General features: G+C 67.4%; 52 protein-coding genes (2 of these 52 only partly in view). 34 read left to right on the top strand and 18 right to left on the bottom strand.

What is annotated here, in order from left to right:
• The 4 genes from AC1DR1_RS01585 to AC1DR1_RS01570 all read left to right on the top strand — a co-directional run.
• A protein-coding gene (locus AC1DR1_RS01585; RefSeq protein ID WP_229991941.1) for a histidinol-phosphate transaminase crosses the window boundary here: on the top strand, positions 1-177 show its 3' end. Its footprint begins 942 nt before the window's first position; 177 of the gene's 1,119 nt are visible here — the last part of the coding sequence; its start codon lies off the left edge, out of view; its stop codon occupies positions 175-177.
• Positions 178-324: 147 nt separating this feature from the next.
• Positions 325-1,602, top strand: coding sequence for a thiamine pyrophosphate-dependent dehydrogenase E1 component subunit alpha (locus AC1DR1_RS01580; RefSeq protein ID WP_364746557.1), 1,278 nt, complete (start codon positions 325-327; stop codon positions 1,600-1,602).
• Positions 1,602-2,582 (top strand): alpha-ketoacid dehydrogenase subunit beta, encoded by a 981-nt coding sequence (locus AC1DR1_RS01575; RefSeq protein ID WP_229991943.1) that lies wholly within the window; start codon positions 1,602-1,604, stop codon positions 2,580-2,582. Before AC1DR1_RS01580 ends, AC1DR1_RS01575 begins: the two co-directional genes overlap by 1 nt.
• 9 nt (positions 2,583-2,591) lie before the next feature.
• The gene (locus AC1DR1_RS01570) at positions 2,592-4,154 is read left to right on the top strand and encodes a dihydrolipoamide acetyltransferase family protein (protein WP_476992098.1); all 1,563 of its coding nucleotides are present in this window, start codon (positions 2,592-2,594) and stop codon (positions 4,152-4,154) included.
• 113 nt (positions 4,155-4,267) lie between these two features.
• Here AC1DR1_RS01570 and AC1DR1_RS01565 read toward each other — a convergent pair whose 3' ends face one another.
• Positions 4,268-4,606 (bottom strand): hypothetical protein, encoded by a 339-nt coding sequence (locus AC1DR1_RS01565; RefSeq protein ID WP_364746553.1) that lies wholly within the window; start codon positions 4,604-4,606, stop codon positions 4,268-4,270.
• Positions 4,607-4,874: 268 nt separating this feature from the next.
• Between AC1DR1_RS01565 and AC1DR1_RS01560 the strand changes: the two genes are divergently transcribed.
• Positions 4,875-6,521 (top strand): AMP-binding protein, encoded by a 1,647-nt coding sequence (locus AC1DR1_RS01560; RefSeq protein ID WP_476992097.1) that lies wholly within the window; start codon positions 4,875-4,877, stop codon positions 6,519-6,521.
• A gap of 4 nt (positions 6,522-6,525) precedes the next feature.
• Here the strand turns inward: AC1DR1_RS01560 and AC1DR1_RS01555 are convergent, their stop codons facing one another.
• From AC1DR1_RS01555 to AC1DR1_RS01545, 3 genes are all read right to left on the bottom strand, one after another.
• Positions 6,526-6,954, bottom strand: coding sequence for a universal stress protein (locus tag AC1DR1_RS01555; RefSeq protein WP_229991947.1), 429 nt, complete (start codon positions 6,952-6,954; stop codon positions 6,526-6,528).
• A gap of 112 nt (positions 6,955-7,066) precedes the next feature.
• Positions 7,067-8,359, bottom strand: coding sequence for an aminotransferase-like domain-containing protein (locus AC1DR1_RS01550; RefSeq protein ID WP_229991948.1), 1,293 nt, complete (start codon positions 8,357-8,359; stop codon positions 7,067-7,069).
• A gap of 170 nt (positions 8,360-8,529) precedes the next feature.
• Positions 8,530-9,093, bottom strand: a complete 564-nt coding sequence (locus AC1DR1_RS01545) for an NAD(P)H-dependent oxidoreductase (protein WP_229991949.1) — start codon at positions 9,091-9,093, stop codon at positions 8,530-8,532.
• A 126-nt stretch (positions 9,094-9,219) separates the two neighbouring features.
• On the opposite strand from AC1DR1_RS01545, the gene AC1DR1_RS01540 reads away from it, so the two are divergent.
• The 8 genes from AC1DR1_RS01540 (at position 9,220) to AC1DR1_RS01505 (ending at position 19,155) form a co-directional block, all read left to right on the top strand.
• Positions 9,220-9,852, top strand: a complete 633-nt coding sequence (locus tag AC1DR1_RS01540) for a TetR/AcrR family transcriptional regulator (RefSeq protein WP_229991950.1) — start codon at positions 9,220-9,222, stop codon at positions 9,850-9,852.
• Positions 9,853-10,213: 361 nt separating this feature from the next.
• Positions 10,214-11,200, top strand: coding sequence for an ABC transporter permease (locus tag AC1DR1_RS01535; protein ID WP_476992096.1), 987 nt, complete (start codon positions 10,214-10,216; stop codon positions 11,198-11,200).
• Positions 11,201-11,202: 2 nt separating this feature from the next.
• Positions 11,203-12,252, top strand: coding sequence for an ABC transporter permease (locus tag AC1DR1_RS01530; protein WP_476992095.1), 1,050 nt, complete (start codon positions 11,203-11,205; stop codon positions 12,250-12,252).
• A complete protein-coding gene (locus AC1DR1_RS01525) occupies positions 12,249-14,417 on the top strand; it encodes a dipeptide ABC transporter ATP-binding protein (RefSeq protein WP_476967309.1) in 2,169 nt (722 codons plus the stop codon). Before AC1DR1_RS01530 ends, AC1DR1_RS01525 begins: the two co-directional genes overlap by 4 nt.
• Before the next feature lie 98 nt (positions 14,418-14,515).
• Positions 14,516-16,213, top strand: coding sequence for an ABC transporter family substrate-binding protein (locus AC1DR1_RS01520; RefSeq protein WP_476967310.1), 1,698 nt, complete (start codon positions 14,516-14,518; stop codon positions 16,211-16,213).
• A 168-nt stretch (positions 16,214-16,381) separates the two neighbouring features.
• On the top strand, positions 16,382-17,437 hold the full coding sequence (locus tag AC1DR1_RS01515; protein ID WP_476992094.1) for a Gfo/Idh/MocA family protein: 1,056 nt from the start codon (positions 16,382-16,384) through the stop codon (positions 17,435-17,437).
• Between the two features lie 318 nt (positions 17,438-17,755).
• Positions 17,756-18,811, top strand: a complete 1,056-nt coding sequence (locus AC1DR1_RS01510) for a S8 family serine peptidase (protein ID WP_476992093.1) — start codon at positions 17,756-17,758, stop codon at positions 18,809-18,811.
• Positions 18,808-19,155 carry a S8 family serine peptidase gene (locus AC1DR1_RS01505; RefSeq protein ID WP_476992092.1) on the top strand — a complete coding sequence of 116 codons (348 nt, stop codon included), beginning with the start codon at positions 18,808-18,810 and terminating at the stop codon, positions 19,153-19,155. Before AC1DR1_RS01510 ends, AC1DR1_RS01505 begins: the two co-directional genes overlap by 4 nt.
• A 94-nt stretch (positions 19,156-19,249) precedes the next feature.
• Here the strand turns inward: AC1DR1_RS01505 and ald are convergent, their stop codons facing one another.
• Complete coding sequence (gene ald / locus AC1DR1_RS01500; RefSeq protein WP_229991960.1) at positions 19,250-20,368, bottom strand: alanine dehydrogenase; 1,119 nt, start codon at positions 20,366-20,368, stop codon at positions 19,250-19,252.
• A gap of 243 nt (positions 20,369-20,611) precedes the next feature.
• On the opposite strand from ald, the gene AC1DR1_RS01495 reads away from it, so the two are divergent.
• On the top strand, positions 20,612-21,832 hold the full coding sequence (locus AC1DR1_RS01495; RefSeq protein WP_229991962.1) for a PucR family transcriptional regulator: 1,221 nt from the start codon (positions 20,612-20,614) through the stop codon (positions 21,830-21,832).
• 21 nt (positions 21,833-21,853) lie between these two features.
• Here AC1DR1_RS01495 and AC1DR1_RS01490 read toward each other — a convergent pair whose 3' ends face one another.
• The 3 genes from AC1DR1_RS01490 to ptsP all read right to left on the bottom strand — a co-directional run bounded on the left by AC1DR1_RS01490 (position 21,854) and on the right by ptsP (position 24,393).
• Positions 21,854-22,075: a hypothetical protein gene (locus tag AC1DR1_RS01490; protein WP_229991963.1), complete on the bottom strand. Its 222-nt coding sequence runs from the start codon at positions 22,073-22,075 to the stop codon at positions 21,854-21,856.
• A gap of 134 nt (positions 22,076-22,209) precedes the next feature.
• Positions 22,210-22,629, bottom strand: coding sequence for a helix-turn-helix domain-containing protein (locus AC1DR1_RS01485; protein WP_476992091.1), 420 nt, complete (start codon positions 22,627-22,629; stop codon positions 22,210-22,212).
• Positions 22,630-22,707: 78 nt separating this feature from the next.
• Positions 22,708-24,393 (bottom strand): phosphoenolpyruvate--protein phosphotransferase, encoded by a 1,686-nt coding sequence (ptsP, locus tag AC1DR1_RS01480; protein ID WP_229991966.1) that lies wholly within the window; start codon positions 24,391-24,393, stop codon positions 22,708-22,710.
• Positions 24,394-24,575: 182 nt separating this feature from the next.
• Here ptsP and AC1DR1_RS01475 point away from each other — a divergent pair, with 182 nt between their 5' ends.
• From AC1DR1_RS01475 to AC1DR1_RS01455, 5 genes are all read left to right on the top strand, one after another.
• Positions 24,576-25,295, top strand: coding sequence for a TetR/AcrR family transcriptional regulator (locus tag AC1DR1_RS01475; protein WP_229991968.1), 720 nt, complete (start codon positions 24,576-24,578; stop codon positions 25,293-25,295).
• A 58-nt stretch (positions 25,296-25,353) separates the two neighbouring features.
• Entirely contained in the window at positions 25,354-27,336 is a 1,983-nt protein-coding gene (locus AC1DR1_RS01470) for a PTS mannitol transporter subunit IICBA (RefSeq protein WP_229991969.1), read from the top strand.
• A complete protein-coding gene (locus tag AC1DR1_RS01465) occupies positions 27,336-28,484 on the top strand; it encodes a mannitol-1-phosphate 5-dehydrogenase (RefSeq protein WP_476967315.1) in 1,149 nt (382 codons plus the stop codon). Before AC1DR1_RS01470 ends, AC1DR1_RS01465 begins: the two co-directional genes overlap by 1 nt.
• Positions 28,485-28,652: 168 nt before the next feature.
• Positions 28,653-29,138, top strand: a complete 486-nt coding sequence (locus AC1DR1_RS01460) for a MarR family winged helix-turn-helix transcriptional regulator (protein WP_229991971.1) — start codon at positions 28,653-28,655, stop codon at positions 29,136-29,138.
• Between the two features lie 37 nt (positions 29,139-29,175).
• Positions 29,176-30,465 carry an MFS transporter gene (locus tag AC1DR1_RS01455; RefSeq protein ID WP_476967317.1) on the top strand — a complete coding sequence of 430 codons (1,290 nt, stop codon included), beginning with the start codon at positions 29,176-29,178 and terminating at the stop codon, positions 30,463-30,465.
• On the opposite strand, the gene AC1DR1_RS01450 is transcribed toward AC1DR1_RS01455, so the two are convergent.
• From AC1DR1_RS01450 to rraA, 3 genes are all read right to left on the bottom strand, one after another.
• Positions 30,415-31,890, bottom strand: coding sequence for a sugar porter family MFS transporter (locus AC1DR1_RS01450; RefSeq protein WP_476992090.1), 1,476 nt, complete (start codon positions 31,888-31,890; stop codon positions 30,415-30,417). The two genes, AC1DR1_RS01455 and AC1DR1_RS01450, sit on opposite strands and share 51 nt — an antisense overlap.
• Positions 31,891-32,199: 309 nt before the next feature.
• Entirely contained in the window at positions 32,200-33,858 is a 1,659-nt protein-coding gene (locus AC1DR1_RS01445; RefSeq protein ID WP_229991975.1) for an MDR family MFS transporter, read from the bottom strand.
• Between the two features lie 135 nt (positions 33,859-33,993).
• Positions 33,994-34,470: a ribonuclease E activity regulator RraA gene (rraA, locus tag AC1DR1_RS01440; RefSeq protein WP_476967319.1), complete on the bottom strand. Its 477-nt coding sequence runs from the start codon at positions 34,468-34,470 to the stop codon at positions 33,994-33,996.
• 102 nt (positions 34,471-34,572) lie between these two features.
• On the opposite strand from rraA, the gene AC1DR1_RS01435 reads away from it, so the two are divergent.
• The 6 genes from AC1DR1_RS01435 to AC1DR1_RS01410 all read left to right on the top strand — a co-directional run bounded on the left by AC1DR1_RS01435 (position 34,573) and on the right by AC1DR1_RS01410 (position 40,214).
• Positions 34,573-35,853: an MFS transporter gene (locus AC1DR1_RS01435; protein ID WP_476967320.1), complete on the top strand. Its 1,281-nt coding sequence runs from the start codon at positions 34,573-34,575 to the stop codon at positions 35,851-35,853.
• 152 nt (positions 35,854-36,005) lie between these two features.
• Positions 36,006-36,593, top strand: coding sequence for a TetR/AcrR family transcriptional regulator (locus AC1DR1_RS01430; protein ID WP_229991978.1), 588 nt, complete (start codon positions 36,006-36,008; stop codon positions 36,591-36,593).
• 304 nt (positions 36,594-36,897) lie between these two features.
• Positions 36,898-38,091, top strand: coding sequence for an NAD(P)-dependent malic enzyme (locus AC1DR1_RS01425; RefSeq protein ID WP_414645519.1), 1,194 nt, complete (start codon positions 36,898-36,900; stop codon positions 38,089-38,091).
• Positions 38,092-38,192: 101 nt separating this feature from the next.
• Positions 38,193-38,693, top strand: coding sequence for a DUF456 domain-containing protein (locus AC1DR1_RS01420; protein WP_476967321.1), 501 nt, complete (start codon positions 38,193-38,195; stop codon positions 38,691-38,693).
• A gap of 33 nt (positions 38,694-38,726) precedes the next feature.
• Positions 38,727-39,776, top strand: a complete 1,050-nt coding sequence (locus AC1DR1_RS01415) for a hypothetical protein (protein WP_229991981.1) — start codon at positions 38,727-38,729, stop codon at positions 39,774-39,776.
• 81 nt (positions 39,777-39,857) lie between these two features.
• Positions 39,858-40,214, top strand: a complete 357-nt coding sequence (locus tag AC1DR1_RS01410) for a nuclear transport factor 2 family protein (protein WP_229991982.1) — start codon at positions 39,858-39,860, stop codon at positions 40,212-40,214.
• A 15-nt stretch (positions 40,215-40,229) separates the two neighbouring features.
• Here the strand turns inward: AC1DR1_RS01410 and AC1DR1_RS01405 are convergent, their stop codons facing one another.
• Positions 40,230-40,892: a LysE family translocator gene (locus AC1DR1_RS01405; RefSeq protein ID WP_229991983.1), complete on the bottom strand. Its 663-nt coding sequence runs from the start codon at positions 40,890-40,892 to the stop codon at positions 40,230-40,232.
• Positions 40,893-41,009: 117 nt separating this feature from the next.
• On the opposite strand from AC1DR1_RS01405, the gene AC1DR1_RS01400 reads away from it, so the two are divergent.
• Positions 41,010-41,465, top strand: a complete 456-nt coding sequence (locus tag AC1DR1_RS01400; protein WP_364746522.1) for an Lrp/AsnC family transcriptional regulator — start codon at positions 41,010-41,012, stop codon at positions 41,463-41,465.
• Positions 41,466-41,507: 42 nt separating this feature from the next.
• Here the strand turns inward: AC1DR1_RS01400 and AC1DR1_RS01395 are convergent, their stop codons facing one another.
• Positions 41,508-41,966, bottom strand: a complete 459-nt coding sequence (locus AC1DR1_RS01395; RefSeq protein ID WP_026266767.1) for an Lrp/AsnC family transcriptional regulator — start codon at positions 41,964-41,966, stop codon at positions 41,508-41,510.
• A 338-nt stretch (positions 41,967-42,304) separates the two neighbouring features.
• Between AC1DR1_RS01395 and gluQRS the strand changes: the two genes are divergently transcribed.
• Positions 42,305-43,252 carry a tRNA glutamyl-Q(34) synthetase GluQRS gene (gluQRS, locus tag AC1DR1_RS01390; protein WP_476992089.1) on the top strand — a complete coding sequence of 316 codons (948 nt, stop codon included), beginning with the start codon at positions 42,305-42,307 and terminating at the stop codon, positions 43,250-43,252.
• 9 nt (positions 43,253-43,261) lie between these two features.
• Positions 43,262-43,897, top strand: a complete 636-nt coding sequence (locus AC1DR1_RS01385; RefSeq protein ID WP_229991986.1) for an HD domain-containing protein — start codon at positions 43,262-43,264, stop codon at positions 43,895-43,897.
• Here AC1DR1_RS01385 and AC1DR1_RS01380 read toward each other — a convergent pair.
• Together AC1DR1_RS01380 and AC1DR1_RS01375 are read right to left on the bottom strand one after the other, a co-directional pair.
• Positions 43,894-45,408: a carboxylesterase/lipase family protein gene (locus AC1DR1_RS01380; protein ID WP_476992088.1), complete on the bottom strand. Its 1,515-nt coding sequence runs from the start codon at positions 45,406-45,408 to the stop codon at positions 43,894-43,896. The genes AC1DR1_RS01385 and AC1DR1_RS01380 overlap by 4 nt on opposite strands.
• Before the next feature lie 47 nt (positions 45,409-45,455).
• Positions 45,456-46,097: a transmembrane-type terpene cyclase gene (locus AC1DR1_RS01375; protein ID WP_229991988.1), complete on the bottom strand. Its 642-nt coding sequence runs from the start codon at positions 46,095-46,097 to the stop codon at positions 45,456-45,458.
• A gap of 185 nt (positions 46,098-46,282) precedes the next feature.
• Between AC1DR1_RS01375 and exaC the strand changes: the two genes are divergently transcribed.
• Positions 46,283-47,806 (top strand): acetaldehyde dehydrogenase ExaC, encoded by a 1,524-nt coding sequence (gene exaC, locus AC1DR1_RS01370; protein WP_476992087.1) that lies wholly within the window; start codon positions 46,283-46,285, stop codon positions 47,804-47,806.
• 87 nt (positions 47,807-47,893) lie between these two features.
• Positions 47,894-48,481, top strand: coding sequence for an adenylate kinase (locus tag AC1DR1_RS01365; protein WP_229991993.1), 588 nt, complete (start codon positions 47,894-47,896; stop codon positions 48,479-48,481).
• Between the two features lie 74 nt (positions 48,482-48,555).
• Here AC1DR1_RS01365 and acs read toward each other — a convergent pair whose 3' ends face one another.
• Positions 48,556-50,586 (bottom strand): acetate--CoA ligase, encoded by a 2,031-nt coding sequence (gene acs, locus AC1DR1_RS01360; RefSeq protein ID WP_476992086.1) that lies wholly within the window; start codon positions 50,584-50,586, stop codon positions 48,556-48,558.
• A 432-nt stretch (positions 50,587-51,018) separates the two neighbouring features.
• Between acs and AC1DR1_RS01355 the strand changes: the two genes are divergently transcribed.
• From AC1DR1_RS01355 to AC1DR1_RS01345, 3 genes are all read left to right on the top strand, one after another.
• Entirely contained in the window at positions 51,019-52,485 is a 1,467-nt protein-coding gene (locus tag AC1DR1_RS01355) for a hypothetical protein (protein WP_476992085.1), read from the top strand.
• Between the two features lie 99 nt (positions 52,486-52,584).
• Positions 52,585-53,352 carry an endonuclease III gene (gene nth, locus AC1DR1_RS01350; protein WP_476992165.1) on the top strand — a complete coding sequence of 256 codons (768 nt, stop codon included), beginning with the start codon at positions 52,585-52,587 and terminating at the stop codon, positions 53,350-53,352.
• A complete protein-coding gene (locus AC1DR1_RS01345; protein ID WP_229993701.1) occupies positions 53,349-54,029 on the top strand; it encodes an NUDIX hydrolase in 681 nt (226 codons plus the stop codon). Before nth ends, AC1DR1_RS01345 begins: the two co-directional genes overlap by 4 nt.
• 21 nt (positions 54,030-54,050) lie before the next feature.
• On the opposite strand, the gene AC1DR1_RS01340 is transcribed toward AC1DR1_RS01345, so the two are convergent.
• Positions 54,051-54,311 carry a YegP family protein gene (locus AC1DR1_RS01340; RefSeq protein ID WP_476992084.1) on the bottom strand — a complete coding sequence of 87 codons (261 nt, stop codon included), beginning with the start codon at positions 54,309-54,311 and terminating at the stop codon, positions 54,051-54,053.
• Positions 54,312-54,454: 143 nt separating this feature from the next.
• Complete coding sequence (locus AC1DR1_RS01335) at positions 54,455-56,185, bottom strand: bifunctional 3'-5' exonuclease/DNA polymerase (RefSeq protein WP_229993702.1); 1,731 nt, start codon at positions 56,183-56,185, stop codon at positions 54,455-54,457.
• A gap of 135 nt (positions 56,186-56,320) precedes the next feature.
• Between AC1DR1_RS01335 and ssd the strand changes: the two genes are divergently transcribed.
• On the top strand, positions 56,321-56,957 hold the 5' portion of the coding sequence (gene ssd / locus AC1DR1_RS01330) for a septum site-determining protein Ssd (protein WP_229993703.1). Its footprint extends 473 nt past the window's final position; 637 of the gene's 1,110 nt are visible here — the first part of the coding sequence; the start codon lies at positions 56,321-56,323; its stop codon lies beyond the right edge, outside the window.

Raw genomic sequence — 56,957 nt, 5'->3', positions numbered from 1 at the left:
GTCTGGCTCAATCTGGGCGCAAACAGCGCGGAATTCGCCGCCCTGGCGGCCGAGCGGGCGCTGTCCGTGCGCGCCTTCGGCAACGAGGGCGTCCGGGTCAGCATCGGCGAACCGGAAGCCAACACCCGGTTCCTGGAGCTCTGTGCGATCTATACAAAACCGCCGCGGCGTTCCTAGCGCTTAACACGGCGCGTTCAGTCCGCCCTGTGCGGCTAAAGTAAGGACCAGTAAGCCAAAATATATGCCGGACGGGGAATGTATTCCCTGTCCGGCATATATCCCAGCGATTGCGGCGCATTCGGATGCGGCAAGCAAGGAGACGGTATGGGCGCCACACATCTGCCCTCTACCGAGTTCGACGGAACCGAGATGGATGACCAGCTCGAGGCGGAGGCCGAGGCCCAACTGGGCGCCCCGGCAGAGCCGATGGTGCAGTTGCTGGGCCCTGACGGCACCCTGGGCTCGGACCCGGTTTTCTCAAAGTACGCTGAGAAGCTGGATTCGGACACGCTGCGCGGCTTTTACGCTGACATGGCCAAGATCCGCCGCTTCGATGTGGAAGCCACCGCCCTGCAGCGGCAGGGCCAGCTGGCCTTGTGGGTGCCGCTCACGGGACAGGAAGCCGCGCAGATCGGCTCCGGCCGGGCCAGCCAGCCGCAGGACTACATCTTCCCGACCTACCGCGAGCACGGCGTGGCCCTGACCCGGAACGTGGACCTGGCCGAGCTCCTGCGTCAGTTCCGTGGCGTCTCCAACGGCGGCTGGAACCCGAAGGACACGAACTTCCACCTCTACACGCTGGTCCTGGCCGCCCAGACCCCGCACGCCGTGGGTTACGCCATGGGCATCCAGCGGGACCAGAAGCTGGCGGCCGCCAACGCCGCCGGCGGTGGGGATGCGGGACAGGCCGTGGAGCCCAACGCTGCCGTCATGGTGTACTTCGGCGACGGAGCCAGCTCCGAAGGGGATGTCCATGAATCCATGGTGTTCGCCTCGTCCTACCAGGCGCCCGTGGTCTTCTTCTGCCAGAACAACCACTGGGCGATCTCCGTGCCGAGCTCCGTGCAGACCCGCATCCCGCTCGCTAACCGCGCCAAGGGCTACGGTTTCCCCGGCATCCGGGTGGACGGCAATGACGTGATCGCCGTCCACGCCGTCACGGAGTGGGCGCTGGAGCAGGCCCGTGAGGGCAACGGTCCGGTCCTGATCGAGGCGTTCACCTACCGGGTCGGGGCGCACACCACAGCCGATGACCCCACCAAGTACCGTGGGTCCGCCGAGGAGGGCCTGTGGCGGGCCAAGGACCCGCTGGCGCGGCTGGAGAAGTATCTCCGGGCCGAGGGCCTCGCGGACGACTCCTTCTTCGAGCAGGTCAAGGCCGACGGCGACGAGCTCGCCGCCTATGTCCGCAAGACCACCTACGACCTCGAAACCCCGGACATCCGGACTGCCTTCGCCAACACCTACGTGGAGGCCCATCCGCTGGTGGCCGAGGAACTGGCCTGGTTCGAGGAATACAGCGCAGGGTTCGCCGACGCCGAAACCGTACAGGCAAAATCAGGTCCGGCACAGGCTGGGCAGACAGACGGGGCGGCCCAGTAATGACCACCATGACCATTGCGAAGGCCATCAACGAGGGCCTGCGGGCCACGTTGAGCAACAACCCCCGCTCGCTGCTGATGGGCGAGGACATCGGGGCCCTCGGCGGCGTCTACCGGGTCACTGACGGGCTGATCGCCGAATTCGGCGCCGACCGCGTGGTGGATACCCCGCTGGCCGAGTCCGGCATAATCGGCACCGCCATCGGCCTGTCCCTGCGCGGCTACCAGCCGGTCTGCGAGATCCAGTTCGACGGCTTCGTGTTCCCGGGGTTCAACCAGATCACCACCCAGCTGGCCAAGATGCATTCCCGCAGCAACGGCAACCTGACCGTTCCCGTCGTCATCCGGATCCCATACGGCGGCGGCATCGGCTCGATCGAGCACCACTCCGAATCACCGGAGGCCCTGTTCGCCCACACGGCCGGCCTGCGCATCATCACGCCGTCCAATCCGCACGATGCCTATTGGATGATCCAGCAGGCCGTCGACTGCCAGGATCCCGTCATCGTGTTCGAGCCCAAGCGCCGCTACTGGCTCAAGGGCGAGGTCGATACCGAGACCCCCGGCGCGTCCGCGGACCCCTTTAAGGCGCATGTGCTCCGCGAGGGCACCGACGCTACCGTCGTTGTCTACGGACCGCTCGTGCCCGTGGCCCTCGCAGCGGCGGAGGCCGCGGCCGAGGACGGCCACAGCGTCGAGGTAATCGACCTCCGTTCCATCTCGCCGATCGACTTCGACACCGTCACGGCATCGGTCCAGAAGACCGGCCGGCTGATCGTGGCCCACGAGGCCCCCACTTTCGGCGGCATCGGCGGCGAAATTGCCGCGCGGATCAGCGAACGGGCCTTCCATTCACTGGAGGCCCCCGTCATCCGCGTCGGAGGATTCCACATGCCCTATCCCGTGGCCAAGGTCGAAGAAGACTACTTGCCGGACATCGACCGCATTCTTGAGGCGCTGGACCGCGCCCTGGCGTACTGACGAGGACCCATGACGCTCAACAAGTTCAACCTCCCCGACGTCGGCGAAGGGCTAACGGAGGCAGAAATCGTCGCCTGGAAGGTCAAGCCCGGCGATACCGTGGCCATCAACGAGGTCCTGTGCGAGATCGAGACGGCCAAGTCCCTGGTGGAACTGCCCTCACCCTTCGCGGGGACCGTCACCGAACTGCTGGTTCCCGAGGGAGTCACGGTGGAGGTCGGCACGCCGATCATCAGCGTGAGCGACGCCGTCGCCGCCCCGGAGCAGGCCGCCCCGGCGCCTGCTGCCCAGGCATCTCCCGCCCTGGCGGCTCCCATGTACGGCACGCTGCAGGCTGACACGTCCGACGCCGGCGAAGCAGCCGGGAGGCCGGCCGGCGGCCCGCTTGTGGGCTCCGGTCCCAAGGCCGACGCCGTCAAGCGCCGGCGGCGGATTTCCGCCCCGGCGGCCACTTCGGCCGGCGCCGGCGCTGCCGCCCCGGTGGTCGAGCCGGGGGCCACGCCCGCCGGGTTCCCTGGCCGAGCTAGCGAGGCTGGGGAGCGGGTGGGGATTGAGGCCCACGACATCTGGATCAGCCCGGACGCCGTCGGCCACCCGGCTGCCGAGGCTGCTGGCCCGGCCGAGTCCATTGACCCGCGCCCCACGTTGGGCGGCGCCATTAGCGGCCTGGTCGGCAAGGTGCTGGCCAAGCCCCCGGTCCGCAAGATCGCCCGGGACCTCGGGATCAACCTGGCCGACGTCGTGCCCACCGGCGCCCGCGGTGAAGTGACCCGTGAGGACCTGGTGAGCTACCAGGCCCAGCGTGACGCCGAGGTGGACAAGGCGGACTCGTTCTGGGGCAAGTCCGGCCGCCCGCAGGACCAGCGGATCGAGCGGATCCCGGTCAAGGGGGTCCGCAAGGCCACCGCGAAAGCCATGGTCGAATCGGCTTTCGCGGCGCCGCACGTCAGCATCTTTGTCGACGTCGACGCCAGCCGCACCATGGAATTCGTCAAGCGCCTGAAGGCCTCCCGCGACTTCGAAGGCATCAGGGTTTCCCCGCTGCTGATCCTGGCCAAGGCGGTCATTTGGGCCGCGGCGCGGAACCCGAGTGTCAACGCGACGTGGGTGGACAACCCGGACGGCAGCGATTCCGCGGAAATCCACGTCAAGCACTTCATGAACCTGGGCATCGCCGCCGCCACGCCCCGCGGACTGATGGTGCCGAACATCAAGAACGCCCAGGACCTCTCGCTCAAGCAGCTGGCCCTGGCCCTGAACGATCTCGCCACTACGGCGCGGGCCGGCAAGACCCAGCCCGCCCAGATGCGCGGCGGCACGCTCACCGTGACCAACATCGGCGCCCTCGGCATCGACACCGGCACGCCGATCATCAACCCGGGCGAAGTCGCGATCGTGGCGTTCGGCACCATCAAGCAAAAGCCCTGGGTCCTGGACGGCGAAGTCATTCCGCGCTGGATCACCACCCTCGGCGGCTCCTTCGACCACCGGGTGGTGGACGGTGACCTTTCAGCCCGTTTCATGGCGGACGTCGCCGCCATCCTGGAAGAGCCGGCACTACTGCTGGACTGACCCCGAATCTGCCGGAGCCCCAAACGGCCGGAAGCGCCGAAACGACGGAACCCCGCCGCTGAACTATTCAGCGGCGGGGTTCGGTCAGTATCAGGCCAATTGGCCCGGGCGGCTCAGTTTCCCGAGTACGCGGTCAGCATCTGGACCAGTGCGGGATCGCCGCTCATGCCTGCGACGGCGGCCGAGGCGGCAAACATCAGGCCCGCGAGCACCACGCTGCCTGCGCTGATCCCGGTGAGGAACTTCCAGTCCTGACGGAGCACGCTGCGCACGGTGTCGGGCATACGCAGACCCGGGGCAATCAAGTTCGGGGCGCTGTCGGTTGATCCGTCGTCCAGGAACGCGACAACGCGGCCGGTGCTGCGGTCCAGGCGCATGGCGCTGATGTGGTTGCCGTGCCGGGCCAGCAGGATGTCGTGGCCAACCAGCTGGCGGCGCTGAAGAGTGATCATGGGGCTCCCTCGGTAGGTGGGTTCTTGGATGTCCGCACCATCGCAGGGCACTTCCCATTTTATCGAGCCGGTCCGTTCCGGCAGGCCCACTGGGCGGTGAGGCTGCCCACGGGAGGGGGTGATCCTCGTCAAGTCACAGTCACGTCGGAACACAGTCAAGCCGGAACACAGCCAAGTCCGCGCCGTCCTGTCCCGGCGATGCGCCCCGGTATTAGAGTGACACCAGCCGCCGACAGCCCGGGCGGACGCGGATCAAAGGAGATGTTGCGTGTTTTCAAGCCCGTACCCCGACGTCGAAGTTCCCAATCTCGGCATTTACGACTACCTCTTCGGCGCTCTGGCAGAGGAGGGCCTGGACCGGGTCGCCATCGTCGACGGCGCCAGCGGTGCGGAGACCACGTACCGGGCGCTCCGCGGGCAAATCGATGCCCTTGCCGGCGCCGTGGCCGCCCAAGGCCTCGGGGTGCACGGCGTGGCAGCCATCCTGTGCCCCAACGTCCCCGCCTTTGCGACCGTCTTCCACGGCCTGCTCCGGGCAGGCGCCACGGTCACCACCATCAACTCGCTGTACACCGTGGACGAGATCGCCACCCAGCTCACCGACGCCGGCGCCAGCTGGCTCTTCACCGTCTCGGCGCTGCTGCCGGCCGCCCGGGAGGCGGCCGAAAGGACCGGGATCCCGGCCTCGCGGCTCGTGGTGCTCGACGGCGCCGACGGCCACCCCTCGCTGGGTGACTTGCTCGCCATGGGCGCGCCGGCGCCCCGCGTCTCGTTCGATCCGGCCACGCATGTGGCCGTGCTGCCCTACTCGTCCGGCACCACGGGCCGGCCGAAGGGCGTCATGCTCAGCCACCGAAATCTGGTCGCCAACGTGGAACAGGCCAGGGGGCTGCTCGGCGTGGTCCCCGAGGACCGGCTCCTGGCGCTGCTGCCGTTTTTCCACATCTACGGGCTGACCGTGCTGCTGAACCTCGCCCTGCGCCAGCGGGCCAGGCTCGTCACGATGCCCAGATTCGATCTGCCCGAGTTCCTGCGGATCATCCAGGATCACCGGTGCAGCTACCTGTTCATCGCCCCACCCGTGGCCGTGGCGCTCTCCAAGCACCCGCTGGTTGCCGAGTACGACCTCGGCTCGGTGCACACCGCCCTCTCGGGCGCGGCGCCGCTGGACGGAGAGCTCGGCACCCGCTTGGCCGAACGCCTCGGATGCCGGGTCCTGCAGGGCTATGGCATGACCGAGATGAGCCCGGTATCTCACCTTATTCCGCGCGAAGCGGGCGACGCCCCCGTCAGCTCCGTGGGCTACACCGTGCCGAATATGCAGTGCCGCCTCGTGGACCCGGCCACGGGGGAGGATATTCCGGTTCCCGCGGACGGCACCAGCGCGCCGGGACATCTCCTGTGCCGCGGGCCGAACGTGATGCTCGGCTATCTCAACCGGCCGCAGGAAACCACGGACACCCTGGACGCGGACGGCTTCCTGCACACCGGGGACATCGCCACGGTGCGGGCGGACGGGGTGGTGACGATCGTGGACCGGCTCAAGGAACTGATCAAATACAACGGCTACCAGATCGCCCCGGCGGAGCTGGAGGCCCTGCTCCTCACGCACCCCGGCATTGCCGACTCCGCGGTGATCGGATCCCTCGACGCCGACGGCCAGGAAGTGCCTAAGGCGTTCGTCGTCCGCCAGCCCGGAGCGGACGGCGATGCCCTGGACGTGGCGGGCGTCATGGACTTCGTGGCGGCCAAGGTGGCGCCGTTCAAGAAGATCCGCCGCGTGGAGTTCATCGAAGCCGTGCCGAAGTCCGCGTCAGGAAAAATCCTGCGCCGGATGCTCCAGCCCGCGGAACGGGGCACTGTTCCGGCCGAGGAGCCGGCCGCGGTGCCGGCCGCGGTGCCGGAGAAGCGGTAGCGCCTTAGTCGGCGTCGGTCTTGGCGATGTAGACGTCGCAGGGGGCGTTGTGGGCCACGCTGTTCGCAACGCTCCCCAAGACCCGGCCGATCCCGCTCATGCGTCGGTTGCCAACCACAATCATCAGGGCACCGGTCCGTTCGGCTTCCCGGATCAGGGCCTCGGCGGGCTTGCCCCGGGCGGCGGCGTAGGTGACGGCGATGTCCGGGCGGCGCAGGCCGTCCGCCACCGTCCGCGCCACCGTTTCCGCGTTGCCGGCGTCGGAAACGATCCACTGGTCACTGCCGCTGCCGAAGACCTGGGTCCTGTCGCTGTCAAAGGCGCTGACCACATGAAGTGTCGCCCCCACGGAAACTGCGAGGTCGCGCGCGGTGTGCGCCGCCCGCAGGGCAGTTTCACTGCCGTCGACGCCGACAACGATAATTCCGGTCATGGACTGCTCCTCTTTCAACGAGTAATGCTGTTCAATGCGCCTGTTCGATCGGCCCTGCTGTTCGACGGCTAGCGCTGTTCATGCGCCGCAGCGAACCCTGCCGCTGTTCACGCTACAGTGCGGCCAACGCTTCCCGCAGGACCGGCGCGAGCCGCCGCACGCCCTCACGGATCGACTCGGGCGGCACCGCGCTGAACGCCAGCCGGATCTTGTTCGACGTGTCGTCCGACGAGGTGAAGGCCGCCCCCGGGATGAAGACGACGCCGGCGTCGATGGCCTTCTTCAGCAGCGGGTAGGTGTCCACGCCTTCGGGCAAGGTCACCCACACGAAAAAGCCGCCGTCGGGCTGTGTCCAGCTCAGTCCGTCCGGCATGTATTCGGCCAGGGCGGCAAGCATTGCCTCGCAGCGTTCCCTGTACAGCCCGCGGTACGTCTCGATCTGGCCGCGCCAGTCGTAGTCGCGCAGATAGGCCGATACCAGCATCTGGTTCAGGGTCGGCGGGCACAGGGTGACGGCCTCTGATGCCAGGTAATACCGGCGCTGCAGGTGGGCCGGGACGAGGGCCCAGCCGATCCGCAGGCCCGGTGCGAAGATCTTTGAAAAGGACCCCATGTAGATGACGTCATCCGGGTTGGCTGCCCGCAAAGGGGTCAGCGGCTTGCCGTCGAAGCGGAGCAGGCCGTAGGGGTTGTCCTCCAGCACCAAAATATTCGCGTTTCGGCATATATCCACCACCGCTTGCCGGCGTTCTGCGGCCAGGGTGATGCCGGACGGGTTGTTGAAACTGGGGATGGTGTAGAGGAACTTGATGTTTCTGCCGGCGGTCTGGAGGGCGGCTATTTTCGCCTCCAGCAGGTCCGGGACGATGCCGTCGCCGTCCATCGGCACGGCTTCGACTTCCACCTGGTAGGCCTCGAACGTGTTGAGGGCGCCCACATAGGTGGGATCCTCCACGAGCACCACGTCGCCTGGGTTGCAAAAGACCTTGGTGGCCACATCCTGCGCGGACTGCGAACCGGCGGTAATCACGATGTTCGCGGGGTCAGCGTCGAGAATTCCCTCAGCTGCCATGACCTCGCAGATCTGGGCGCGGAGTTCCTCGGTACCCTGGCCGCTGCCGTACTGCAGGGCGGTCATTCCCTGCTCGGCGATGATCTTCGCGGCGGTCTGGCCAAGGCGTTCCAGCGGCAGGGACTGCAGGTACGGGCTTCCGCCGGCGAGGGAAACGAGGCCGGGGCGCATCGAGATGTCGAAAACGTCCCGGACTGCCGACTGCTTGATATTTGCTGCGCGCTCCGAGAACAGGATCTCGTGGCGGTGGGCGGACGTAGCCGCACGTTCGATTGCGTCAATGGCCTCGGCCGGAAGTACTGCTGCGGCGGCATCAAGTGTTTCGTGGGTCACAGTCCCAAGGATACTACCCATGTTGCACGGGGGGAAACGATTGTTTTCGAACGACTGTTTCCAGGCCATCACCCGGCCTCACCCGCCGCAACTGGCCGGGATCCCCGAGGCCCCCGGCAGCTGCATGCTGCCGGGGGCCTCGGGGTGTTGTTGAGCGGAGTGCGGAAAGCCTAGGCCGCTTCTGCGGCGGGGACCTCGGCCAGCGCGTCGAACACGCCCTTGATCTGCTCGACAACTTCGGCGTCATCCTTGGGGTGGACCTCGGCGAAGCGGACCATCGAGCCGGGGACTGCCAGCTTGACGTTCTCGAGGACCTGGGCGCCGGCGATGCCGACGGCCTTGCGGGCCTCGTCCTGGGCCCAAACGCCGCCGAACTGGCCAAAGGCGGTTCCGACAACTGCGGTGGGCTTGCCGGAGAGGGCGCCGGCGCCGAACGGGCGCGACAGCCAGTCGATGGCGTTCTTCAGCGACGCCGGGACGGTGCCGTTGTGTTCCGGCGTGACCAGCAGGATGGTGTCGGCGTCGTTGGCGGCGGCACGCAGGGCGGCGGCGGCCGCGGGCACCTGGCCTTCGACGTCGATGTCCTCGTTGTAGAACGGGATGTTGCCCAGGCTCTCGTGGATGACTACGTCCACCTGTTCGGGGGCGTTGAGCGCGATGGCCTCGGCCAGCTGAAGGTTGGTGGAGCCGGCGCGAAGGCTGCCGACGAGGGTGAGGATGGTCTTCTTGGACATATGTACTCCTGTGCATCACGCCGCAGGATGGTTCCGGCGGCTGGTGGATCGTGGGGCTTTGGGGGCCTTCACCCATGCTAAACGGACTGCGGTCCGTTTATATTCCGAGGCGCTAGACTCAGCGGTGTGAGCCTCATCCCGATCCGTCCCGGCGCCCAGTCCGGGGGAGGGCGCCCCGCCGCGCCCGCCGCAGAAACCGGGCGCCGTGACGCGGCGCGCAACAGGGAACTGCTCCTCTGCGCCGCCCGGGAAATCGTTGGGGAATCCAGCGTCGACGCCCTCACCATGGACCGGCTGGCGCAGCGCGCCGGAGTTGGAAAAGGGACAGTCTTCCGGCGGTTCGGCAGCCGTGCCGGGCTGATGATGGCCCTCCTCAGCGACGCCGAGGCCGAATTCCAGGGCCGGTTCATGTTCGGTCCGCCACCGGTGGGTCCCGGCGCGCCACCCCTGGAGCGGCTGATCGCCGTAGGTGCCGCCCGCATTGCCTGGACCCTGGAGTTCGGGGAGCTGGCCCGGGCCGCCGATGCCTCGGCCTACAACAGGTTCGATGTGCCCCCGGCCGTCCTCTGGCATCGCCACCTTGAGATGCTGCTGCGCGACGCCGGCGTGACGGCGGACCCGCGGCTCATGGCGTCGGCCCTGGGGGCGGCGCTGGAGCCGGAACTGTTGCTCCACTCCGTCGGCGTGCACGGGATTGCGCCCGAGCGGCTGGCGGAAACCTGGCGGGAACTTGTCACGCGCATTGTGGGCGGACACTAGCGCGGCCTTGCCACTTCCGCGAGTCCAAATCCATTCCACGGAGTTATTCATAACGATCTGCGGCGAAGCCGCCGTGTCGCGGCCGCCGGGAGCGCGGTCCGGCCCGGCAGATGTGATAGCTTCCTCTGGAATGTGACCCGCAACATAGTCCACCAGGACTCAGCCGCAAGGCCTGCGGGCGGCCGGAAACCAGCTGGCCCATGATCCCGAACCGGCGGCGGAACCCGCTGCCGGATGGGGGACTACGGAAGGACCGAAGTTGTGAATAATCTTGTCATCCCGGCAGGCAGACCGGCTCGTGCAGCCGCCGCCTTGGCGCCCAAATCCGCTCAGGCAACGGCGATCCAGAACTAGCCGCTCCATGTTTCGATATCTCGCCAAACGTGCCTTCACGTATGTCTTCATGATCTTCCTGACCACCAGTGCCGGCTATCTCCTGGCGGTGAGCACACTGCAGCCGGCGCTGCTCGAGCAGGAACGGATTCCGCGGCCCACCCCCGAACAGGTGGTCAACTCCTTCCGGCTTAAGGGGCTCGATCCGACGCTCAACCCGTGGGAGCGCTACGTCGACTGGCTCACGGCCATTCTCACCCGCTGGGACTGGGGGCGGAGCCCCAACGGCGCCTTCATCAACGCCGAGTTCGGCGACCGCGTCTGGATCTCAACCCGGCTGTTCCTGGCCTCGATCATCCTGACCCTGGTGATCGGCGTCGCCCTCGGCGTCTACACCGCCGCCCGCCAGTACAAGGCCTCGGACAGGGTCATCACCTCGTACAGCTACCTCATGTACATCGTTCCCGCCCCGATCGCCTACTTCCTGGTGCAGCTGGGCGCCATCAACATCAACGAGACGGTCGGGGAGCGCGTCTTCTTCGTCACCGGCATCTCCACTCCGGGCCTCGACGGCGGCGGCTGGGACCAGTTCATCGACATGCTCGCCCACTACGCCGTGCCCACCTTCGCCATCACGATTGTGGGCTGGGGCGCCTACCAGATCGCCCAGCGCCAGTATCTGCTGGACAACGTCAACGCCGACTTCGTGCGGACGGCACGGGCCAAGGGCCTGACCCGCAACCAGGCCATCAGCCGCCACGCCCTGCGGGTGTCCTTCATCCCCGTGGCGCAGAGCATTGCGTTCACCATCCCGGCCATCTTTGCCGGCGGTTTCTTCGCGGAGAAGATCTTCGCCTGGCACGGCGTCGGTTCCTGGTCCATCGATTCGATCGCGCTCCAGGACGTCAACGCGGCCACCGCTACCCTCGCCTACGGCTCCGTCATCTTCGCGGTCGGGGCGATCCTCGCTGACTTCGCCACCACGCTCGTCGACCCGAGAGTGCGGGTGCAGTAATCATGACCAACCTCAACACGATTGACCCGGCCGCCGTCCTCGACGAAGGAAAGATGGAAAAAGACGACGTCGTGATCGGCAAGTCGCGGATCATCCTGCGGCGCTTCCTGCGCAACCGGACAGCCGTCGCCGGCCTGGTCATCTTCCTGACCCTGACGCTCCTGTCCTTCATCGGCGGCTTCTTCAGCAGTTGGGACAAGGAGGCCATCGACCCCTTCAACATCGGCATGCCGCCTTCCGCGGAGCATCTGCTGGGCACCTCCCAAGCCGGGATCGACCTCTACGCCCTGACCGTCGAGGGCACCAGGGTCTCCATCCTGATTGGCGTCGTCGTCGGCGTCGTCTCCGTGCTGATCGCCGCTGTCTACGGCTGCACCATGGCGTACTTCGGCCGCAAGGTGGACAAGGTCATGCTGTTCATCCTCGAAGCCCTGATCATGATGCCGGCCCTGCTGGTGGTCGCGGTGGCCACAAGCGGCGGCGCCAACGGCCTGAAGAACACCATCCCGAGCTGGCTGCTGCTGATCATCGTGCTGCTGGTCTTCAGCTGGATGGGCACCGCGCGCCTGATCAGGTCCCTGTCGCTGTCGCTCATGCAGCGTGACTTCGTCAAGGCCGCGCAGTACATGGGCATCCCGCCGCGCCGGATCGTCTGGCGGCACCTCGTGCCGAACATCGGCTCCCTGCTGGTCCTGGAAGTCACCCGCGGGGTCACCGGCGCCATCCTCGCCGAGGTCGCGTTTTCCTTTATCGGCATCGGCATCAAGGTCCCGGACGTAAGCCTGGGCGTGCTGATCGGCCAGTCCACCTCGCAGGTCTCCACCTTTCCGTGGATGTTCTGGGCTCCGTTGATCGTGATGTTCCTGCTCACCGGCTCGCTGGCGATGATGAACGATGGCCTCCGCGACGCGTTCGATCCCAGCTCCAGCTCCGTTGGCCGCGCGAAGCGAGGCAGCGCCAGTATTGGCAAGACACAGCTCGGCGAGACGCCGACTGGCGAGACGCCGACTGGCGAGACGCCGACTGGCAAAACACAGAAGAAGAACAAATGACCAGCAATACCACCGCCAATACCATCACCCAGGGCACCGCCGAGCGCCTCCGCGTCGCGGGGCTGCATGCCCCCACCGGCGCGATTCTCTCCGTCCGGGACCTCAACGTCCGCTTCAACACCGAAAACGGTGTGGTGCACGCGGTGCGCGGCATCGACTTCGACGTGCTGCCCGGCAAGACGCTGGGCATCGTGGGCGAGTCCGGCTCCGGCAAATCGGTCACGTCCATGGCGATCATGGGCCTGCTGCCTCCGACGGCGGAAATCAGCGGTTCCGTCCGGCTCAACGGCAAGGAACTGCTGGGTCTCAGCGACAAGGCCATGTGCCAGTACCGCGGCAACGACCTCGCGATGGTGTTCCAGGACCCGCTGTCCTCCCTGACCCCTGTCTATACCGTCGGCACCCAGATTATCGAGGCCCTGACCGTCCACAACCCGACCATGAGCAAGCGGGCCAAGGAGGCCCGCGCCGTCGAACTCCTGGGGTTGGTCGGCATCCCCAGCCCGAAGGACCGACTCAAGGCCTTCCCGCACGAGTTCTCCGGCGGCATGCGCCAGCGCGTCATGATCGCGATCGCGATCGCCAACAACCCGCGGGTTCTGATCGCCGATGAGCCGACGACGGCGCTGGACGTCACCATCCAGGCGCAGGTCCTGGAGGTGCTCCACGCCGCGCAGGAGGAGACCGGCGCCGCCGTCGTGATGATCACGCACGACCTCGGCGTGGTCGCCGGCATGGCGGACGACATCATGGTGATGTACGCCGGCAGGCCGGTGGAGACCGGCAGCGTCGACGACATCTACTACAGCCCGCGGATGCCCTACACCATGGGCCTGCTCGGGGCCGTACCGCGCGTGGACATCGCGGAAAAGACCTCACTGGTCCCGATCGACGGCATCCCCCCGAACCTCGCCCACCCGCCCACCGGCTGCTCGTTCGCGCCGCGTTGCCCGCTGGCCAGCGAGGCCTGCCTCGACGGCGAACCGGACCTTCGGACGGTGGAGCCCGGCACGGGACACAGTGCCGCGTGCATCAAGACCGAGGCACTCGCCGACGTCGACGCCCACGCCATTTTCGCCGCCCCGGCCGTGCCGGTCTCCCGCTTCGACCGCCTTCCGCGGCACGAGCGTAAGACTGTCCTGGAGCTCCGCGACGTAAAGAAGCACTTTCCCCTGATGAAGGGCGCCCTGCTCAAGCGCAGGATCGGCACGGTGAAAGCCGTGGACGGGCTGAGCTTCGATATCCGCGAAGGCGAGTGCTTCTCGATCGTGGGGGAGTCCGGCTGCGGAAAGACCACCACCCTGCTGGAAATCATGGAATTCCACAAGGACCAGGACGGCGAGGTGGTCATTGGCGGGCTGAGCAACAAGCAGTCCGCCGACGCCAGGGCCAAGGCTGGAATGCGCAGGGAACTGCAGATGGTGTTCCAGGATCCCACCGGGGCGCTGGATCCGCGCTTCACCGTCTACGAGGTCCTGGCCGAGCCGATGGAAAACCTGGGCATGCCCAAGCCGGCCATCCGGAAGCGGATCATGGAGCTCATGGAGCTGGTGGGCCTGCAGGCGGACCACGTCAACCGTTTCCCCAACCAGTTCTCCGGCGGCCAGCGCCAGCGCATCGGCATTGCCCGCGCCCTCGCCGTGAACCCCCGGCTGGTTGTCCTGGACGAACCTGTCTCCGCCCTCGACGTGTCAGTGCAGGCAGGCGTCATCAACCTCCTGGACAAGCTCCGTGCCGAACTCGGCCTGAGCTACCTCATGGTGGCGCACGACCTCTCCGTGGTCCGGCACATCTCCAACCGCGTTGCTGTCATGTACCTGGGCAAGATCGTGGAGATCGGAGACGTCGACGCCGTCTTCGACAACCCCCGCCACCCCTACACCCGGGCCCTGCTCTCCGCGATCCCGGTACCGGATCCGGAGCTGGAGCGCACCCGCGAACGGATCATCCTCCAGGGCGACCTGCCCTCACCGCTGGAGGCGCCGGCAGGCTGCAACTTCGCCACCCGCTGCCCCGTGTTTGCGGCCCTGCCGCCGGCCAGGCAGGAGAAGTGCCTGACCCTCGAGCCCGCCCTGGAACCAGCCGCCACCGACCAGCAGTTCGCCTGCTTCTACCCGGACGGCGAACTGGACGCAGACATGGTCGTTGTCCACGAAGACCACTGACTGACCCGACCAGCAGACATCCCGGCCAGCAACATCCGGACCAGCAGTCCGGCAGACCTCCCATGCATCACACTCGCACAAAAAATGAAGGGGATCTCATGAAGAATCGCACCAAAATCGGTGGCATCACCGCCGTCGTGGCGGCGCTTGCGCTGACTGCCTGCGGCAGCGGTGGCGCCTCCACCACAGCTCAGAGCGCCAAGGCACAGGATGCCTCCGGCGATCTCAGCAAGCTCATCAGCGTCAACGCCAAGAACGCCGCCGACCTGCAGCAGGGCGGCACCGTGACGCTGCCCCTGGGCAACATCGGACCGGACTTCAACGGCTTCTCCAACGCGGGCAACTCAGCGGACAACACTGAATTGCACTACCCGATCGACGAGGCCGGCTACGTCGGCTGCTGGAAGCTGGACTTCGACGGCACCGCCAGCCTCAACAAGAACTTCTGCGAAGACTTCAAGAGCGAAGTCAAAGACGGCAAGCAGACCATCACCATCAAGGTCAACCCGAAGGCCGCCTACAACGACGGCACTCCGATCAACGCCGCCACGTTCGAAAACACGTGGAAGATGCTCAACGGCCAGAACAAGGACATCGACATCGTCACGTCCGGCGCCTACGAGTTCATCGACTCCGTCAAAGCCGGAACCAGCGACAAGGAAGTCGTTGTGACCACCACGCAGCCGGTGTACCCGCTCAGCGACATCTTCGGCGGATTCATCCCGCAGACCGTCAACACCCCGGAAATCTTCAACACCGGGTTCACCGGTGAAATGCACCCCGAGTGGATGGCCGGCCCGTTCAAGGTCGACAAGTTCGACTCTGCCGCGAAGACTGTCTCCTTGGTTCCGAACGACAAGTGGTGGGGCGAGAAGGCGGTCCTGGACAAGGTGATCTTCCGCCAGCTGGAGGCAAGCGCGGAGATCGCCGCCTTCAAGAACGGCGAGGTCGACATGGCCGACGGCCGCACGCTGACCAAGTACAAGCAGCTTGAAGGCACCAAGAACTCCGAGGTCCGCCGCGGTCAGCGACTCTTCGCGGGCGGCCTGAACCTCAACGCCCTGAAGGCACCGCTCACCGACGTCGCCGTCCGCAAGGCGATCTTCACCGCCGTTGACCGTCCGGCCATCCGCGCCGTCCGTTTCGGTGGCCTGAACTGGGAGGAGAACAGCTCGGGCTCGATGATGCTGATGCCGTTCTCGAAGTACTACCAGGACAACTACCCGGTCAAGGAGACGGGCGCCGACGCGGCCAAGAAGGTTCTGACCGAGGCCGGCTACAAGGCCAACGCCAAGGGCATCATGGAAAAGGACGGCGTCCCAGCGTCGTTCAAGATCACCAACTTCGGTGACGACCCCACCGCCCTCGCCACCGTGCAGACCCTGCAGAAGCAGCTGCAGGCGGCCGGCATGGAAGTTGGCATTGACCAGCGCGGCGACGCCGACTTCGGCAAGGTGGTTGGCAGCCGCGACTTCCAGCTCACCATCAGCGGCTACTCCGTCGGCGCCGACGCCACCTCTGCGGTGAAGCAGTACTACGACTCCGCCACCAACGAGAACGAACTCGGCGATGCCGAGCTGGACAAGGCCATCAAGGACCTCTCCTCCATCCAGGATGACGCCCAGCGCAACGAGGCCGCCATGGACGTCGAGAAGAAGCACATGGAAAAGTACTTCTCCATGGGCGTGGTCATGAACGGCCCGCAGATCTACTTCGCCCGCACGGGCCTGGCCAACTACGGCGCCAGCCTGTTCCAGACGCCGGACTGGAGCGTCGTCGGCTGGGACAAGAAGTAACCCCTGCTGACTAAGCAATACTGAGTAACACTAGGCATTAACAACCAGCACGGCCGAGGCCGGCGCCTCTGGAAGCATCCGGGCGGCGCCGGCCTCGTTCGCTTGACCGGCCGCCCGCGCAGCAACCTGCCGGGTCCTGCAGGCGCGCAGGGCGGTAGCCTAGGCACCATGAGCAACGATTCAGCCAGGCCTATCCGCACCGCCGTCGCCGGTTTCGGCCTCTCGGGCAGCGTCTTCCACGCTCCCTTCATCGCCGCAAACCCTGCCTATTCGCTGGATGCCATCTCCACCTCCGACGCCGGCCGGCAGTCCGCCGCCGCGTCCAGCTACCCGGACGCCAGGCTCGTCGACACCCCGGCCGACATCCTGGAGCTCGCCGGCGGACTGGACCTGCTGGTGCTCGGCACGCCGCCCGCCACCCACTACCCGCTGGCGAAAGCGGCGCTGGAAGCCGGACTCGACGTCGTCGTCGACAAGCCGTTCGCCGTGCGCAGCGCCGAGGGGCAGGAACTCATCGACCTCGCCGCGCGGCTGGGCCGGGTGCTCACCGTGTTCCAGAACCGGCGCTGGGACGGCGACTTCCTCACCGTGAAAGCCCTCATGGACGCGGGAGCCTTCGGTACCGTGACCCGCTTTGAGTCCCGCTTCGAGCGGTGGTCACCGGACGTCCCCAAGGCGTGGAAGGCGGCCGCCACGGCGGACGACGGCGGCGGCGTGCTGTTTGACCTCGGCACCCACCTGCTGGACCAGGCCGTGCAGCTCTTCGGCCCGGCCACGGTGATCCATGCTGAACTGGCGGCCCGGCGGCCCGGCGAGAGGGCTGACGACGACGTCTTCGTGGCCCTGCGGCACAGCTCCGGGGTAACCAGCCACCTCTGGATGAACATGCTGTGCGCCCAGCAAGGTCCGCGCTACCGCATCCTGGGCAGCGAGGGCGGCTTCACCAAGCACGGCGTGGACCCGCAGGAGCCCTACATCGTGGCCGGCGGAAGCCCGCTGGACGCCGACTACGGCGTGGAAGATCCGGACTGGGCTGGGCTCCTGGGACGCGACGGGCATCTGGACCGGCTGCCCACCGAGCGGGGCGCCTACCCGGAGTTCTACCGGATCCTGGCTGCAAAGATCGCCGACGGCGGTGCCGCCTCGGCGCTGCCCGTCCCCGTCGACCCAGCGGGCCCGCTTCAGGTGCTGCAGCTGATCGAGCAGGCCCGGGAGCTGGCTTAGCCGCGGATTGGCCAAATTCATCCACCGATGAGGCTTCACAACTGTAACTTGCGTCACTATGGTCTAAGTCGTGGGTCTTCACCTATCTTGGTCGGGTGAACCCCGGGAGCGGTCTTCGGCAAAGACGCCGACGGTCGATTGGAGAGCGAATCCAGTGCGGCCGGCCGCTATCGTGTGCTGCCGCCCTGGCAGAAATGGAGCAGCACGATGCAAAAACTCAAAAGGCTCATTGCACCGCTGAGCACAGTAGGCCTTGCAGTGGGCTTGTTGGCCGGTGCGGCATATCCTGCCGCGTCAGCCGATGCCCCAACGGGCTCAATGCAGAACTACGTGGTCCTGTACAAGGCCAACAGTGTGTCGGATTCCTCGTTGAAATCGGTCACGACAGCCGGCGGAACCGTGGTCCACAGCTATCCGGAAATCGGGGTGGCGATCGTGAAGTCGGACCGCGTCGGTTTCGGCTCCGCGCTGAAGGCCCGGGACGGGGCAGTCCAGGGAGCGGCCTCCACCGCTGCCTTTGGGGTCGCCATCGGCGACAGCGCCGCGGACAACACCGACGCCCAGGCGCCCGTCACGGCGGGCACCCCCGCCCCCGGAAGCGATAACCTGTCAGCCCTGCAGTGGGACATGGACCAGATCCAGGCACCCGCCGCCCGCACCCTCAACGGCGGAAGCGCTTCCGTGGTGGTCGGCGACATCGACACCGGCCTCGACTACACCCACCCTGACCTGGCCCCCAACGTCGACTTTGCCAAGAGTGTCTCCTGCGTCGGCGGCGTCCCGGACCAGTCCCCGTCCGCCTGGATGGACGACAACGGCCACGGCACCCACACTGCGGGGACCATCGCGGCCGCCAAGAACGGCATCGGCATGGTCGGCGTGGCGCCCAACGTGAAGGTTGCCGGGATCAAGGCCGGCAACGCCGGCGGCTTCTTTTACCCCGAGGCTATCGTTTGCTCCTTCATGTGGGCAGCCGCCAAGGGGATCCAGGTCACGAACAACAGCTACTTCGCGGACCCGTATCTCTTCAACTGCAAGAACGACCCGGAGCAGCGCGCCATCTGGGAGGCGGAACGCCGTGCCATCCGCTTCGCCCAGCAGAGCGGCACCACCGTCGTTGCAGCCCAGGGTAATTTCTCGGACGACCTCGCCCACCCCTCCCGGGACGTCATGAGCCCGGACGACTCCACGCCGGTATCGCGGGAGATCACCAACGCCTGTGCCGTGGTCCCGGTCGAACTGCCGGGCGTCATCGGTGTGACTGCCAACGGCAATAAGGGCAACAAGTCCTACTATTCAAGTTACGGAGTCGGCACTGCCGATGTCGTGGCCCCCGGCGGAGACCGCCGTCTGCAGCTCACCCCGCCGCAGTGAACGGTCGAGTCCTGTCCACCTGGCCGGCGTCCGCACCCTGCGCCGCATCGCTCAAGGTGGTCGACGCCGGTGCCGCGTACTGCTACCTGCAGGGCACCTCGATGGCCTCCCCGCACGTCGCCGGGGTTGCTGCTCTCGTGGTCAGCAGCGGTGTGAGCAACCCGGGAGCCGTTTCGGCGCGGATCACCACCACCGCCGACGGCATGGCCTGCCCCGACACCACGATGTACGCGCCGTTCCCGTCTGCGTCCAACGGTGCACCGCAGCTCTGCCAGGGCGGCACGGGCAACAACGGCTTCTACGGCAGTGGCCAGGTGAACGCCCTCCGCGCCATCGGGGGTTAAACGCAGTCGGCTGCTCCGATACCGCCGTTTTGGGGGTCCAAAAGGGCGGTTACGGGGCAGCCGATGCGGTGGCGCCTACGCGGAGACCAGCTGGTTACGCGGAGACCAGCTCGTGCCAGTCGGCGACGAGGGGCAGGTTATGCGCCTCGGAGACCGAGCGGTGCGCAACCTTGCCACCGGCGATGTTCAGGCCGGCGGCCAGGGCTGCATCGCGCTCGAACGCAGCCTTGACGCCCAGGTTCGCCAGCGAGACGGCGTAGCGCAGGGTGACGTTGGTCAGCGCGTACGTGGAGGTGTTCGGGACGGCGCCGGGCATGTTGGCGACGCAGTAGAAGATCGTGTTGTGGACCTTGTACGTCGGTTCCTGGTGCGTGGTGGGGTGGGTGTCCTCGAAGCAGCCGCCCTGGTCCACGGCGATGTCCACCAGCACGGAGCCGGGCTTCATCCGGGACACGAGCTCGTTGGTGACGAGCTTCGGGGCCTTGGCGCCGGGGATCAGGACTGAACCGATGACGAGGTCGGCGTCGACCACGGACTTCTCGATCTCGTACTTATTGGACGCGACCGTCTTCAGGCGGCCCTGGTACTGGGCGTCCAGTTCGCGGAGACGGTTGATGTTGATGTCCAGGATGGTGACGTCGGCGCCCAGGCCCAGGGCCATGGCGGCGGCGTTGGTGCCGGCAACACCGGCGCCCAGGACAACAACCTTGGCCGGACGGACGCCCGGGACGCCGCCGAGCAGCACGCCCTTGCCGCCTGCGGGGGCCATCAGGGAGGTGGCGCCCACCTGCACGGACAGCCGGCCGGCAACCTCGGACATCGGGGCCAGCAGCGGCAGGGTCCGGCCTTCCTGGACGGTCTCGTAGGCGATGGCGGTGACGCCGGAGTTGATGAGCGCCTGGGTCAGTTCCGGCTCGGCGGCCAGGTGCAGGTAAGTGAAGAGGATCAGGCCCTTGCGGAAGCGGTGGTATTCGGCCTTGACCGGTTCCTTGACCTTCATCACCATGTCGGAGCGGCCCCAGACGTCGTCGGCTTCGGCGACGATCTCGGCGCCGGCGATCGCGTATTCCTCGTCCGTGATGCCGGAGCCCAGGCCCGCGCCGCGCTCGACGAGGACCACGTGGCCGTGGGTGCGGAATTCGTGGACGCCGGCCGCGGTGATGGCGACGCGGAACTCGTTGTTCTTGATCTCTTTGGGTACGCCGATGATCATTTGTTAGCTCCAGTGGGTGTAGGCCTGTGGGCCTGGATGAGCGGGGGATTCGTACTTCCAGAATAAATCCCGCTGTGAGGCACGCGACAGGTGCCGCTACCGGGCGCCGGGCACTGGCCGCGTTATTCCGGGGTTTTTCAAATCCGGGGATAGACATTTGTCGAGGTGGCGGGCGTCAGGTGTCGGCTCGTGTCCGTGCGGATGCATTCGCAGTGCGGCCGGCCGGGGCAGTAGTCTGGCAGGATGCAGCAGCAGGACGTGGAGCAGCTCGTGGAGCAGGTGGCGCAGCGGCTGGGCCGCGGTCTCTCCCTCGAGGACCTCGACGGGCTGCTCCTCGCCTACAGCTCGAACCAATCGCATGCGGACCGCGTCCGGGTGAACTTCCTGCTCAGCAAGCGGGTCCCCGTGGACGTCATCGCATGGCAGCTCTCCCACGGGATTGCGACGGCGGTCCGGCCGGTCGTCGTGCCGGCCAACGAAGATCTCGGCATGCTGGGCCGCGTGTGCGTGCCGCTGCTGGTGCGCGGCTTCCGGGTGGGGTACCTGTGGGTCCAGCTCGACGCCGAGGAACCAAGTGCCGCGACCGTCCTCACCCAGCTGCAGGACGTGGCGCCGGAGCTGGAGCAGCTGTCCTCCCTGCTGCTGGATTCCAACACGGCTGAGTCCGAGTTCCGCCGCCGCCGTGAGCAGGAGTTCCTGGCCGCCTGCGCCGGCGAGGCCAACGCGGCGGCGGCCGTGGCGGGCTGGAAAGAGGTCCAGGGCAAGGGGCCCTGGCAGCTGGTGACCGTCCTGGACGCGGACGGCTGGGCCGGGGGCTCGGATCCCTTCGCCGACACACTCATTCACCGCTCCGCGGCGCTGCAGGCCACTATCGGCGTGGACGCCGCCCTGTTCAGCGCCGGTACCGAGACCCACGCGGTGGTGCTCTTCAAGGAATCCACAGGACGCGCGGACCACGCCCAGGTGCTGGTCCACTACCAGCTGGAACTCGCCAAACGTTCCGGGCGCACGGTCCGGCGGATCATCCTGGGTACGAGCGAGGGATTTGCCAAGCCGCGGGAACTCGCCGAGGCCTACCGGCAGTCACGGCAGGCGGCCCAGGCCGCGGCAGTGGATCCGCAGCTGGGCGAGCTTGTCGACTGCCGGGCCACCGGCGTCTACCAGCTGCTGGCCTCGGCCGGCGGCGGCGCGGGGGCCTGGGCGGACGCGGGATCGGTGTATTTCCGCATCCTCGAGGACCATGACCGCAACCGCGAGCTGCTGCCGGTGCTGGAGCTGTTCTACGACAACGACGGTTCGGTCCAGGAAGTCGCGGCCAAGCTGCACCTGCACCGGAGCAGCATTTACAACCGGCTGGGCCGGATCCGCCAGCTGCTGGGCGTGGACCCGTTGAAGGGAATGGTGCGGTTGGAACTGCATGCTGCGCTCAAGGCGCGGCGCTGGGCGGGCCGGCCCAGAATCTAGCGGCGCGCTGTAGCCCTCGGGTCAGCCCTCGCGCTTGGAGGAATCGTCGAGGGCCAGTTTCGCGTCCTGGCCGGCGTCGGGACCGGTCTTGCGGACGGCGCTGCGGTGGCGGGAAATCCGGCTGTCCACCCAGAGTGACACCGCAACGAAAGCGACGCCGCTGGCCAAATAAGTGGCGGTGTTGTTCAGGCCCATCGCGGTTCCGAGGATGCCAGCGAGCAGCATGGCGGCGATCCCTGCCATGATGTGCCACCCTCTGAATTTACCCACAATTCAAGCGTAACCCGCGGCATATAAGTGTTTCCGCCCAGAAGCGGGATCGTTGCTTGATCCTTATCACCGCTTCATGAAGCATCCGTTCATGAAGCATCTGTTCCTTAAACACCGGCGCCCTCGCCATCATGGCCGGCCGGTGTCCCGGCGTCCGTACTATTCTTCTTCTGCGTTTCCAGCCACGCCATGATGTCGGCCAGCCGGATCCGTCGGTGCGTTCCGCGGTATTCGACGGGGATCTCGCCGCGATCGGTCATGTTCCGCAGGTACGTGTGCGAGATCCCCGCAAGCTCCGCGGCCCGGGACGTCGTCAGCATCTCCTCGACGCTGCTGACGGTCACGGACTCGCCGCGGCTGAAGCGGCCCAGCAAATCAACGACGGCGTCCCGGGCCGCGGGCGGCAGCCGGTGGACGGTGCCGTCGACGAACACCGTGATGTCGTCGCTGCCGTCGAGGGCGTACCGGAGTTTCTGCGCGTCCTCGGCCGGGAGGCCGGCCGTCACCCGGGGAGCTATCAGTGCCATGAGTGCATCCTAGCGGCTGCATCGCAGCGGGTGGGCCCGCCGGTGGGCCCACCCGCGGCCCCTCCTGCGGACCAGCGGTTACAGCCCAAGGTCCTCCAGGACCGGCAGTTTTGCCCGGACCCATGCCCGGGCCTCGGTTGCGCTCGGCGCCGACAAGGCCAGCTTGGCCAGCTCCTGCGTTTCGGCCAAGGTGACGGTCTTCAGCACGGCGGCGACGGCCGCGATGGACCGCGCGGTCATGGACAGTGTGGTGACGCCCAGCCCCGTGAGGACGACGGCGAGGGCCGGGTCCGCGGCGGCCTCGCCACACACGCCCACCGGCTTGTTGTGCCCCTCGGCCGCCGAACCCTCCACTGTCAGGCCCACGAGCCGCAGCACGGCCGGCTGCCACGGGGTGTTCAGGGCGGCCAGGGGGCCGAGCTGGCGGTCGGCGGCCATGGCGTACTGGGTGAGGTCGTTGGTGCCCAGGCTTGCGAAGCCGACTTCGCGGAGGATGGCCTCTGCCGTCAGGGCGGCCGAGGGGACCTCCACCATGACGCCGGGGGTCCTGATCCCTGCCGTGGCGCACAGCGAGGCAAAACGGGCCGCCTCCTCCGCGGTGGAAATCATCGGGGCCATCACCCAGACATCGGCCTCGGACGCCTTCTCGGCCTGCGCAATCGCCTGCAGCTGGCGCTCGAGGACCCCGGGCGTGGTGAAATCGGTCCGGTAGCCGCGGACACCCAGGGCGGGGTTGGGCTCGGTGGCGTCGGTCAGGAACGGCAGCGGCTTGTCCGCGCCGGCGTCGAGCGTGCGGAGCACCACTTTCTTGCCTGGGAAGGCGTCGAAGACGCCCTTGTAGGCGGCGGCCTGTTCCTCCACGGTCGGTTCGGTGTCCCGCTCGAGGAAACAGAACTCGGTCCGGAACAAACCCACTCCCTGGGCGTTCAGGCCGGCCGCGACCACGGCGTCTTTGGCGCCGCCGACGTTGGCGAGGAGCGGAACGAGGTGGCCGTCCGACGTCGTGCCCGTCCCGTCAAAAGCGGACAGCAGCGACGCCGTGGCGGCCCAGTGGGCTGCTGCCGCCCGCTGGGACTCATCCGGGTTCGCGGTGATGAGGCCGGCCGCGCCGTCCACGTACACCTCCGTGCCGTCGGCGAGTTCGTCGACCCCGACGGCGGCGACCACGGCCGGCAGGCCGAGCGAGCGGGCAATGATCGCGGTGTGGGACTGCGGTCCGCCGCCGGCGGTGACCAGGGCCAGGACCTTTTCCGGATCCAGGGTGGCGGTGTCGGCCGGGGCCAGGTCCTCGGCGATGAGGATGAACGGAGCGGAGGACACGGGAATTCCCGGCGCGGGAACTCCGCGCAGTTCCGCCACGATCCGGGACCGGACATCCAGGACGTCCGTGGCGCGCTCGGCCATGTAGCCGCCGAGGTTGTGCAGCATTTCCGAGACGGAGGCGCCGGCTTCCCAGATCGCCCGCTGCCCGGACGTGCCGCGGACGATCAGTTTGGCGGCGGATTTGAGCAGCATGGTGTCGGTGGCCATGAGGGCCGTGGCCTCGAGGACGGCCTTGCCGTCGCCGGTGACGGTCTCGGAGCGGGCCTTGAGTTCGTCGTGGACGGATTTCGCCGCGGCCTTCAGTGCCGCCGTCGCGTCTTCCGCCGTGACGCCGGCGGGAAGCTGCTCTCCGGCGGGCGGTTCGCTGATCGGTTTGGGCATCTGCCGGATGGTGCCGATGATGCGGCCGGGGCTAACGCCTACTCCTGGGAAGTTCTGCACTGAAGGTCCTCATTCTCTGTCGTAGGCCAGTGGCCACTAAGCCGGTAAACCAGGTGCCGCTGACCCTGGGGATCATTTGTGCCTGCGGCTGACGGCTACGTCAACGGGCGGGCCACGGCACCTGCAAAAATTGTATGTGATGCAGTTCATATAGCGTTGCTATAGGTGCTAGGGTAGCGGTTATGAGTATCGATGGCCAGCTACCACCCAAGGCCCGGCTGCTGCGCGCGGCCGCCGAGCTGCTGGCCAACTCAGGCGGATCCGCAGTCTCGACCCGCCAGATCACACAGCTGGCCGGTGTTACGGCACCGACCCTGTACCACCACTTTGGTGACAAGGAAGGGCTGTTCGACGCCGTCGTCGCAGCAGGTTTTGACGAATATGTCGCGGGCGAACGTGACTTCGCGCCCTCTGGCCAGCCGCTGGAGGACATCCGCCGGATGTGGGACAACCACGTCCAGTTCGGGCTGAAACAGCCGGAACTGTACCTCGTCATGTTTGGCAATATCCGCCCTGAGAGCCGTCCGGCGATCGTCGCCGATGCCGAGGCCCTCATGGAGGAGATGCTCAACAAGGCGGCAGTCTCCGGCCAGCTCAACGTCCCGCCCAAAGAGGCGGCCAGGTCCATCCTGGCGGCCAACGTGGGCGTGACCCTCATGCTGATCGCGGAAAAGGTGCCGGAGCGCAACCTCGAGCTCTCCTCCATGACCCGCGACGCCATGATCTTTGCGGTTTCCACCGAGCAGGCCCGGGACAACGGCTCTGTTGACAGCGGAAAATCCTCAGTGGTTGTGGCGGCCATCGCATTGAACGCAGCACTCCAGGCGTCCCACTCGGACCAGCTCTCCAGCTCAGAACTCAAGCTCTTCCTCGAATGGCTCCACCGGATCTCCACCAGCTAGCTCGGCGAAATTATCGGACCATCCTGCAAAGCAGCGGGAACGACGGTTAGGAATTCACATGGCAACAGAGACAGTTGCGAAACCACGCACCAGCGTGCGGGTACACGTCCAGAAATTCGGGACGTTCCTCTCAGGAATGATCATGCCCAACATCGCCGCCTTCATCGCCTGGGGCTTCATCACGGCACTGTTCATCCCGGCGGGCTTCTTCCCCAATGCGGAGCTCGGCAAGCTTGTGGGGCCGATGATCACGTACATGCTCCCGCTCCTGATCGGCTACACGGGCGGCCGGATGGTCTACGGCGTGCGCGGCGGCGTGGTGGGTGCGGTGGCCACCATGGGCGTCATCGTCGGTACCGACATCCCGATGTTCATCGGCGCCATGATTCTTGGCCCGCTCACCGCCTGGATCATGATGAAGCTGGACAAGATCTGGGAAGGCCGCGTGAAGCCCGGCTTCGAAATGCTGATCGACAACTTCTCGGCAGGCATCCTTGCCGCCGCCATGGCGGTCGTCGGCATGCTGGTGGTCGGCCCGGTGGTGAAGGCATTCAGCAATGGTGCCAGCGCCGTGGTCGAATTCCTCGTCCTCAACGGCCTCCTGCCGTTCACGAGCATCTTCATCGAGCCCGCGAAGGTCCTGTTCCTCAACAACGCCGTCAACCACGGCATCCTCACCCCGCTGGGCACGCAGCAGGCACTCGAGCAGGGCAAGTCCATCCTGTTCCTGCTCGAAGCCAACCCCGGTCCGGGCTTCGGCATCCTGCTCGCCTTTTCAATCTTCGGCAAGGGTCTGGCCAAGGCGTCCGCGCCGGGCGCGGCGGTCATCCAGTTCGTCGGCGGCATCCATGAGATCTACTTCCCGTACGTCCTGATGAAGCCGATGACGATCTTCGCAGCAATCGGCGGCGGCATGACCGGCATCTTCACGCTCGTGGTCACCGGCGCCGGACTCCGGTCCCCGGCAGCCCCGGGCAGCATTATCGCGGTCTACGCCTCAACAGCCCGCGACAGCTACGTCGGCGTGACGCTCTCCGTGCTGTTCGCCACCACGGTGTCCTTCCTCATCGCCTCGGTGATCCTGAAGGCCAGCAAGGCGCCCGCGGAAGACGACCTCGACCAGGCCACGCACCGGATGGAGGCCCTGAAGGGCAAGAAGAGCTCGGTTTCCGCGGCCCTGATCGGTGAGGGCGTGGGTGCCAGCGGCGTCGCTGTCCTCGCAACCCCGATCAAGAACATCGTCTTTGCGTGCGACGCCGGCATGGGCTCCAGTGCGATGGGCGCCTCGGTGCTCCGCAACAAGATCAAGGCCGCCGGTTTCCCGGACGTCAAGGTCACGAACTCCGCCATCGCCAACCTCACCGACACGTACGACGTCGTCATTACCCACCAGGACCTGACCGAGCGGGCCAAGCCCGCGACCGCCAGCGCCGTGCATGTCTCCGTGGACAACTTCATGAACAGCCCGCGGTACGACGAGATCGTGGAGTTGGTCGAGGCAAGCAACACGAGCGGCGAAGCGGCCCCGGCCGGCGCCCCGGCCCCTGCTGCCGCCGTCGAAACGCCGGAAACCCCCGCAGGGGCCGAGCCGGACGCCGAGACGGGTCCCGCAGGCATCCTGGTGGCCGAAAGCGTGGTCCTCAACGGCACCGCCACCACGCGGGACGCCGCGATCGACGAGGCCGGGCAGCTCCTGCTGGACCGCGGCGCCGTCGACTCCGGTTATGTGGACGCCATGCACGAACGGGAGGAATCCGTCTCCACCTACATGGGCAGCTTCCTTGCGATCCCGCACGGCACCAACGCCGCGAAGGACCACATCATGAAGTCCGCGGTGTCGGTGATCCGCTACCCGAACGGCATTGATTGGAACGGCAAGGAAGTGAAGTTCGTGGTCGGCGTGGCCGGCGTCAACAACGAACACCTGCACATCCTGTCCTCGATCGCCAAGGTCTTCACCAACAAGGCCCAGGTGGCCCAGCTTGAGGCGGCCACCACGGTTGACGAAGTGCTGGCCCTCTTTGGAAAGGTCAACGACTAGTGAAGGCTGTTCATTTCGGAGCCGGAAACATCGGGCGCGGATTCGTGGGCCTGCTGCTGCACGAGGCCGGGTATGAGGTGGTGTTCGCCGATGTCGCGGACGCCCTCATCACCGAGCTGGCCGCCGCGGACAGCTACCAGGTCCACGAAGTGGGAGAGAATCCCGCAGTCCGTACCGTCGATAACTTCCGTGCGCTGAACTCCGGCATCCAGGAAGCCGCCGTCGTCGCCGAAATCGCCACGGCGGACATCGTCACCACCGCCGTCGGGCCGCACATCCTGAAGTTTGTGGCGCCTGCGATCGCCAAGGGGATCGCGGCCCGCGCCCCCGGGCTGGCGCCGCTGCAGGTGATGGCTTGCGAGAACGCGATCAACGCGACCGACATCCTCAAGTCCGAAGTTGCTGCCCAGTGGGATCCGGCCGCCGGGTCCTTGGACGCTGCCGCCGTGTTTGCCAACACGGCGGTGGACCGGATTGTGCCCAACCAGGAAGCCGGGCAGGGCCTGGACGTCACGGTGGAGACGTTCTATGAATGGGTGATCGACCGTACGCCGTTCGCCGGGAAGGAACCGGTGATACCGGGCGCGACCTTCGTGGACGATCTGGAGCCGTACATCGAGCGGAAGCTGTTCACCGTCAACACGGGGCACGCGGCTGCAGCCTACTTCGGTTTCGAGGCCGGCCTGGGCAAGATTTCCGAGGCCATGGCCGATCAGGACGTCGCAGCCGACGTGCGCGCCGTCCTGGACGAAACCAAGGAGCTGCTGGTGGCCAAGCACGGCTTCAACCGCGGGGATCAGGAGGCGTACGTGGAGAAGATCCTGGGCCGCTTCTCCAACCCGCACCTGCCGGACACCGTCAACCGGGTGGGCCGCGCCCCGCTGCGCAAACTCAGCCGGCACGAACGCTTCATCGGCCCCGCTGCCGAGCTGGCCGAACGCGGAATTGTCCCCGAAGCGCTGCTCGGGGCGATTGCTGCGGCCCTGCGCTTCAACGATCCGGCCGACGCCGAGGCCGTGGAGCTGGCGAAAATCCTCTCCGCGTCCACGCCGGACGAGGCCACGGAGACGATCACCGGCCTGGCAGCGGACCATCCGCTCTTCGCCGCTGTCTCCTCCCTTATCGAGGAGGCCAAGGCCGTCGTCTGATCAACGCCCTAGCTGGGCCGACGCCGGAACTCACGTGAGTTCCGGCGTCGGCGTGTTTCCGTTGCCCTATCACTTATGGTTCCCATTCGCCGGTTTTAACGACCAAGAGTGATAGGGCAACTCGTCTTCCTTGACCATTAGGTAGCCTAACTGTTAGGCTACCTAACTATGAACGCCAGTGAACCGGCTGACCCCGGCCTTCTTGCTCTCGCCCAGGACTTCCGCGAGGCCCTCCGCCACAGCATCTACCTCGTCCGCCGTCTGGATGCCGACGGCGAACTCAGTGCCGCCCAGCTCAGCCTGCTCAAGATGCTGATGGACGCCGGACCCGCAACAGGCGGCCGTGCTTCCTCCGCCAGTGGAGTGCGCGTGGGCGAAATCGCCCGAAACCTCGGCGTTAAGGTGCCCAGCGCCACCGAACAGATCATCAAGCTCGAGCGTGCCGGCCTCGCCCGCCGGGAACCGGACCCCAACGACTCCCGCGCCGTCCGCGTGACCCTCACGGAAGCCGGCCTCGCCGCCGTCGCCGCCGCCAATGAGCGCCGCAACTCCGTCATGGCCGGCGTCCTCTCGTGCCTTTCGGACGACGACCGTGCCGCCCTCGCCGCCGCCCTTCCGGTCATCGGCAGGATCAACGCGACGCTCCAGGCCTGATATTCCACCGAACTTCCCATCATTGAGGAGTGCCCCCATGTACGGCCACCCCGCCGACACCTTGCCGGCAGCCGAAGTTACCCTCGAGGCCGAGAAGGCCTCGCTGCTCAAACAGCCCAAGGCGGTGTGGGCGACGGCCCTCGCGGCGGTGTTCGCCTTCATGGGCATCGGGCTGGTGGACCCCATCCTGCCGGCGATCGCCAAAAACCTGGACGCCTCCCCGAGCCAGGTTTCGCTGCTCTTTACGAGCTATTTCCTGGTCACCGCCGTCGCCATGCTGATCACCGGCTACGTCTCCTCCCGGATCGGCGGGAAGCGGACGCTGCTGATTGGCCTGGCGGTGATTGTCGTGTTCGCCTCGCTGTCCGGCACGTCGGGCAGTGTGGCTGAGCTCATCGGCTTCCGGGCCGGCTGGGGACTGGGCAACGCCTTGTTCGTGGCCACGGCACTGGCGGTGATAGTCGGCGTCGCCAGCGGTGGTCCCGGCACGGCGATCATCCTGTACGAGGCCGCCCTTGGCCTGGGAATTTCCCTCGGCCCGCTCCTGGGTGCTTTGCTTGGCGGCTGGCAGTGGCGCGCCCCGTTCTTCGGCACCGCCGTGCTGATGGCCTCCGCCTTCATCGCGCTCATTGCGCTGCTGCCCAAGACCCCGCTGCCCGAGCGGAAGGTCCGGCTCCGGGATCCGCTGCTGGCCCTGGGTCACAGGGGTCTGCGGACGACGGCGGCCAGCGGCCTGTTCTACAATTACGGCTTCTTCACCGTCCTCGCCTTCACGCCCTTCATCCTGGGCATGGACGCCTACGGAATCGGCGGCGTGTTCTTCGGCTGGGGTGTCGCCGTCGCTGTCTTCTCGGTGTTTGCCGCCCCCGTGCTGCAGAACCGCTTCGGAGCAGTCCGGGTCCTCATCGGCACACTGGTCCTGCTGATGCTGGACCTCGTGGGACTGGGCCTGGCCGCCGGGCACTCGGTGCCCGCCGTCGTCGTCCTCGTGGTCATTTCCGGTGCGCTCCTAGGCGTCAACAACACCATCTACACGGAGCTGGCCATGGGCGTTTCCGATTCGCCGCGGCCGGTGGCCTCCGCCGGCTACAACTTCGTGCGCTGGATGGGCGGCGCCCTGGCACCCTTTGCCGCCGCGCAGCTGGGCGAGCACTTCGGCCCGCAGGTGCCCTTCTTCGCCGGCGCGCTGGCCATGGTTGCCGCGATTGCCGTGGTCTTCGGCGGCCGCCGCTACCTCACGTCGCTGAGTGCAGCGGCGACCTCACACGGCGCCGGCTCAGGCCCTGGCGGACTCCTTCGCGGAGTCTTGGGCGGACTCCTTGGCTGAACCCTTCGGGACGAACAGGGTTTCGGCCTGTTCCAAGGACATGCCGTTGGTCTCCGGCACCTTGAACATCACGAAGAAGAACGACGCGGCCGCGAACAGCGCGTACATGGCGTACGTCAACGGCAGCGAGGCCGCGGCCATGACGGGGAAGCTCAGGGTGATGGCGAAGTTGGCGGTCCACTGTGCGGCCGCGGCCAGGCCCAGGGCGCGGCCGCGGATGCGGGCCGGGAAGATCTCGCCCAGCAGCACCCACACCAGCGGGCCCCAGGAGGCGCCGAAGCTGATGACGAAGACGTTGGCGGCGACCAGCGCGGCCGGACCCCACGCGCCGGGCAGCGAGATCGCGTCCCCGGACCCGGTGGCCGAGCTGAAAGCGAGGGCCATGGTGCCCAGCGAGAGGGCCATGCCGATGGAGCCGGCCAGCATGATGGGACGGCGGCCGATCCGGTCCACCAGGGCGATCGCGACGAGCGTCACCAGGATGTTGGTGATGGCGGTGGCCACGGAGATGGTGAGCGAATCCTTTTCCTGGAAGCCCACGGCCTTCCACAGGGTGGTGGAGTAGTAGAAGATCACGTTGATGCCGACGAACTGCTGCAGCACGGACAAGATGATGCCGATCCAGACCACCGGCTGCAGGCCCAGGGCCTTGCCGCGCAGGGATCCCTTCTGGCCGGCGAGCTTGTCCTCGTCGATCGCCTTCTTGATGTCGCGCAGGTGCCGGTCCGAGTCCTCGTTCGGGGCGATCGACTTGAAGACCTTGAGGGCTTCCTCGTTCTTGCCCTGGAAGACCAGGAAGCGCGGCGATTCGGGCAGGGTGTACGCGATCCAGCCGTAAGCGACGGCGGGGACGGCGGCGGCCATGAACATCCAGCGCCACGCTTCCAAACCAAACCAGAGGGCCTGGTCGGCGCCGCCGGCCGACGTCGCGAACAGGGCGTCGGAGAGGAGGGCGGCGAAGATGCCGGTGGTGATCGCCAGCTGCTGCAGCGAGGCCAGGCGGCCACGGACGTGGCGGGGGGAGATCTCGGAAATGTAGGCCGGAGCGATCACGGAGGCCAGGCCGATGCCGAGCCCGCCCACCAGGCGCCAGAAGATCAGGTCCCAGACGCCGAACGCGAACCCCGTGCCGATGGCGCTGACGAGGAACAGCAGCGCGCCCAGCTTCATGGCCGGGATCCGGCCGTAGCGGTCGGCTACCTTGCCGGCCAGGTAGGCGCCTGCCGCGCAGCCGAGGAGGGCCACGGCGACGGCGAAGCCGGTCACGGCCTCGCTGAGGGCGAATTCGTCCTTGATCGCGTCGACGGCGCCGTTGACGACGGAGGAGTCAAAGCCGAAGAGGAAGCCGCCGACGGCGCCCGCCACGGCCAGCCAAATGACCCGTTTCGGGATCTTGGCGGCGGTCTGGTCCTGGGTGATGGTCATACGGCTCCCTTGGCAGTTCGCGGTCCACGGCCTTCGCCGCAACTACCCAGTCTTACACCGGACCCGGCGTGCCGCCTGTCACAACCACCGGAAAGTGAGACGAAACATACACTTTGCCGGTGCCGTCGGCTGCGCCTGCCGGGCCGGAACCGAAGGCGTCACGCAGAGCAGGCTTTCGGCGTCGGGCACCCCGTCCGGCGGCCCGGTCTGGCGGCCCGGTTTTACGGCAGACGACGGCGGCAGGCAGTCCAGAAGACTGCCTGCCGTGACGTGTACTGCCGTGTTCGTGTTCCAGCGGTCGGAACCGCCCTAGTGGGCTGCGGCCGTGGCGACTTCCCTGGCGGCCACTTTCGGGTCCGTGAGTTTCTTGTTCGGCAGGGCGAAGGTGATCAGGAAGGCGATGCCGGTCAGTACGGCGGCCGTGAGCATGACGGCGTCGATCGACTGCGCGAAGCCCTCGGTGATGGGGCGGGTCAGTGTCGGGTTGGCGGTGTGCAACCAGCTGGTGTCGTTCAGCGAATCGTTGCTGGCACCGTTTTTGAAGAACTCGTAAAGCTTTGCGTTGGCAGGGTCTGCAGCCACGGCCGGGTCCTTGAGCACCTTGAGGTAGTCCGCACTCTGCGCGGCGTCCTTCATGCCCGTGGCGATCTTGTCCGCCGCGAGGCTGAAGAGCATGGAGATGAACACGGCCGTGCCCACCGCACCGCCCATGGAGCGGAAGAACGCGGCGGAGGAGGTGCCCACACCCATGTCCTTCGACGGAACGGAGACCTGCATGGCCAGCGTCAGCGGCTGCATGCAGAAGCCCAGGCCCAGACCGAAGAACACGGCGATGGCGCCCGGTACCCACAGCGGCGTGTCGACGCCGAGGGAAAGGCCCATCACGACGGCGGCCGCGGTCAGGACCGCCGTGCCAAGGATCGGGAAGATCCGGTACGTGCCCGACGCCGAGATGGTCCGGCCGGCCGTGATGGAGCCCGTAAGGATGCCCACCGTGAAGGTGATCATCATGAGGCCGGCCTCCGTGGGCGTCAGGCCCTTGACTAGCTGCAGGTACATGGGAAGCATTGCGATGGCGCCGAACATGCCGATGCCGATGATGAAGTTCAGCAGCGAGGACAGGCCGAACGTCATGTTCTGGAACAGCCGGAGCGGGATCAGCGCGTAGTCGGCGGCATGCCGTTCGGCCAGCAGGAACGCGATGATGCCTACGACGCCCAGGCCGTAGCAGAGGTAGGAGTTGGCGGAGCTCCAGCCCCAGCTGCGTCCCTGTTCGGCGACGAGAAGGAGCGGAACGATCGCCAGCGTGATGGCGGCCGCGCCCCAGTAGTCGATCTTCTGCTTCACATGCTTGGCCGGGAGGTGCAGGTACATGAAGACCACCGTCAGGGCGGCCAGGCCGATCGGGATGTTGATCAGGAACACCCAGCGCCAGCCGTCGATTCCGAGGATGGTCTCGGTGCCGGCGAAGGCGCCGCCGATCACGGGGCCCAGGACCGAGGAGATGCCGAAGACCGACATGAAGTAGCCCTGGTACTTGGCGCGGTCCTTGAGTGCCACGATGTCGCCGATGATGGTCAGGGCGAGGGCCAGCAGGCCGCCGGCGCCCATGCCCTGGATGCCGCGGGCGATGGCGAGCTCCGTCATGGAGTGGACCGAGCCGGCGTAGAGCGAGCCGACGAGGAAGATCAGGATGGCGATGAGGTACAACGGGCGGCGTCCGAAGATGTCGCTGAGCTTGCCGTAAAGCGGCGTGCTCACCGTGGAGGTGATGAGGTACGCGGTGGTGGCCCAGGCCTGCAGGGAAAGGCCGTCGAGGTCGTTGGCGATCGTGTAGATCGAGGTGGACACGATCGTCTGGTCCAGCGAGGACAGGAACATGCCGAGCATGAGTCCCACCATGACGGTGATGGTCTGACGGTGGGTCAGGACCTCTCCAGCGGCGCGCGCGGAGGTGGCTTTGGACATGACTGCTCCAAGGTGAAGGGTGGGGATCAAGCGGATAGTTGCTTTCAGTAACTATGTTACTGGCTCAAATGTTCCCGCCACTACCTCGCCTGCGAAAAATGTCCCCGGCGAAAAATGACCTCAGAGAAGAAAGCCTCAGCGTTCGACCAGGATTCCGTCCGGGTCGCACCAGATCATCGCACCGGGGCGGATGGCCACGCCGTCGATCTCCAGGGGCACGTCGATGGCCCCGGCGCCTTCCTTGGCGCTCTTGCGCGGGTTGCTGCCCAGCGCCTTGACCCCGAGCGGCAGCCCCGCGATAGCGAGCCGGTCCCGAATGGCGCCGTTGATAACGACGCCGGCCCAGCCGTTTGCGACGGCACTCGCCGCGATCATGTCCCCCATCAACGCCGTGCGGAGGGAGCCGGCGCCGTCGACCACCAGCACGGAGCCGTTGCCGGCAGTGGCCAGCACCGACTTGACCAGCGCGTTGTCCTCGAAGCACCGAATGGTCCGGACCGGCCCGCTGAAGTGCGACCGGCCGCCGAGGGACTGGAACTGCATGGCCAAGGAGCTGAGCTCCTCGCCGCGCTCATCGTAGAGGTCGGCGGTGTTGACGGCGGATGCGTTCACTGGTTCTCCCTGGCTGAAACGTAGACGGCGGATCTTGATCCCCACGATAGTCTGGCCCCAGACAGATCATCAGCCTGAGTCGCCAGTTCCGGGGGGAACCACATGAGCTTGTCCGACCTACCGAGCGCAGCTCCGACGTCGGCGGCGCTTGCCGAGCCGGAACGGCGTGTCCGCCCGGTCTGGACCGCCGGCGTGGTCCTGGTCAACCTGGGCATCAATGCGGCGTTCTTCGGCCCGATCCAGGTGCTGCTCGGCCAACAGGCGGCCGCGTTCAGTGAAGGGGACAAGGAAGCCATCCTCGCCCTTGTGACGGGCGCCGGCGCCGCGGTATCGCTCGTGGCCAACCCCCTCTTCGGCGCCTTCAGCGACCGCACCACCTCCCGGATGGGCCGCCGCGTGCCGTGGGTGCTGTTCGGGGCGGTCCTTGGCGCCGCAGCCCTTATCGCGCTGGCCGGGGCGCCGAACGTCGCCATCATGACGCTGCTCTGGTGCCTCGTGCAGGCCGGCTGCAACGGTGCCTACGCCGCCATCACCGCCGCCATCCCGGACCGGGTGCCGGTCCCGCAGCGCGGCACGGTGGGTGGACTGGCCGCCATGGGCCAGACGGTCGGGATACTCATCGGCGCGGTGATCGCCGCCGCCGTCACGGGAAACTTCGCCGCCGGATACGTGGTGTGCGCGGTGGCGCTGCTGGCCGGCGTCGTGCTCTATTACTTCAAGAACGACGACATTCCTCTGCCCGCGCAGGCCCGTCCGCGGTTCGGCCTGGCCGGTTTTGTGCGGGGCTTTTGGATTTCCCCGGCCCGCCACCCGGATTTTGCCTGGGCCTGGCTGACGCGGCTGCTGGTGAACATCGGCAACCACATGGTCACCCTCTACCTGCTGTTCTTCCTCAACGACGCCGTCCGGGTCCGCGAAACCCAGGGCATCGAGCCCGAGTTTGGCGTCCTGATCCTCACGGGCCTGTATGCGGTCATGGTGATCGTCACCAGCGTGATCGGCGGCCGGGTGAGCGACCGGATGGGCCGCCGGAAGCCGCTGGTCGTCATCTCCTCCGCAGTGATCGCAGCGGCCTCCCTCATTCTTGCGTTCGCCCCCACCTGGCCGGGCGCGCTGATCGGCGCGTCTGTGCTCGGCATCGGCTTCGGCTGCTATCTCGCGGTGGACTTCGCCCTCATCACCCAAGTGCTGCCCACTGCCCTGAACCGGGGCAAGGACCTGGGCGTCATCAACATCGCCAATTCGCTGCCGCAAGTGCTTGCCCCGCTGATCGCGTATCCCTTTGTGGCCCTCTGGGGCGGCTATGTTGCGCTGTATGTCGCGGCCGCCGTGATTGGGCTTCTCGGCGCCGTGTTCGTGGTGAAGATCAAGGGCGTGGACTGAGCCGCGGGTCCCCGCTCAAGGGGCTTCCGGGGCCCCGGCCGACTAGCCGGACGCCCGGTTTCGTGGCGTATAGTGGACGGGAATTGCCGCGGCAGCGCGGTGGGCGGATCGCGCCCGGCTGCCGAGAAAAACGACCCCCCGGAACGCTGCTGATGCCTGATTTACACTCAGATCTTCCACCGATGGCCCCTCCCCCTACTCTGCCCCGGCAACGGCTCCGGTACGTGCGGATCCTTGACGTTGCCGCGGGGTTTGCCCGCAAGGGCCTGGAATCCGTGGTCCTTTCCGAGGTGGCCGCCAAAGCGGACGTGCCGCTGGGGACGCTGTACCGCTATTTCCCGTCCTCCACCCAGCTGGTTCTGGCGCTATACCGCAAACAATTGGGCGAACTGCTCGCGGCGAGTTCGCCGGAGGCGGGAAAAGTGGCGGCCCAGGCCCTCGCCGGAGTGGTGATGGAGATCTTCCATATGCGCCTGATGCAGCCCGCCGTGGAGCAGGCGCTTAACCGCGCGGTCTACGTCAAGGACACCGACACCACGCGGCTGCTCCGTGAGATCGATGCGACAGCCGAGAAGGCAGTGACGGCAGCGTGCGGCGACGCCGCAGTGGCCCGGGTGCTGCTGCTGACGGTTACGGGACTGGTCCAGGCCGTCCGCTGCCGCCGGCTGTCCCTCTTCGAAGCGGAGGGGGACCTGAAGAAGGCCTGCTCGCTTCTGCAGCGAACCCCGCAAGCCGCGTAACCGGTCTAGACCATTGACCCGAAAAAGTCCCTCTTGCGCGTGATGTGGGTCACTTAAAGCTGTGGGGAAACGTTTCATCACGGCGCATCACGTCTGCCGCGCGGCGTAACCGGCACGATGCCTTGTTTACGATTGCTGGACCGGATTCGGCTGACGCCAGCAAATCGGGGGGCTCCACCGGCGACCGCCACCTCTGGTCGCCGCCGCCCCAGCCAGACCAACTTGAGCACCCCTGCTTGAGCTTCCATGAGCCGTGCGCCCACGGTGAGTCCCAGGAGACAACGACGTGTCCACTGAAACGATCATTCCCGCCGATTCCACCTCCCCGGCTGAGGCAGTAGCCGTGCTCAGCGACGAGGAAATCTTCGCATCCCACGAGGGCGGCAAGCTTTCGATTTCCAGCACCGTCCCGCTCGCCAGCAAGCGCGATCTCTCCATTGCCTACACGCCCGGCGTCGCCCAGGTCAGCCGCGCCATCCACGCCAACCCGGAGCTCGCCAAGACGCTCACGTGGGCCCAGCGCCTTGTGGTGGTGGTCAGCGACGGCACGGCCGTGCTGGGTCTGGGCAACATCGGCGCCAGCGCCTCGCTGCCCGTGATGGAGGGCAAGTCCGCGCTCTTCAAGGCCTTCGGAGAACTCGACTCCATCCCGCTGGTCCTCAACACCACCGACGTCGATGAAATCATCGAGACACTTGTCCGGCTCCGCCCCAGCTTCGGCGCCGTCAACCTCGAGGACATCGCCGCGCCCCGCTGCTTCGAACTCGAGGAAAAACTCATCGAGGCACTGGACTGCCCGGTCATGCACGATGACCAGCACGGCACCGCCGTCGTGGTCCTCGCCGCCCTGACCAATGCCGCCAAGGTGACAGGTAGGACGCTCGACAGCCTGCGCGTGGTGGTCTCCGGTGCCGGGGCGGCCGGGATCGCCGTCGCCGAAATCCTGCTGACGGCCGGGATCGGCGACGTCGTCCTCCTGGACTCCCGCGGCACGATCAGCAAGGACCGCGCGGACATCGCCGCCGATCCGGCAAGCAAGAAGGCCCAGCTCGCAGCCCGCAGCAATCCGCGGGGAGTGGTCGGCGGACCGGGTGAGGCGCTGCTCGGGGCCGACGTATTCGTCGGTGTCTCCTCCGCAAAGCTGGACGAAGAGCACTTGAAGCTGATGAACCACAGCTCGATCGTGTTCGCCCTGTCCAACCCGGACCCGGAAGTCCTGCCGGAGGTCGCGAGCAAGTACGCGGCTGTGGTCGCCACCGGGCGCAGCGACTTCCCGAACCAGATCAACAACGTCCTGGCGTTCCCCGGCATTTTCCGCGGCGCCCTCGACGCCGGCGCCCGCCGGATCACGCCGGCCATGAAGCTCGCCGCGGCCCGGGCCATCGCAGAACTGGCCGAGGACGACCTTTCCGCGGACTACATCGTGCCCAGCCCGCTGGATCCGCGCGTGGCCCCCGCAGTCTCCGCTGCAGTCGCCGCGGCGGTCGAAGCCGAGTAGATCCGCACACTGCGGCCCACACGGTGACGGCGGCGCTGCCCTTGGGGGAGCGCCGCCGTTGGCGAACCTGGTGGGGTCCGTTCCCCGCCTAGACTGGGCAAATGAACCCCGAGACTCTGGTGACTGTGCTCTGCGGCCTCGCCATCCTGGTGGGCGTGGCCGGGACCATCATTCCCGTCCTGCCCGGCAGCATGCTGATCGGGGCGAGCCTGCTGGCCTGGGCACTGTGGGGCGGCGCCGGAACCACCGGCTGGGTGGTCTTTGGGATCGGACTGGTGTTCGTCCTGGCCGGCATGGCCGCCAGCGCCGTCCTGACCGGCCGGAAGCTAAAAGAGCACAGCATCCCCAGCCGTTCCGTGGTGGTGGGCCTGGTGCTGGGCGTGGCCGGCATGTTCATCATCCCCGTGGTGGGGCTCTTCGTGGGCTTCGCCGCCGGACTCCTGCTCAGCGAGCTGCAGCGCACCCGCGTGTTCGGCACGGCGGTGGCCTCGAGCTGGGCCGCGCTGAAGGCCACGGGCTTTGGCATGATCGTGGAATTCGGCCTCGCGTGCCTCGCCGCGAGCACTTGGGTGATCGGCCTCTGGGTGGCTGCGGCCGCCTAGCAGCGGCCCGCCGGAGCCTACTACCATGGGGGCATGAGCGCCAGACCTGGCGAATCCGCCCCCCGCATTCCCGACGGCCGCATTCCCATCGGCCAAATTCCCGACGACCAAATTCCCGACCACCAGCGGAGGCCGTACACGGACACCCGCGACCTGACGCCCTTCCGCAAGGCAGTGGTCCGGACGCCCGTCCGCGGCCTGGCCGGCAACGTGGGCTCAGTGGTGACCGGACTCATGGCGGGCCGGGCCCCAGGGACGCTGGCCGCCGAGGGTGGGGTGCCCCGCCTGGGCAGGGTGGGAGGCCGGGCGTCCGCCAAGAGACTGAAAGCCGTGCACTCCGCCGTCTTCGGCAGCACCGATCCGGACCGCCTGATCACCCTGGCCCGCGCCTACCCCGGCTGGGCCGGAGTCTGTTACCTCATGGCCGGGCTGCTGGCGTACTCCCACGGCGGGCATCTGCGCGCGTCCGAGCTGCTGCAGCATGGCCTGAGCCTGCGGAACGACGAGGACGCCAACCGCTATGCCGCCGCGTACCTGGCCGGCGTCGTCACGAGGGTGGAGGTGGCGGAGCGGATCGAGGTTCCGGTGCTCTTCAGCGAGGAGGCCGTGTTCCTGGCCCTGTCACATTCACTGCGCGAGACCGGCCAGGCGGAGGCGGCGCTTGCGGCACTTGCCGGCCTGCCGCCGTCGCTGCCGCTGGCCCTGGCCCGCTGTTCTCTTGAGGCTGAGCTGGGACGCGACGTTGACGTAGTGGCGGAGACCGAGGGGCTGCTGAACGCGGACGATCTGGCCGCCGCGCTGCTGCTGGTCCGCGCGCGTTCCCTGCGCAGGCTCGGAGCCTACACCGCTTCCCGTTCAGCCCTGCAGGAAGTCCTGCGGCGCAGGAAGACAGACTTCACCCTCCGCAGTGACGCGCTGACGGACACTGCCCTGCTCCTCCTGGACGCGGGCCGCAAAACCCTCGGGTCCCGGGAATGGCAGCGCCACAAACCGGCTCAGCTGGAGGCCGTGAAGGCCATCCGCAAGGACGCGGAAATGCACGAACTCTGGGACCGCGAATACGGTCGCACTGACGACCACTGACAATGTTCCGCGCCCGATCGTGGCCAAATACACGTATCGACTACTCTTGCGGGCCCCTTTGGCGGGGAGTACAACCGAGGCATGAGAGATGCGGTGGAGCGCTGGATGCAGCACTACATCACGGCGTGGACGACGAACGATCCCGAGGACATCCGGGCCCTGTTCACCGAGGATGCCGTCTATGCAACCAGCCCCCAGGAAGCCGAACCGTGGCGGGGCCGGGACGATATTGTCGAGCACTGGCTTGCCGGGCGCGATGAGCCGGATGACTGGACGTTTGAGTGGAAGCTGCTGGGGGTCGACGGCGGCCGGGCGTTCGTGCAGGGCCTGACAACCTACCGGGGCAACAGCCGAAGCTACGACAACCTGTGGGTCATCCAGTTGACCGCGGACGGCCGCGCGTCGTCCTTCACCGAGTGGTACATGCAGCGCAAGTAGCCGGGATTCCTGCCGTCACGCTCGGTTCATGGCTGCGCTGACGGCGGGCACGATCTGTTCGCCGAGCAGCAGGGCGCCCAGGATCAGCATGATGATTCCGCTGGCCAGCGTCACCTGGCGTGCTGCGCCCGGCCTGGCCTGCAGCAATTTCCGCGCCAGGAGTGCCACGCAGCTGTAGATGACGCCCACGAGCAGGACGAAAGTCAGCCCGAGAAGCCCCGACTGGACCGGAACCGGCAACGCGGCGTCAGGGCTGACGAACTGCGGCACCAAGGCCACGAAGAACAACAGGCCCTTGGGATTGATCCCGCTGATGCCCATGCCCTGGAGGAAGATCCGGAACTGGCTCGCCGGCGCGGCCGCACCGGAGGCAGCCGTGCCGGTGCTGAAGCTGGCGCCACGCCAGGACCGTAGGGTGCTGAAGCCCAGCCAGAGCAGGTAGAGGGCGCCCGCGGCCGTCAGCCAGCCGAGCACGCCGGGCATCCCGGCCAGCAATGCCGCCAGTCCCAGCACCAGGAGCGCCGTGTGGACAGCGTAGCCGCCGCAGAGCCCGGCGACGGCGGGTGCGAAGCTGCGCTGCCTGAGCCCGGCCGCGATCGAATAGGCCCAGTCGACGCCGGGGGTGCATGCCAGTGCGACGGCGACAACCAGGAAGGCGAGGAAAAGCTGGGGGTTCATGGCGGGCTCCAGGGGTGCGGCACCTCGTAGCGGGTACAAGGAAAACTCTAGGCAATTTTGGCCCGGAAGTGTTCGCGTATTTACTGAAGAATCGCGGCTTTTGGGTAAGATAATTGCGTGATCGACAACATTGACAGAAGTATTTTGCGTTACCTCCGATCGGATGGCCGAATGACTGCTACGGCCCTGGCGGCCAAGGTCGGGCTGACCGTGGCGCCGTGCCATCGCCGGCTGCGGGATCTGGAGGCCGCCGGGATCATCCGGGGCTACCGGGCGGACATTGATCCGGCCGCCGTGGGGCTCGGCTTCGAGGCGATCGTGTTCGTGACCCTGCGGCAGGTGGACCGTTCCACGATGGAGATCTTCGAGAACCGGGTGGCCGACAATCCCAACATCGTGGAGGCCCAGCGGCTCTTCGGATCACCGGACTACCTGCTCAAGGTCATAGCGGAGGACCTCCCTTCTTACCAGCGTTTCTACGACAGCGAACTGACCTCACTGCCCGGCGTCGAACGCCTGACGTCAACGCTGGTCATGAAGAACCTGAAGGCCAACGCCGGGCCGCCGGTCTAAACCAAGACTGGTAGGCCGGGGGTGCCGGACCCGACGAGGCGTTCAGGCGCCGAGTAGTCCCGTGGTCCGGTAGGGAATAACCTCGCGCAGGAACATGCTCGTTGAGGTCCGGACGATCCCGGGGCACAGCCGGATTTCCTCGGACACGCGGTAGAGATCGTCCGGGCTCTTGGCCACCACCCGGATCAGGAGATCGGTGTCGCCGGCCGGGGCGTGGCATTCGAGCACTTCCGGGATATTGCGCAGGGCAGCGATCGCCTCGTTGAGGTGGCTCTGATCCAGTTCCGCGCTCACCGCGGCCGCCACGCCCCTGCCCAGGGCGGACGGCAGCACCCGGCTGCTGTTCGGACGGAGCGCGCCCGACGCCGACATCCGCTCCAGGCGGGACTGGACCGTTCCGCGGGCCAAGCCCAGCTTCTGCGCCAGCACCATGACCGGCACGCGGGGATCGTCGTCCAGCGCGGCGAGGATCCGCCGGTCCGTCGCGTCGAGTTCTTGCAAAATGACCACTTCCTGTTCACTGTCCCGGGCGTAGTTGATCAGATTGGCTACTCCAGCGCCGGTCCGTTGCACCAACTGTAGGGCTTCTGCTCAAATGGTGACAACAAAGGGAACGAGACCACCGCCACGATCCCGAAGGCTACGGACACCCCGGCACACCACCCGGACCCTGGATGAGGCTCCCGCAAGGAACCCGCCGCTGACTGACTCTTGTTCACGCATCGTCACTCCGCACAACGCGCCACCACGCGGCAAGAGCCCCTGAGCCACCGACGTCGGATTTCCCGAAGTCATCGGTAGCTGAGGGGCTCTTGTGCTGTTCCGCATAGGCTTGTCCCATGACCTCAGCTGGCCGCTTCGCCCCCAGTCCCTCCGGCGAACTGCACGTGGGCAACCTCCGGACGGCCATCCTGGCGTGGCTCTTCGCCCGGTCCTCGGGGCGGCGGTTCCTGATGCGCGTGGAGGACCTGGACCGTGCCCGGGCCGGCGCCGAGGCCGAGCAGCTCCGCGACCTTGCGGCGGTCGGCGTGAGCTGGGACGGCGGCGTTGTGCGCCAGACGGACCGCGAGCACCTGTATGCCGAGGCGATCGCGCAGCTGACGGCGGCCGGTCTGACCTACGAGTGCTTTTGCACCCGCCGCGAAATCCAGGAAGCACCGTCCGCGCCGCACGCTCCGCTGGGCGCCTACCCGGGGACGTGCCGGAACCTCACCGGCGCCGAACGGGAGGCCAAACGGGACGCCCGGCCGCCGGCTGTCCGGCTCCGTTCCGCCGTCGCTGAGGCGACTGTGCGGGACATGCTCCACGGCAATTACACGGGGGTGGTTGACGATTTCGTGCTCCGGCGTAACGACGGCGTGACCGCCTACAACCTGGCCGTGGTGGTGGACGATGCCGCCCAGGGCATCGACCAGGTGGTCCGCGGCGACGATCTGCTGCCGTCCACGCCGCGGCAGGCGTATTTGGCGTCGCTTTTGAATATGCCTGTTCCGGAATATGCGCACGTGCCGCTGGTACTGAACGCCGACGGCGCCCGGCTGGCCAAGCGCGACGGCGCCGTCACCCTCGCCGACCTCGCGCTGGCCGGCGTGACCGCGGACCAGGTCCGGGACACGCTGCTGGCATCCGTCGGCCTCCCGCCCGGCCCACTGGAACATGCGCTGGCCGTCTTCGACCCGGCCGCCCTGCCACGCGAACCCTGGGTGTGGCCCGGCATGCCGGGAGCGCATCCGGGAACACGTCCGGGAACCGGCATCGGGGCCCGGACGGACAGCCGCGGCGCGTAGGCTGGATTCATGACCGAGCCCGCACACCCCCAGCCCCGCTTCACTGTCGAGACAGCCAAGGTCCTGGCCGAGGTGGCCCACAACCGGCAGAAGGACAAGCTCAAGCGGCCCTATCGGGATCATGTGCTCGCCGTCGGGGATGCCCTGGCGGACTTCGACGACGACATCCGGATCGCCGGTTACCTCCACGACATCGCCGAGGACACCCCTGTGACACGGCAGGCACTGCTGGACATGGGTGTCTCCGAGCGCGCCGTGGACATCATCGAACGGGTCACGAAGCGCCTGCATGAGAACCCGGACGACTACCAGGCCGGCATCCGGTACATCGCCGAGGACCACGACGCCACGCTGGTGAAGATTGCCGACAACGCGCACAATTCGCTGCCCGAACGGGTCAAGGCGCTGGCCGAAAAGTGGCCGGACAAGCCCCCGGTCACCCGCTACGACGACGCCCGGCCGGTGCTCTACGCCGCCGTCCCTGTCGAGGAAACCCGGAAAATCCTGGCCCGAATCAATCCGTGGCTGCTGAAGGAACTCGACGACATGCTCGACGAGGCGGACGACACCGACTACGAAAACCTCTCCTACGACGGCCCGGCAGCAGTCACAGGCGAGGCCGGGCACACGGGCGCGGCCGGCTAGCGGATGCCGTCCCAGAGGGCGCGTTCCCAGGACCGGGGGTCATTCACCACGCCCTGAGCAACGTCGAAACGCATAGCGACCCTGCTGGCGGGTTCGTATTCCGGCCAACCGGGGTCGCCGGTGGTGGCGAAGGACACCCAGGCGGCGTGCATGGCATCGGCCAGTTCCTGCGGGGGATTCTCGCCCAGGAGCGGCCCGAACAGCCGGGCGTGTGTGTCCAGGGTGTCAAAAACAAACGGCACCTCCACGGCATGGACCGCGCCGAGGCCCGGCGCGGCCCAGGCGAACTCGTACATGTAAGTTCCCGCGCCGGCGCGCGCCGCGTTCGCGTGAGCCTCGGCCAGGCGGATCGCCGGGATCCGTACCCACCAGTCAGTCTGCACCGCGGCCAGAAGTTCGCCGGGGGCGGCGCCGGGGTAATGGGCGCGATACGCCTCAAGCGCAGCCTGGACCGGGAGACCGTAGGCGGCGGGCGGGGGGAACCCTTCAATGTTGTCCGCTCCGCCCAGGCTCTCTTCCGTAACCCTGGCGAGCACGCCGGTGATGGCCAGGAAGAGTTTCCAGTCCTCGGTGTTCGTTCCTACGATTATGTCGACGTGCGCGCCGGCCCCGGCAGCGATCCGGTCGATCGGACGGCGCGGAATGACGTCTCCGTCGATCACCGGCTGCCACGGCATCAGGCTTGCCACCACGTCGTGGCCCCAATGCCCGGGGTCCGGGTGCGCCAGCAGTTCAGCCTTGAGCTCCCTCTGCGCCGTCAGGAGCCGTTTGACCGGGACGGCGGCAATGGCCTCGCGGGTCTGCGGAACCCCGAGTTTCTCGGCGAGGGACCGTCCGATCCGTTCGGCGGCCGGGGAGGGGAGCACATGGTGGGCTGCCCCGCTCTGCAGGATGGCCCGCTGGAACAGGCCCTCGGCCCGGGGAATGGAGAGAAGGACGCCGATGCTCATCGCTCCTGCCGACTCGCCAAAGACAGTTACGTTTCCGGGGTCGCCGCCGAAGTCCGCGATGTTGTCCCGAACCCACTCAAGGGCCGCAATCTGATCGAGCAGGCCCACGTTGGCGTGCCCATCGTCGAGGTAAAGGAACCCGTCGGCGCCCACGCGCCAGTTGATCACGACGCACACGACTCCGTCGCGGGCGAAGTTCCGGCCGTCATAGGCCGCCGTTGATCCGAATTCGAACGCGCCGCCCTGGATCCAAACCATCACGGGCAGCCCGGCCGCGCCGGCACTGGCAGTCCAGATGTTCAGGTTCAGGCAGTCGCCTCCGCTGAGGCCGGTGTCCCAGTCGAAACCCGCGCTGACGGGCGGAGCAACCTGGGGAGGCGAATCCCCGTAGCCCGTGGCGTCCCGGACGCCGGTCCACGGCTCCACCGGCTGCGGCGGGAGGAGCCTGTTCGCCCCGGTCGGCGGTGCCGCGAAGGGGACGCCCAGGAAGGTGCGGACGCCGTCGGCCTCCGCACCGCGCAGCGTGCCGTGCACGGTTTTGACGACAGCGTCCATGGCCATAACCGCCACTCTGGCAGGTCCCGGTTGCTCCGGAAAAGGGCCGAAGGTCACCGCCTGGACAGCTGTGGCCCGGCCTGGAGCACGGGGCGCCGGGCCCGCCAGACAAGCCCGATGTACGCCAGATCAAAGACGCTGCACAACAGGCCGAGGCCCAGGATCAGCGCCGAGTTCCCCAGCCAGCCGAACGCCACCGTGGGAGCCAGCGTGCCGATCCACTTGGCCACTGCGATCAGCAGGGTCTGCCCCCGGGTGCCGCCGCGGGCGGCGAACATCGCGATGAACAGCCCGGACATCAGCAGGTTCTGCAGGAAGGCCGCATAGCGGGCCGCGTGGTCCCAGCCGAACTCGGCGACGAACAGCAGCTGCACGGCGAAGGACGTGACGCCCAGCAGGAGCGCCCAGCCGATGAAGAGCCGCCGGGTCACCCAAGCCGGAAGCTCGGAGCGGCCGAACTTCAGGAAGGTGTACACAATCACGACGTCGGCGAGTCCCCACGCGATGTTGAAGACACCCTGCGCGGTAATTCCGGTCGCGATGGAGCGGGCGGCGTAAATGGCCTCCCAAGAGAAATTCAGCGCCAGCGCGGCGGCCGGGATCGCGTAGCTCCTGTCCCTGAAGCCGATCCGGATGGCATCGACGTAGACCACGGTCCAGGCCAGGCCGCTCACAATCGTCAGAAACAGAATCACGGTCCCCTCCTCTGATGCATGGGCGCCAACGCGTGCCGACACAGCGAGCTTATCGATGGCCGGCAGATGCCGCTCAGCGGAGGGCCAAGGAGCAGCTGACAGCCCCCGCTGCAGCGTGGCCGCAACCTATGAAGTTCTAGGATTGCGGCCAGGACGAAGACGTCTGTTTTCCATGAGGAGTAACCATGACTGTTTATGTCCAGCCAGGCCAAGAAGGATCCAAGGTCCAGTTCAAGGACCGCTACGAGAACTGGATCGGCGGCGAATGGGTGGTTCCTACCACCGGCCAGTACATCGAGAACGTCTCCCCGGTGAACGGCAAGCAATTCACTGAGGTTGCCCGAGGCGCAGCCGCGGACGTTGAGCTGGCGCTTGATGCCGCCCATAGAGCCGCTCCGTCCTGGGGCAAGGCCTCGGCTACCGAGCGCGCGGCCGTCCTGAACAAGATCGCCGACCGCATCGATGCGAACACCGAGATGCTCGCCGTCGCCGAATCCTGGGACAACGGCAAGCCGATCCGCGAAACCCTCAACGCGGACATCCCGCTCGCGGCGGATCACTTCCGCTACTTCGCCTCCGCCATCCGGGCCCAGGAGGGCACGCTGTCCCAGCTTGACGACGACACCACCGCCTACCACTTCCACGAGCCGCTCGGCGTCGTGGGCCAGATCATTCCCTGGAACTTCCCCATTCTCATGGCGGTCTGGAAAATGGCTCCGGCCCTCGCCGCGGGCAACGCCGTCGTCCTCAAGCCCGCGTCCAACACCCCGGCCTCCATCCTGGTGCTGGCCGAACTCATCGCGGACCTGCTGCCCGCCGGCCTGCTGAACATCGTCAACGGCTTCGGCTCGGAGGTCGGCAAGCCGCTGGCCTCCAGCCCGCGTATCCGCAAGATCGCCTTCACCGGCGAAACCTCCACCGGACGACTGATCAGCCAGTACGCCAGCGCAAACCTGATCCCGGTCACCCTCGAGCTCGGCGGCAAGAGCCCCAACATCTTCTTCAACGACGTCGCCGACACCAACGATGCCTTCTACGACAAGGCATTGGAGGGCTTCACTCTGTATGCCTTCAACCAGGGCGAAGTCTGCAGCAGCCCATCACGCGCCCTCGTCCAGGACGGCATTTACGATTCCTTCATGGCCGACGCCGTGGCCCGGACGCAGCAGATCATCCAGGGCAACCCGCTGGACACCACAACCCAGATCGGGGCTCAGGCGTCCGTAGGCCAGATGGAGAAGATCCTCTCCTACATCGACATCGGGCTCCAGGAAGGCGCCAACATCCTCGCCGGCGGGAACCAGACGGAGCTCGACGGAGACTTGGCCGGTGGCTTCTACGTGCAGCCGACCATCTTCGAGGGCAACAACAAGATGCGGATCTTCCAGGAGGAAATCTTCGGTCCTGTCGTCTCAGTGGCGCGGTTCAGCGACTACAACGACGCCATCAGCATCGCCAACGACACCCTGTACGGCCTCGGTGCCGGCGTCTGGTCCCGCAACGGCAACGTCGCCTACCGCGCCGGGCGGGAAATCCAGGCCGGCCGCGTGTGGGTCAACAACTACCACGCCTACCCGGCCGGGGCCGCGTTCGGCGGGTACAAGTCCTCCGGCATCGGACGGGAAAACCACTCGATGATGCTGGACCACTACCAGCAGACCAAGAACCTGCTGGTCAGCCACTCAGAAAACAAGCTCGGCTTCTTCTAAAGCCGATCAAGGGCCCGCCGCCACAGCGGCGGGTCCTTGACGCACCCTTTCAACGACGGCACCACGAAGGACCCACAAATGACGAGAATGTTGATTATTGGCCCGCCCGGATCCGGCAAAGGCACCCAGGCGCAACGGATTTCCGAGCGCCTCGACGTCGTTGCGATCTCCACCGGCGACATCTTCCGAGCCAACGTCAAAGGCGGAACACCGCTGGGGCTGGAAGCAAAGAAGTACATCGACAACGGCGACTTCGTCCCGGACAGCGTGACCAACAAGATGGTGCGGGACAGACTGCTGCAGGAAGACGCCACGTCAGGCTTCCTCCTGGACGGCTACCCGCGCACCACGTGCCAGGTTGACGAGCTGGACGACATTCTGGCGTCCGGCGACCAGGTTCTTGACGTCGTCTTGCAGTTGACTGCCGACGACGAGGAACTGGTCTCCCGCCTCCTGCACCGTGCCAAGGAAACCGGGCGGAGCGACGACAACGAGGCCGTGATCCGCCACCGGCTGGACCTGTACCACGGGCAGACGGAAGCTGTGGTTGCGAAGTATGCCGAGCGCGGCATACTGGCCAAGGTTGACGGCATGGGCGGGATCGACGACGTCACGGACGGGGTGATGCGCAGCCTGGAACATCCCGTCAAAGCCTCCGCCGCAAGCGGACGCTAGCACGTACGACGACGAAGGCGCCGCCCACCAAAAGTGGGCGGCGCCTTCGTCGGGCGTGCGCGGCGTTGCGCGGCTTATTTCTTCAGCGATTGCGCGATCTGGGCCATGACTGTGTTGTCGGCCAGGGTGGTCGCGTCGCCGACCTCGCGGCCTTCCGCGACGTCCTTGAGCAGGCGGCGCATGATCTTGCCGGACCGGGTCTTGGGCAGTTCGGGAACCACGAGGATGGTCTTGGGCTTGGCGATCGGACCGATTTCCTTGCCCACATGGTTGCGGAGTTCCTGGACGGTGTCGTCGCCGGAGTCCACGGCATCCCCGCGAAGGATCACGAAGGCGACGACGGCCTGGCCGGTGGTCTCGTCCGCGGCTCCGACGACGGCGGCTTCCGCCACCGCGGGGTGGGACACCAGGGCGGACTCGATTTCGGCGGTGGAGAGCCGGTGGCCGGAAATGTTCATCACGTCATCSACCCGGCCCAGCAGCCAGAGGTCGCCGTCCTCGTCCTTCTTGGCGCCGTCGCCGGCGAAGTACATGGTCTCGAAGCGGGACCAGTACGTTTCCTTGAACCGCTCCGGGTCGCCCCAGATCCCGCGCAGCATGGCCGGCCACGGTTCGCGGATCACCAGGAAGCCGCCGTGGCCGTTGGGCACCGATTCGCCGAGCTCGTCCACGACGTCCACGGCGATGCCGGGCAGCGGGACTTGGGCCGAGCCGGGCTTGGTGGCCGTGACGCCRGGCAGCGGGGCGATCATTTGTGCCCCGGTCTCGGTCTGCCACCAGGTGTCCACGATCGGTGCGGGGTTCGCCTTCCGTTCGCCGTTCTTGCCGGCGTTGGCGCCGATGACCTCGCGGTACCACATCCAGGCTTCCGGGTTGATGGGTTCCCCGACGGAGCCGAGGACGCGGATCGAGGAGAGGTCGGACCGGGCCGGGATGTCCTTGCCCCACTTCATGAACGTGCGGATCGCGGTGGGGGCGGTGTAGAGGATGGAGACCTTGTACTTCTCCACGATCTCCCACCAGCGGCCCTGGTGCGGGGAGTCCGGCGTGCCTTCGTACATGACCTGCGTGGCGCCGTTGATGAGCGGGGCATAGGCGACGTAGGAGTGCCCGGTGATCCAGCCGACGTCGGCGGTGCACCAGTAGACGTCGGTCTCCGGGTGGAGGTCGAAGACCGCCTTGTGCGTGTAGGCGGTCTGGGTGAGGTAGCCGCCGGTGGTGTGCAGGATGCCTTTGGGCTTTCCCGTGGTGCCGGAGGTGTAGAGGATAAAGAGCGGGTGTTCGGCGTCGTGCCCGACGGCGGTGTGCTCGGCCGACGCGGCGCCGACGGTGTCCGCCCACCAGTGGTCCCGGCCCTCGTGCCAGTCCACGTCCTGGCCGTTGCGCYTGACCACAACGACGTTCCGCACGGTGTGGCCGTCGCCATTTCCCGTGTGGGACAACGCGTCGTCGACGGCGGCCTTCAGGGCGCTGGGCTTGCCGCGGCGGTAGGTGCCGTCGGCCGTGACCACAAGCTTGGCCTCCGCGTCGTCAATCCGGGAACGCAGGGCCTCGGCGGAGAAGCCGCCGAAGACCACGGAGTGGATGGCGCCGATCCTGGCGCAGGCCAGCAGCGTGATGACGGCCTCGGGGATCATGGGCAGGTAGACCGCGACGCGGTCGCCCTTGGCCACGCCCAGSGACTCGAAGGCGTTCGCGGCCTTCTTCACTTCCTCGGTGAGCTGTGCGTAGGTGTAGGTGCGGGTRTCGCCGGGCTCGCCCTCGAAGTAGATCGCCACCCGGTCCCCGTGGCCGGCCTCGACGTGCCGGTCCAGGGCGTTGTAGGCGGCGTTGACCTCSCCGCCGACGAACCACTTCGCGAACGGCGGGTTGGACCAGTCMAGCGCCTGGGTGAAGTCCTTGGACCAGCTCAGCAGTTCGCGGGCCTGCTTCGCCCAGAACGCGGGGCGGTCGGCGTCGGCCTCGGCGTACTCGCCGGCGGTGACCACCGCATTCGCCGCGAACTCGGCCGAAGGCGCGAACCGGCGGTTCTCCTGGGACAGGTTTTCGAAAGCGTCGCCGTTGGCCGCCTGCGTGGCCATGGAGCCTGGTGTCTGCTGGGACATGGTGAACCTCATCATTCATCGATCCGGGCTGCGCGGCCGTGCGCGTCGCCTCCACGCCGGGCCGCATGCGCGGCGTCGGGCGGCGGCAGACCGCGGCAGTGCCCGCTGGAGCTGTCTGGAATAAACACTAATACGCGGGTCCGACCAAACGTGCGCCCCGTCACAAACAGCGCCGTGAGCGGTGTTTGTTAAGCGCCGAGTGGTTCGTTGGCGGCCCTGGACGGCGGCCCGGCGCAAGCGTCCGGGATTCGGAAAGCCGGAGAATTCTGCTGTGTCCGCCCTCGGCTTGTCAGCTAGTGATCGGCCAGCCACTTGGCTAGGCTGAGATGAAGTTGTGACATCCGATGGAGGCGACAGGACCCGCTTGGGTACTGTCCTTGCCTGCCGTTAGACGGCGCTGTCCAGAGCGCCGCCATGCTAAGGAGATACGGAATGAACGAGCAAGACAACGGGCAGCTCCGGGCGCCCGCCCAGAGCCAGGGCGGAACGGCGCAGCCGGGGCCCGCCGGGTTCGGGGATGCGCCACGCTTCACGGTGGACAAGAAGACCGGGAAGAAAAACGAAGCCGTCCTCGGTCCCTTCACCATCCGTGACCTCACCGTCTTCGGCTCCACGCTGCTTCTTTTCATCGCCTCGCTGATTCCGATGTTCGCCTTCGCCTACAACCTGTGGAACCTGGGCAGCCTGTTCTTCCTGGGCCTGGGCATCGTGCTTCCGCTCATTGTCACCGCGTTGTTCGTGGCCCGCCGCCTCAGCCCGTCGACCAAGATCCGGATCGGCTCCCTGTCGATCGACCAGTTCGCGTCCGTCGCGGCGTCCTTCACGCTGGCCTTCTTCTTCCTTGCCGCCGCCGGGGCGTTCGTGCCGAGCATGCTGATAGCGCTCCTTGGCGCCTTGGGGCTCTTCGCGGCCACGGTGCTGGCCCGCTGGATCCCGTTCTTTGCCGGTGACTTCCTGGGCCGCGAGGAAACGCCTGCCCACGTCGTGGCCCGTGAAGCTGTCGCCCCGGTGCACAAGCCCCGTGCGCCCAAGACGCCGAAGCAGCCCAAAACAGCCAAGGACTCCGCGGGAACAGGTGCATCCAAGGCGGCGGCATCCGGGGCAGCCGTATCCGGTGCGGCCGAGTCCGGGGCGGCCGCGGGCTGGGCCAAGCGCCCGGCCAGCGGCGGCCCGGCCACCGCCGGCCCGGTCACCGGCGGCCAGTCAGCCGCACCGGCGGCAACTTCACCGGCCGCGCCTTCAGTCGGGGCACCTTCAGCCGGGACCCCTTCCGCGGGCGCGGCATCCGCTGCGGCCCCGGGGGCTGCGGCTCCCAGCGCGCCGGAGACCCAGATCTCGGGCGTTGTACCAGCAGCCGGCGCGGCTGCTGCAGCGCCGGCGGGCGCGTCAACGCCGTCGACGCCGGCCCCGTCCGCCGTGTCGGCCCCGTCCGCCGTGCCGGCCCCGGCCGCCGCGGAACAGACCCGGACTGCCGGCGTCCCTGCCCCTGCCGGTGCCGCTGCCGCCAGTGCCGCGGCACCCCTTGCGCAGACCCCGCCCGCCGCTGAGCAAACCCAGGCTGCCGGCGTCCCGGCGGCTGCCGGCGGCAGTGCGCCGACCACCGTCAACCCCCAGGTCCGGCCCCAGGAGCAGGTCCGGGCGCAGGAGCCCATCGGCGCCACCGTGGATCCCGCGAGCCGGCCCGCGGAGCACGATGTCCACCCGGTGCACGAGGCGTTCTGGTTCGCCGTCGCACAGCCCCGCACCGCCGTCGACGAGCGCACCGGGGCCCCGGCGTTCGTCATTGAACCCGGCGGCTGGGTCCTTGCCCTTGAGGACCGCGGCAACGAATTCCTGGTTCAGCACACCGACGGCCGGCTCGGCGTTTTGCGGGACCTCAGCAACATCGAACGCGGTTAGCCCGCCCCCGTGACCACGGCATCCGGCAGCACGGTATCCGGCACCCCGGACCCTGGGAGCGCCAAGACCCGTGCGCCGGGGGCGTCCGGGGAGTCTGTCCTGGCGCTCAAGCGCCGCGCGCGCCGGATCAACCGGGAACTCGCGGAACAGTACACCTATGCCCACGCGGAGCTGGACTTCCGCAGCCCGTTCGAGCTCGTGATAGCTACCGTGCTGTCCGCGCAGACCACGGACGTGCTGGTCAACCAGATCACGCCCCTGCTGTTCGCGCGCTACCCGGATGCGCGGCGGATGGCGGAGGCGGATCCGGCCGAGCTGGAGGCCATCATCAAGCCCACCGGCTTCTATCGCGCCAAGGCCAGAAATCTCCTCGCGCTGTGCACCCGGCTTGTGGACGAGTACGACGGCGAGGTGCCGGGCCGGCTGGAGGACCTGGTGACGCTGCCCGGCGTCGGGCGGAAAACCGCGAACGTCGTGCTGGGCAATGCCTTCGGCATCCCGGGCATCACGGTGGACACCCACTTCGGCCGCCTGGCGCGGCGCTTTGGCTGGACGGAGTCCGATGATCCGGTCCGGATTGAGTCCGACGTCGCTGAGCTGTTCGAGCCGAAGGACTGGACCATGCTCTCGCACCGCGTCGTCTTTCACGGCCGCCGCGTCTGCCACTCACGCAAGCCGGCCTGCGGCGCCTGCGCCGTCGCCAACTGGTGCCCCAGTTACGGCGCCGGCGAGACCGACCCGGAGAAGGCAAAGAAGCTGCTGAAGTACGAACTCGCCCCCGGGCAGGAGGAGCTGCTGGCCCGGTTGCGGGCCGAGACACACCGCGCCGCCGAAATCCGGATGGAATCGCAGAGGAAGCAGCCGTGACCGCGCGCCAGGACCTCGCCGACCTCGTTGCCGCGGTGGAGGCAGGGACGGCGCCGGCCCCGGATCCGCGCTGGCGGGAACTTGCCGTCGAACCCGGCGAGCGGGTCCGCAGGGCCGCCGTGCTCATGCTCTTTGGCGCGCTGGACAACGTTCCGGCGTTGTCCGAGAAGTTGCTTGCTCCCGCCGATTTGGACGTGCTGCTGCTGCAGCGGGCCCAAACCCTGGAGGACCATCCCGGACAGGTGGCGTTTCCAGGCGGCGGGATCGACCCGGGTGAATCCGTGGTCGATGCGGCCCTTCGCGAGGCGGAAGAGGAGACCGGGCTGAACCCTGCGGGCGTGGACGTGCTCGGCGTGATGCCTGAACTGGCGCTGCCCCGGGGAAATTTCCTGGTCACCCCGGTCCTGGCCTGGTGGGCCGCCCAATCGCCGGTCCGGGTGGTCGACTACGGTGAATCCGCGCAGGTGTTCCGTGTTCCTGTCCGGGACCTGCTGGACCCGGACAACCGGGTGATGGCAACGGTCAGCCGGGCCGGACAGACGTTTCAGAGCCCCGCCTTCACCGTCAACGGCGTGGTGGTGTGGGGTTTTACCGGGATGATCCTGAACCAGCTTTTTGAACAGCTGGGCTGGGCCGTTCCCTGGGACCGTGCGCGGCTCTACGGGATCGATGTGTGAAGCCCGCAGGCCACCGCACTGCTAGCTGGTGGCCACCGCCCTGCCCGCAAGGGGAGCGAGTGCCCGTCCTCCTGCCCTGCTGGCGGTGACTCGCCTGTGCGTACCGGAACGATCCACAACCAGGCCTGTCGCGGCATTCTCGCGCACGGCGTTGATGCCCGCCGCCGCGCTTTTGATGGAGCTGAAGAGCGGGGACACGGCCACTACCGTGCCATCCGCCGCCGTCAGCCTGAAGAAATATGCCTTGTCGCCAGCCTGCGCGATCTCAAAAGTGCCAGCCAAACCTGTGCCTCCCCAATATCCCTTGCGTCGTTGCAATAGCCGGCGGTTCGTACGGGAATTCGCCGGCCTTCTCGAGGGTAGCCCGGTGACGGAGCCCACACAACGCTACCGACCGGTACGTTACAGGCAGTGATATCGGTCACTCATTTGGCGTTGTCGTACGAGTCCACGACGGCCACGCTGACCGGAAATTCCACCGGAATGCGGCCGAACAACAGCTCCTTGGCGGCAGTTGCGGACTCCTCGATCGCCTTGATGCAGTCACCGACGGCGGATTCGGGACAGTGGACCATGACTTCGTCGTGGAGGAAGAACACCAGTTCGCCAGCGGCTGCGCCGTCCGACCGCATGGCGCGCAGCCGGCGTCGCAGTTCCGCGAGCCAGCACGCCGCCCAGTCAGCGGCCGAGCCCTGGACCACGAAGTTCCGGGTGAAGCGGCCGCGTGAGCGTGCGATTGAGTCCGCCCGGCGCTGTTCTTCCGCGGTGGTGGAGTGCTGGCTCTGCAGCCAGCGTTCCGACGGCGGCGGGCTGCTCCGGCCCAGCCGAGAGGTGACGGTCCTGCCGGCTTCGCCGTCGCGGGCAGCCTGCTCGACGAAGCCCACGGCGCGGGGGTAGGTGCGGGCCAGTTGCGGCATTAGCCGTCCGGACTCGCCCGTGGTCGCCCCGTAGATTGCCCCGAGGAGGGCAACCTTGGCTTTGGCCCGGTCGCCGCCGAAGCCCTGTGCGGCAATGCCCGCATAGAGGTCCTTGTCCCGGGCTGCCTCGGCCATTTTGGAATCCTGCGCCAGCGCCACCAGCACCCGCGGTTCCAGCTGCGAGGCGTCGGCAACGATCAGTTTGTGGCCGGGATCGGCGTGGACGGCGCCGCGGACCTGGCGCGGGATCTGCAGCGCCCCGCCGCCCCGGGACGCCCACCGGCCGGACACCACGCCGCCCACCACGTACTCGGGCTGGAACCTGCCGTCCTTCACCCACGTATCCAGCCACACCCAGCCATTGGCAGCGTGGAGACGGGCCAGCTTCTTGTAGGCCAGCAGCGGCACGATCGCGGGGTGGCTGGATTCCTTCAGCTCCCACTGGCGGGTGGTCTTCACTTCGATGCCGTTGCGGTGCAGGGCGCGCATGAGCTCCTGCGGGGAGTCCGGGTTCAGCGCCGGCGACTTCAGCAGCAGCCGGAGTTCGGCCGTGAGCGATTCGAGTTTGGCCGGACGCTGGCCCGGAGCCGGGCGGGGTCCGAGGTGATCCGCGAGAATCCGCTCGTGCAGTTCCTCCCGCCACGGGACGCCGGTGTGTTGCATTTCAGCCGCGATCATGGCCCCGGCGGATTCCGCAGCGAGCAGCAGTTGCAGCCGTTGGCGCCGGCCGGCGTCGGCGACGATCGCCGTGCCCGCGGCCGACCCCGCCTGCCTCAGCGCCTCCTGCTGGGCGGCGTACTCGGCGCGAAGAGCCTCAAGGGACTGGCCGGGGCGCCGACCAGGAGTCGGGGCGTCGAACAAGGCACCCTGTTCCGGCGGCGGGGCGGGGGGCTGCAGGCCCCGCGGCGGCTGGTGCAGCTCGTCATCCTGCGTCAGCTTCTCCGCCGCCTGCGCATAGCCGGTGTGGGCGGTGAACTCCGAGTGGGCCAGGATCGACCCGCACAACGTGAGGTCGTAGCAGCGCTCGAGTTCCACCCCGGCGCCCAGCAGCGCCGGGTACCAGTCCTGCGTGCGGTGCCAGATCCAACGCGGCTGCCGCTCCTCGAGCCCGCGCACAACTGCGGCGAGGTCGCCGGCCCTGACAACCCGGGGTTCCGGATTGGACGGTTCAGGGACACCATCCGCCGCGAGTTGCTGCAGCGCCGCGCCGTCGGCGTGGGCAGCGAGCAGCAGGTACATAGGGTCAATTCTGCCCTGCTCCGGGGCGTGGTCCGTGCGCATTTCCTGGTCTCGGGTGCAGGAAAGCCGCGAAGCTTGTCCACATAGCCCACGACGGCGGTTACGCTGCGCTTCCGGTCCGGGCAAAGTGGCAGCATGAACAGGCACCAGGAACGTGGTCCAGGCACGCCGCCCCCGCCTGGGCCGGGGCCCTGGATCCCCGGGGATTCTGCGGAAACCCTGCTCGTCACCGGGGTCGATGTGCTGCGCAGCGAGGTGGAACGCATCGTCGCTGCGGCCGGCGGCCAGTTGCGGACGGTGCAGGACGTTGCCGAGGCCGCACCGTTCTGGGACGCAGCGGCCGCCGTGCTGGTGGGAAGCGACATCCGCGAGTTGCCGCCCCGGCGGAGGGCCCCTGCTGTGCTGCTCGGCCTCAAAGGTGACGGGGACGGGCTGTGGCATCTGGCCGCCGCCATCGGGGCCGAACGCGTCGCGGTGCTGCCGGACGCGGCCGCCTGGCTGGCGGAACACCTGAGCAGGTCCCGCGCGCCGGAAGCCGGTGGACTCGTGCTGGGTCTCACAGGCGGCTGCGGCGGTGCCGGGGCCACGACGGCCGCCATCTGGATCGCCCAGTCCGCCGCCGGAACCGGGATCCGCGTGTTGCTGATCGACGGCGACCCCTGGGGTGGCGGCCTGGAACTGGCGTTGGCCGCCGAGGACGCCCATGGGCTCCGCTGGCCGGATCTGGCCGGGGTGAGCGGCAGCATCGACCCCGCCCAGCTGGACGATGCGC

The sequence above is a fragment of the Arthrobacter sp. P4_F10 genome, assembly GCF_056401435.1.
The sequence above is the reverse complement of the archived record's forward strand: the minus strand, read 5'-3'. Positions and strand labels throughout refer to the sequence as shown.

Excerpts from the sequence above, each read along its gene's own strand:
- AC1DR1_RS01580 (WP_364746557.1), top strand. The coding sequence starts at position 325 with ATGGGCGCCACACATCTGCCCTCTACCGAGTTCGACGGAACCGAGATG.
- AC1DR1_RS01575 (WP_229991943.1), top strand. The coding sequence starts at position 1,602 with ATGACCACCATGACCATTGCGAAGGCCATCAACGAGGGCCTGCGGGCC.
- AC1DR1_RS01570 (WP_476992098.1), top strand. The coding sequence starts at position 2,592 with ATGACGCTCAACAAGTTCAACCTCCCCGACGTCGGCGAAGGGCTAACG.
- AC1DR1_RS01565 (WP_364746553.1), bottom strand. The coding sequence starts at position 4,606 with ATGATCACTCTTCAGCGCCGCCAGCTGGTTGGCCACGACATCCTGCTG.
- AC1DR1_RS01555 (WP_229991947.1), bottom strand. The coding sequence starts at position 6,954 with ATGACCGGAATTATCGTTGTCGGCGTCGACGGCAGTGAAACTGCCCTG.
- AC1DR1_RS01545 (WP_229991949.1), bottom strand. The coding sequence starts at position 9,093 with ATGTCCAAGAAGACCATCCTCACCCTCGTCGGCAGCCTTCGCGCCGGC.
- AC1DR1_RS01535 (WP_476992096.1), top strand. The coding sequence starts at position 10,214 with ATGTTTCGATATCTCGCCAAACGTGCCTTCACGTATGTCTTCATGATC.
- AC1DR1_RS01530 (WP_476992095.1), top strand. The coding sequence starts at position 11,203 with ATGACCAACCTCAACACGATTGACCCGGCCGCCGTCCTCGACGAAGGA.
- AC1DR1_RS01525 (WP_476967309.1), top strand. The coding sequence starts at position 12,249 with ATGACCAGCAATACCACCGCCAATACCATCACCCAGGGCACCGCCGAG.
- AC1DR1_RS01520 (WP_476967310.1), top strand. The coding sequence starts at position 14,516 with ATGAAGAATCGCACCAAAATCGGTGGCATCACCGCCGTCGTGGCGGCG.
- AC1DR1_RS01515 (WP_476992094.1), top strand. The coding sequence starts at position 16,382 with ATGAGCAACGATTCAGCCAGGCCTATCCGCACCGCCGTCGCCGGTTTC.
- AC1DR1_RS01510 (WP_476992093.1), top strand. The coding sequence starts at position 17,756 with ATGCAGAACTACGTGGTCCTGTACAAGGCCAACAGTGTGTCGGATTCC.
- ald (WP_229991960.1), bottom strand. The coding sequence starts at position 20,368 with ATGATCATCGGCGTACCCAAAGAGATCAAGAACAACGAGTTCCGCGTC.
- AC1DR1_RS01495 (WP_229991962.1), top strand. The coding sequence starts at position 20,612 with ATGCAGCAGCAGGACGTGGAGCAGCTCGTGGAGCAGGTGGCGCAGCGG.
- AC1DR1_RS01490 (WP_229991963.1), bottom strand. The coding sequence starts at position 22,075 with ATGGCAGGGATCGCCGCCATGCTGCTCGCTGGCATCCTCGGAACCGCG.
- AC1DR1_RS01485 (WP_476992091.1), bottom strand. The coding sequence starts at position 22,629 with ATGGCACTGATAGCTCCCCGGGTGACGGCCGGCCTCCCGGCCGAGGAC.
- AC1DR1_RS01475 (WP_229991968.1), top strand. The coding sequence starts at position 24,576 with ATGAGTATCGATGGCCAGCTACCACCCAAGGCCCGGCTGCTGCGCGCG.
- AC1DR1_RS01470 (WP_229991969.1), top strand. The coding sequence starts at position 25,354 with ATGGCAACAGAGACAGTTGCGAAACCACGCACCAGCGTGCGGGTACAC.
- AC1DR1_RS01460 (WP_229991971.1), top strand. The coding sequence starts at position 28,653 with ATGAACGCCAGTGAACCGGCTGACCCCGGCCTTCTTGCTCTCGCCCAG.
- AC1DR1_RS01455 (WP_476967317.1), top strand. The coding sequence starts at position 29,176 with ATGTACGGCCACCCCGCCGACACCTTGCCGGCAGCCGAAGTTACCCTC.
- AC1DR1_RS01450 (WP_476992090.1), bottom strand. The coding sequence starts at position 31,890 with ATGACCATCACCCAGGACCAGACCGCCGCCAAGATCCCGAAACGGGTC.
- AC1DR1_RS01445 (WP_229991975.1), bottom strand. The coding sequence starts at position 33,858 with ATGTCCAAAGCCACCTCCGCGCGCGCCGCTGGAGAGGTCCTGACCCAC.
- AC1DR1_RS01435 (WP_476967320.1), top strand. The coding sequence starts at position 34,573 with ATGAGCTTGTCCGACCTACCGAGCGCAGCTCCGACGTCGGCGGCGCTT.
- AC1DR1_RS01430 (WP_229991978.1), top strand. The coding sequence starts at position 36,006 with ATGCCTGATTTACACTCAGATCTTCCACCGATGGCCCCTCCCCCTACT.
- AC1DR1_RS01420 (WP_476967321.1), top strand. The coding sequence starts at position 38,193 with ATGAACCCCGAGACTCTGGTGACTGTGCTCTGCGGCCTCGCCATCCTG.
- AC1DR1_RS01415 (WP_229991981.1), top strand. The coding sequence starts at position 38,727 with ATGAGCGCCAGACCTGGCGAATCCGCCCCCCGCATTCCCGACGGCCGC.
- AC1DR1_RS01410 (WP_229991982.1), top strand. The coding sequence starts at position 39,858 with ATGAGAGATGCGGTGGAGCGCTGGATGCAGCACTACATCACGGCGTGG.
- AC1DR1_RS01405 (WP_229991983.1), bottom strand. The coding sequence starts at position 40,892 with ATGAACCCCCAGCTTTTCCTCGCCTTCCTGGTTGTCGCCGTCGCACTG.
- gluQRS (WP_476992089.1), top strand. The coding sequence starts at position 42,305 with ATGACCTCAGCTGGCCGCTTCGCCCCCAGTCCCTCCGGCGAACTGCAC.
- AC1DR1_RS01385 (WP_229991986.1), top strand. The coding sequence starts at position 43,262 with ATGACCGAGCCCGCACACCCCCAGCCCCGCTTCACTGTCGAGACAGCC.
- AC1DR1_RS01380 (WP_476992088.1), bottom strand. The coding sequence starts at position 45,408 with ATGGCCATGGACGCTGTCGTCAAAACCGTGCACGGCACGCTGCGCGGT.
- exaC (WP_476992087.1), top strand. The coding sequence starts at position 46,283 with ATGACTGTTTATGTCCAGCCAGGCCAAGAAGGATCCAAGGTCCAGTTC.
- AC1DR1_RS01365 (WP_229991993.1), top strand. The coding sequence starts at position 47,894 with ATGTTGATTATTGGCCCGCCCGGATCCGGCAAAGGCACCCAGGCGCAA.
- AC1DR1_RS01355 (WP_476992085.1), top strand. The coding sequence starts at position 51,019 with ATGAACGAGCAAGACAACGGGCAGCTCCGGGCGCCCGCCCAGAGCCAG.
- AC1DR1_RS01335 (WP_229993702.1), bottom strand. The coding sequence starts at position 56,185 with ATGTACCTGCTGCTCGCTGCCCACGCCGACGGCGCGGCGCTGCAGCAA.